The organism is Paenibacillus dendritiformis (genome assembly GCF_945605565.1).
In the GTDB taxonomy this organism is placed as follows: domain Bacteria; phylum Bacillota; class Bacilli; order Paenibacillales; family Paenibacillaceae; genus Paenibacillus_B; species Paenibacillus_B dendritiformis_A.
Window position 1 is genome coordinate 4,653,338 of record NZ_OX216966.1, and the last position, 56,503, is coordinate 4,709,840.

65 protein-coding genes and 1 pseudogene (1 of these 66 only partly in view) are annotated in these 56,503 nt (G+C 55.4%); 4 read left to right on the forward strand and 62 right to left on the reverse strand.

The window, feature by feature from the left end:
* The 8 genes from panB to NNL35_RS20800 all read right to left on the reverse strand — a co-directional run.
* Positions 1 to 335, reverse strand: partial view of a 3-methyl-2-oxobutanoate hydroxymethyltransferase gene (gene panB, locus NNL35_RS20765; protein ID WP_040734480.1) — the beginning only. 547 nt of this gene lie to the left of the window's left edge; only the first 335 of its 882 coding nucleotides appear in the window; the start codon lies at positions 333 to 335; its stop codon lies beyond the left edge, outside the window.
* 358 nt (positions 336 to 693) lie between these two features.
* Entirely contained in the window at positions 694 to 1,665 is a 972-nt protein-coding gene (locus tag NNL35_RS20770) for a biotin--[acetyl-CoA-carboxylase] ligase (protein ID WP_006679921.1), read from the reverse strand.
* On the reverse strand, positions 1,662 to 2,951 hold the full coding sequence (locus tag NNL35_RS20775) for a CCA tRNA nucleotidyltransferase (RefSeq protein ID WP_254553686.1): 1,290 nt from the start codon (positions 2,949 to 2,951) through the stop codon (positions 1,662 to 1,664). Before NNL35_RS20775 ends, NNL35_RS20770 begins: the two co-directional genes overlap by 4 nt.
* A 70-nt stretch (positions 2,952 to 3,021) precedes the next feature.
* On the reverse strand, positions 3,022 to 4,182 hold the full coding sequence (bshA, locus tag NNL35_RS20780; protein WP_006678852.1) for an N-acetyl-alpha-D-glucosaminyl L-malate synthase BshA: 1,161 nt from the start codon (positions 4,180 to 4,182) through the stop codon (positions 3,022 to 3,024).
* Positions 4,183 to 4,249: 67 nt separating this feature from the next.
* Positions 4,250 to 4,948, reverse strand: a complete 699-nt coding sequence (gene bshB1 / locus NNL35_RS20785) for a bacillithiol biosynthesis deacetylase BshB1 (RefSeq protein WP_006678853.1) — start codon at positions 4,946 to 4,948, stop codon at positions 4,250 to 4,252.
* Positions 4,948 to 5,370 carry a methylglyoxal synthase gene (gene mgsA / locus NNL35_RS20790; RefSeq protein ID WP_006678854.1) on the reverse strand — a complete coding sequence of 141 codons (423 nt, stop codon included), beginning with the start codon at positions 5,368 to 5,370 and terminating at the stop codon, positions 4,948 to 4,950. The genes bshB1 and mgsA overlap by 1 nt, the downstream gene beginning before the upstream one ends.
* Positions 5,371 to 5,411: 41 nt before the next feature.
* Entirely contained in the window at positions 5,412 to 6,215 is an 804-nt protein-coding gene (dapB, locus tag NNL35_RS20795; protein ID WP_040733545.1) for a 4-hydroxy-tetrahydrodipicolinate reductase, read from the reverse strand.
* A gap of 30 nt (positions 6,216 to 6,245) precedes the next feature.
* Positions 6,246 to 6,626 carry a nucleotide pyrophosphohydrolase gene (locus tag NNL35_RS20800; RefSeq protein WP_006678856.1) on the reverse strand — a complete coding sequence of 127 codons (381 nt, stop codon included), beginning with the start codon at positions 6,624 to 6,626 and terminating at the stop codon, positions 6,246 to 6,248.
* Between the two features lie 155 nt (positions 6,627 to 6,781).
* On the opposite strand from NNL35_RS20800, the gene NNL35_RS20805 reads away from it, so the two are divergent.
* The 4 genes and pseudogenes from NNL35_RS20805 (at position 6,782) to NNL35_RS20820 (ending at position 10,111) form a co-directional block, all read left to right on the forward strand.
* Positions 6,782 to 7,651 (forward strand): YitT family protein, encoded by an 870-nt coding sequence (locus tag NNL35_RS20805; RefSeq protein ID WP_040733552.1) that lies wholly within the window; start codon positions 6,782 to 6,784, stop codon positions 7,649 to 7,651.
* A 128-nt stretch (positions 7,652 to 7,779) separates the two neighbouring features.
* Positions 7,780 to 8,202: pseudogene (locus NNL35_RS20810) on the forward strand (serine hydrolase domain-containing protein).
* 728 nt (positions 8,203 to 8,930) lie between these two features.
* Positions 8,931 to 9,107, forward strand: a complete 177-nt coding sequence (locus tag NNL35_RS20815; protein ID WP_158000473.1) for a hypothetical protein — start codon at positions 8,931 to 8,933, stop codon at positions 9,105 to 9,107.
* Between the two features lie 89 nt (positions 9,108 to 9,196).
* The gene (locus NNL35_RS20820; RefSeq protein WP_006678859.1) at positions 9,197 to 10,111 is read left to right on the forward strand and encodes a transposase; all 915 of its coding nucleotides are present in this window, start codon (positions 9,197 to 9,199) and stop codon (positions 10,109 to 10,111) included.
* Between the two features lie 373 nt (positions 10,112 to 10,484).
* Here the strand turns inward: NNL35_RS20820 and NNL35_RS20825 are convergent, their stop codons facing one another.
* The 54 genes from NNL35_RS20825 to ypeB form a co-directional block, all read right to left on the reverse strand.
* Positions 10,485 to 11,327 (reverse strand): sporulation protein YpjB, encoded by an 843-nt coding sequence (locus NNL35_RS20825; RefSeq protein ID WP_006678860.1) that lies wholly within the window; start codon positions 11,325 to 11,327, stop codon positions 10,485 to 10,487.
* Between the two features lie 52 nt (positions 11,328 to 11,379).
* Positions 11,380 to 12,015 (reverse strand): DUF1405 domain-containing protein, encoded by a 636-nt coding sequence (locus NNL35_RS20830; protein WP_006678861.1) that lies wholly within the window; start codon positions 12,013 to 12,015, stop codon positions 11,380 to 11,382.
* A 140-nt stretch (positions 12,016 to 12,155) separates the two neighbouring features.
* On the reverse strand, positions 12,156 to 13,019 hold the full coding sequence (locus NNL35_RS20835) for a menaquinol-cytochrome c reductase cytochrome b/c subunit (protein ID WP_006678862.1): 864 nt from the start codon (positions 13,017 to 13,019) through the stop codon (positions 12,156 to 12,158).
* Positions 13,020 to 13,037: 18 nt separating this feature from the next.
* A complete protein-coding gene (gene qcrB / locus NNL35_RS20840; protein ID WP_006678863.1) occupies positions 13,038 to 13,709 on the reverse strand; it encodes a menaquinol-cytochrome c reductase cytochrome b subunit in 672 nt (223 codons plus the stop codon).
* 19 nt (positions 13,710 to 13,728) lie between these two features.
* Positions 13,729 to 14,265 (reverse strand): QcrA and Rieske domain-containing protein, encoded by a 537-nt coding sequence (locus NNL35_RS20845; protein ID WP_006678864.1) that lies wholly within the window; start codon positions 14,263 to 14,265, stop codon positions 13,729 to 13,731.
* Positions 14,266 to 14,437: 172 nt separating this feature from the next.
* Positions 14,438 to 14,887, reverse strand: a complete 450-nt coding sequence (locus tag NNL35_RS20850; RefSeq protein ID WP_006678865.1) for a DUF2487 family protein — start codon at positions 14,885 to 14,887, stop codon at positions 14,438 to 14,440.
* Between the two features lie 94 nt (positions 14,888 to 14,981).
* Positions 14,982 to 15,161, reverse strand: a complete 180-nt coding sequence (locus NNL35_RS20855) for an IDEAL domain-containing protein (protein WP_006678866.1) — start codon at positions 15,159 to 15,161, stop codon at positions 14,982 to 14,984.
* A 23-nt stretch (positions 15,162 to 15,184) separates the two neighbouring features.
* Positions 15,185 to 15,691: a gamma carbonic anhydrase family protein gene (locus tag NNL35_RS20860; RefSeq protein WP_006678867.1), complete on the reverse strand. Its 507-nt coding sequence runs from the start codon at positions 15,689 to 15,691 to the stop codon at positions 15,185 to 15,187.
* Positions 15,692 to 15,759: 68 nt separating this feature from the next.
* The gene (locus NNL35_RS20865) at positions 15,760 to 16,914 is read right to left on the reverse strand and encodes a hypothetical protein (protein ID WP_006678868.1); all 1,155 of its coding nucleotides are present in this window, start codon (positions 16,912 to 16,914) and stop codon (positions 15,760 to 15,762) included.
* A 139-nt stretch (positions 16,915 to 17,053) separates the two neighbouring features.
* Complete coding sequence (locus NNL35_RS20870; protein ID WP_006678869.1) at positions 17,054 to 17,668, reverse strand: histidine phosphatase family protein; 615 nt, start codon at positions 17,666 to 17,668, stop codon at positions 17,054 to 17,056.
* A 49-nt stretch (positions 17,669 to 17,717) separates the two neighbouring features.
* Positions 17,718 to 18,314, reverse strand: coding sequence for an anti-sigma factor (locus tag NNL35_RS20875; RefSeq protein ID WP_006678870.1), 597 nt, complete (start codon positions 18,312 to 18,314; stop codon positions 17,718 to 17,720).
* A complete protein-coding gene (locus NNL35_RS20880) occupies positions 18,314 to 18,895 on the reverse strand; it encodes an RNA polymerase sigma factor (protein WP_006678871.1) in 582 nt (193 codons plus the stop codon). The genes NNL35_RS20875 and NNL35_RS20880 overlap by 1 nt, the downstream gene beginning before the upstream one ends.
* 586 nt (positions 18,896 to 19,481) lie before the next feature.
* A complete protein-coding gene (locus NNL35_RS20885) occupies positions 19,482 to 20,558 on the reverse strand; it encodes a phosphotransferase (protein ID WP_006678872.1) in 1,077 nt (358 codons plus the stop codon).
* A 267-nt stretch (positions 20,559 to 20,825) separates the two neighbouring features.
* On the reverse strand, positions 20,826 to 21,920 hold the full coding sequence (locus NNL35_RS20890) for a prephenate dehydrogenase (protein WP_006678873.1): 1,095 nt from the start codon (positions 21,918 to 21,920) through the stop codon (positions 20,826 to 20,828).
* A complete protein-coding gene (gene hisC, locus NNL35_RS20895; RefSeq protein WP_006678874.1) occupies positions 21,917 to 23,014 on the reverse strand; it encodes a histidinol-phosphate transaminase in 1,098 nt (365 codons plus the stop codon). The genes NNL35_RS20890 and hisC overlap by 4 nt, the downstream gene beginning before the upstream one ends.
* Positions 23,015 to 23,056: 42 nt before the next feature.
* Positions 23,057 to 23,887, reverse strand: coding sequence for a tryptophan synthase subunit alpha (gene trpA, locus NNL35_RS20900; RefSeq protein ID WP_006678875.1), 831 nt, complete (start codon positions 23,885 to 23,887; stop codon positions 23,057 to 23,059).
* Positions 23,884 to 25,107, reverse strand: coding sequence for a tryptophan synthase subunit beta (gene trpB, locus NNL35_RS20905; RefSeq protein ID WP_006678876.1), 1,224 nt, complete (start codon positions 25,105 to 25,107; stop codon positions 23,884 to 23,886). The genes trpA and trpB overlap by 4 nt, the downstream gene beginning before the upstream one ends.
* The gene (locus NNL35_RS20910; protein ID WP_006678877.1) at positions 25,064 to 25,834 is read right to left on the reverse strand and encodes a phosphoribosylanthranilate isomerase; all 771 of its coding nucleotides are present in this window, start codon (positions 25,832 to 25,834) and stop codon (positions 25,064 to 25,066) included. The genes trpB and NNL35_RS20910 overlap by 44 nt, the downstream gene beginning before the upstream one ends.
* Positions 25,835 to 25,853: 19 nt before the next feature.
* Positions 25,854 to 26,657: an indole-3-glycerol phosphate synthase TrpC gene (trpC, locus tag NNL35_RS20915; RefSeq protein ID WP_006678878.1), complete on the reverse strand. Its 804-nt coding sequence runs from the start codon at positions 26,655 to 26,657 to the stop codon at positions 25,854 to 25,856.
* Positions 26,647 to 27,702 carry an anthranilate phosphoribosyltransferase gene (trpD, locus tag NNL35_RS20920; RefSeq protein ID WP_006678879.1) on the reverse strand — a complete coding sequence of 352 codons (1,056 nt, stop codon included), beginning with the start codon at positions 27,700 to 27,702 and terminating at the stop codon, positions 26,647 to 26,649. Before trpD ends, trpC begins: the two co-directional genes overlap by 11 nt.
* Positions 27,699 to 29,348, reverse strand: a complete 1,650-nt coding sequence (gene trpE, locus NNL35_RS20925) for an anthranilate synthase component I (protein ID WP_006678880.1) — start codon at positions 29,346 to 29,348, stop codon at positions 27,699 to 27,701. The genes trpD and trpE overlap by 4 nt, the downstream gene beginning before the upstream one ends.
* Positions 29,349 to 29,759: 411 nt before the next feature.
* On the reverse strand, positions 29,760 to 30,128 hold the full coding sequence (gene aroH / locus NNL35_RS20930; RefSeq protein WP_006678881.1) for a chorismate mutase: 369 nt from the start codon (positions 30,126 to 30,128) through the stop codon (positions 29,760 to 29,762).
* A gap of 2 nt (positions 30,129 to 30,130) precedes the next feature.
* Positions 30,131 to 31,252, reverse strand: coding sequence for a 3-dehydroquinate synthase (gene aroB / locus NNL35_RS20935; RefSeq protein ID WP_006678882.1), 1,122 nt, complete (start codon positions 31,250 to 31,252; stop codon positions 30,131 to 30,133).
* An 11-nt stretch (positions 31,253 to 31,263) separates the two neighbouring features.
* On the reverse strand, positions 31,264 to 32,433 hold the full coding sequence (gene aroC, locus NNL35_RS20940) for a chorismate synthase (RefSeq protein WP_040733578.1): 1,170 nt from the start codon (positions 32,431 to 32,433) through the stop codon (positions 31,264 to 31,266).
* 219 nt (positions 32,434 to 32,652) lie between these two features.
* On the reverse strand, positions 32,653 to 32,838 hold the full coding sequence (locus NNL35_RS20945; RefSeq protein ID WP_006678884.1) for a hypothetical protein: 186 nt from the start codon (positions 32,836 to 32,838) through the stop codon (positions 32,653 to 32,655).
* Positions 32,839 to 32,927: 89 nt separating this feature from the next.
* The gene (locus tag NNL35_RS20950; protein WP_006678885.1) at positions 32,928 to 33,809 is read right to left on the reverse strand and encodes a CheR family methyltransferase; all 882 of its coding nucleotides are present in this window, start codon (positions 33,807 to 33,809) and stop codon (positions 32,928 to 32,930) included.
* Between the two features lie 167 nt (positions 33,810 to 33,976).
* Complete coding sequence (gene ndk / locus NNL35_RS20955) at positions 33,977 to 34,420, reverse strand: nucleoside-diphosphate kinase (protein ID WP_006678886.1); 444 nt, start codon at positions 34,418 to 34,420, stop codon at positions 33,977 to 33,979.
* 91 nt (positions 34,421 to 34,511) lie between these two features.
* Complete coding sequence (gene hepT / locus NNL35_RS20960; RefSeq protein WP_006678887.1) at positions 34,512 to 35,486, reverse strand: heptaprenyl diphosphate synthase component II; 975 nt, start codon at positions 35,484 to 35,486, stop codon at positions 34,512 to 34,514.
* Positions 35,487 to 35,494: 8 nt separating this feature from the next.
* Positions 35,495 to 36,364 carry a menaquinone biosynthesis protein gene (locus NNL35_RS20965; RefSeq protein WP_254553687.1) on the reverse strand — a complete coding sequence of 290 codons (870 nt, stop codon included), beginning with the start codon at positions 36,362 to 36,364 and terminating at the stop codon, positions 35,495 to 35,497.
* Positions 36,336 to 36,965, reverse strand: coding sequence for a UbiX family flavin prenyltransferase (locus tag NNL35_RS20970; protein WP_006678888.1), 630 nt, complete (start codon positions 36,963 to 36,965; stop codon positions 36,336 to 36,338). The genes NNL35_RS20965 and NNL35_RS20970 overlap by 29 nt, the downstream gene beginning before the upstream one ends.
* On the reverse strand, positions 36,962 to 37,834 hold the full coding sequence (locus tag NNL35_RS20975) for a UbiA-like polyprenyltransferase (RefSeq protein ID WP_006678889.1): 873 nt from the start codon (positions 37,832 to 37,834) through the stop codon (positions 36,962 to 36,964). Before NNL35_RS20975 ends, NNL35_RS20970 begins: the two co-directional genes overlap by 4 nt.
* Positions 37,827 to 38,564, reverse strand: coding sequence for a demethylmenaquinone methyltransferase (locus tag NNL35_RS20980; RefSeq protein WP_006678890.1), 738 nt, complete (start codon positions 38,562 to 38,564; stop codon positions 37,827 to 37,829). The genes NNL35_RS20975 and NNL35_RS20980 overlap by 8 nt, the downstream gene beginning before the upstream one ends.
* A 38-nt stretch (positions 38,565 to 38,602) precedes the next feature.
* On the reverse strand, positions 38,603 to 39,472 hold the full coding sequence (locus NNL35_RS20985) for a heptaprenyl diphosphate synthase component 1 (RefSeq protein ID WP_040733580.1): 870 nt from the start codon (positions 39,470 to 39,472) through the stop codon (positions 38,603 to 38,605).
* 124 nt (positions 39,473 to 39,596) lie between these two features.
* Positions 39,597 to 40,145 (reverse strand): hypothetical protein, encoded by a 549-nt coding sequence (locus NNL35_RS20990; protein WP_006678892.1) that lies wholly within the window; start codon positions 40,143 to 40,145, stop codon positions 39,597 to 39,599.
* Positions 40,146 to 40,346: 201 nt separating this feature from the next.
* Entirely contained in the window at positions 40,347 to 40,568 is a 222-nt protein-coding gene (gene mtrB, locus NNL35_RS20995) for a trp RNA-binding attenuation protein MtrB (RefSeq protein WP_006678893.1), read from the reverse strand.
* 169 nt (positions 40,569 to 40,737) lie between these two features.
* A complete protein-coding gene (locus tag NNL35_RS21000) occupies positions 40,738 to 41,010 on the reverse strand; it encodes an HU family DNA-binding protein (RefSeq protein ID WP_006678894.1) in 273 nt (90 codons plus the stop codon).
* A gap of 280 nt (positions 41,011 to 41,290) precedes the next feature.
* On the reverse strand, positions 41,291 to 42,769 hold the full coding sequence (gene spoIVA / locus NNL35_RS21005) for a stage IV sporulation protein A (RefSeq protein ID WP_006678895.1): 1,479 nt from the start codon (positions 42,767 to 42,769) through the stop codon (positions 41,291 to 41,293).
* A gap of 364 nt (positions 42,770 to 43,133) precedes the next feature.
* Positions 43,134 to 43,874, reverse strand: a complete 741-nt coding sequence (locus tag NNL35_RS21010) for a hypothetical protein (protein WP_040733582.1) — start codon at positions 43,872 to 43,874, stop codon at positions 43,134 to 43,136.
* A 73-nt stretch (positions 43,875 to 43,947) separates the two neighbouring features.
* Complete coding sequence (locus tag NNL35_RS21015) at positions 43,948 to 44,304, reverse strand: 2Fe-2S iron-sulfur cluster-binding protein (protein ID WP_006678897.1); 357 nt, start codon at positions 44,302 to 44,304, stop codon at positions 43,948 to 43,950.
* 91 nt (positions 44,305 to 44,395) lie between these two features.
* Complete coding sequence (locus NNL35_RS21020) at positions 44,396 to 45,007, reverse strand: nucleotidyltransferase family protein (protein ID WP_006678898.1); 612 nt, start codon at positions 45,005 to 45,007, stop codon at positions 44,396 to 44,398.
* A 120-nt stretch (positions 45,008 to 45,127) separates the two neighbouring features.
* On the reverse strand, positions 45,128 to 45,430 hold the full coding sequence (locus NNL35_RS21025) for a 2Fe-2S iron-sulfur cluster-binding protein (protein WP_006678899.1): 303 nt from the start codon (positions 45,428 to 45,430) through the stop codon (positions 45,128 to 45,130).
* A 34-nt stretch (positions 45,431 to 45,464) separates the two neighbouring features.
* Complete coding sequence (locus tag NNL35_RS21030) at positions 45,465 to 45,644, reverse strand: DUF2768 family protein (protein WP_006678900.1); 180 nt, start codon at positions 45,642 to 45,644, stop codon at positions 45,465 to 45,467.
* 210 nt (positions 45,645 to 45,854) lie between these two features.
* On the reverse strand, positions 45,855 to 46,133 hold the full coding sequence (locus NNL35_RS21035; protein WP_006678901.1) for a stage VI sporulation protein F: 279 nt from the start codon (positions 46,131 to 46,133) through the stop codon (positions 45,855 to 45,857).
* Between the two features lie 95 nt (positions 46,134 to 46,228).
* Positions 46,229 to 47,254 carry an NAD(P)H-dependent glycerol-3-phosphate dehydrogenase gene (locus NNL35_RS21040; RefSeq protein ID WP_006678902.1) on the reverse strand — a complete coding sequence of 342 codons (1,026 nt, stop codon included), beginning with the start codon at positions 47,252 to 47,254 and terminating at the stop codon, positions 46,229 to 46,231.
* Positions 47,244 to 47,858 (reverse strand): glycerol-3-phosphate 1-O-acyltransferase PlsY, encoded by a 615-nt coding sequence (plsY, locus tag NNL35_RS21045; RefSeq protein WP_006678903.1) that lies wholly within the window; start codon positions 47,856 to 47,858, stop codon positions 47,244 to 47,246. The genes NNL35_RS21040 and plsY overlap by 11 nt, the downstream gene beginning before the upstream one ends.
* A gap of 12 nt (positions 47,859 to 47,870) precedes the next feature.
* On the reverse strand, positions 47,871 to 49,193 hold the full coding sequence (gene der / locus NNL35_RS21050; protein WP_006678904.1) for a ribosome biogenesis GTPase Der: 1,323 nt from the start codon (positions 49,191 to 49,193) through the stop codon (positions 47,871 to 47,873).
* 140 nt (positions 49,194 to 49,333) lie between these two features.
* Entirely contained in the window at positions 49,334 to 49,927 is a 594-nt protein-coding gene (locus tag NNL35_RS21055; RefSeq protein WP_238535427.1) for a permease, read from the reverse strand.
* Between the two features lie 111 nt (positions 49,928 to 50,038).
* On the reverse strand, positions 50,039 to 51,259 hold the full coding sequence (rpsA, locus tag NNL35_RS21060) for a 30S ribosomal protein S1 (protein ID WP_006678906.1): 1,221 nt from the start codon (positions 51,257 to 51,259) through the stop codon (positions 50,039 to 50,041).
* A 254-nt stretch (positions 51,260 to 51,513) separates the two neighbouring features.
* Entirely contained in the window at positions 51,514 to 52,092 is a 579-nt protein-coding gene (locus NNL35_RS21065) for a lysophospholipid acyltransferase family protein (protein WP_006678907.1), read from the reverse strand.
* 6 nt (positions 52,093 to 52,098) lie between these two features.
* Positions 52,099 to 52,803 (reverse strand): (d)CMP kinase, encoded by a 705-nt coding sequence (gene cmk / locus NNL35_RS21070; RefSeq protein ID WP_006678908.1) that lies wholly within the window; start codon positions 52,801 to 52,803, stop codon positions 52,099 to 52,101.
* 150 nt (positions 52,804 to 52,953) lie between these two features.
* The gene (locus NNL35_RS21075) at positions 52,954 to 53,154 is read right to left on the reverse strand and encodes a hypothetical protein (RefSeq protein WP_006678909.1); all 201 of its coding nucleotides are present in this window, start codon (positions 53,152 to 53,154) and stop codon (positions 52,954 to 52,956) included.
* A gap of 342 nt (positions 53,155 to 53,496) precedes the next feature.
* Positions 53,497 to 53,820 carry a hypothetical protein gene (locus NNL35_RS21080; RefSeq protein WP_254553688.1) on the reverse strand — a complete coding sequence of 108 codons (324 nt, stop codon included), beginning with the start codon at positions 53,818 to 53,820 and terminating at the stop codon, positions 53,497 to 53,499.
* Positions 53,821 to 54,363: 543 nt separating this feature from the next.
* Entirely contained in the window at positions 54,364 to 55,005 is a 642-nt protein-coding gene (locus NNL35_RS21085; RefSeq protein ID WP_254553689.1) for a flagellar brake protein, read from the reverse strand.
* Positions 55,006 to 55,124: 119 nt separating this feature from the next.
* Positions 55,125 to 56,468, reverse strand: a complete 1,344-nt coding sequence (gene ypeB, locus NNL35_RS21090) for a germination protein YpeB (protein ID WP_111157013.1) — start codon at positions 56,466 to 56,468, stop codon at positions 55,125 to 55,127.
* Positions 56,469 to 56,503: the final 35 nt, after the last annotated feature.

A 56,503-nucleotide genomic window follows, 5' to 3' on the forward strand; every position in this document is an offset into this window, starting at 1 on the left:
TCCTGCATAATGCGGCGGACACCGGCCAGCGTGTCCGACATGCTGCCGTGGTACGTCATGAACGGCATATCTGTCACGATGAAGGTGCGGGACGCGCCCCGCCGTACGGCGCGCGAATGATACACCATATCGTCGAGCGTGACCGGCAGCGTCGAGTCATAGCCGAGCACGACGTTGCCGAGGGAATCGCCGACGAGTATCAAATCGACGCCAGCCGCTTCCGCCAATTGAGCCGACGGGTAATCATACGCCGTCACCATAGCCAGCTTCTCCCCGCGCCCCTTCATCGCCTTCATTTTCACAATGCTTAACGGTTGTGTTGCCATCTCGTACATCCATCTCCTTTTGTAGAGGCTGTTCAACAAGTCCGCTTTTTCCCGGAAAACCTGCTTGAACACGGACCTTTCGAGGTCTGCCTCCCTTTTGTTATTCGGCCTCGTTCCTTCGCTTTAGTGTGTACAAAACAAAAAAACCTTTCAGCATTTCCTGCTAAAAAGGTCACCAAAGAGAAAAAGAGGTCGCATGCGGACGTCCTTCTGTCTCGGTCCCTTCGGCTCAGAGCAGATACGTGCACCACGTTCGTCAAGGAATATGTACTTGTCGGCACGATGTTCCTTGCTTACTCGGGTGAGTGCGATTCTCTTCGGAGATACCGCCTCACCGACTACAGTATAGCAGATCCATTGACCTCTTTCACCCGGAAAAATGCACATCTCCGGAAAAAACTTTTTGCACCGTTCCCGTCTTGTCCTTCAGCAGCAGGGCGCCGGATTGATCCAGTCCTACCGCGACGCCCTGCAGCGGCCCTTGCGGGGTATCGATGGTCATCTGACGGCCCAGCGTGATGCTCTGCGCCTCCCATAGCGTGCGGATGGGCGCGAACCCTTCCTCCTCATACAGCCGGTACAGCTGCTCCAGCTCCTGCAGGCATGCTGCCACCAGCGACGCCCGGTCCACTTCCTGGCCCGTTACGATCTTCAAGGACGTCGCCCGCTCTTGCAGCTCCTCCGGGAAGTCGGCGCTGTCCAGGTTGACGCTGATGCCGATGCCGGCAATCACATAGAGCAGCCGCTCGTCCTCGGCGGCCGACTCGAGCAGAATGCCGGCCACTTTTTTGCCGTCGGCCAAGATGTCGTTCGGCCATTTGATGCCGAGCGGGGCTGACGTCAGCTTCTTCATCGCCCGGAACATAGCCACCGCCCCGAGCAGCGTCAGATGCGGCGTATACGGCAGCGGAATGCGGGGGCGCAGGATGATGCTCATCCAGACGCCCTTGCCTGCCGGCGAATGCCAGACATGCCCCTGGCGGCCCCGGCCGCCCGTCTGCTCCTCCGCCAGCACGACCGCGCCCTCGGGCACGCCTTCCTTCGCCCAGGCGGCCGCTTCGTTCTGCGTCGACTCCGTCTTCTCCAGGATGCGCAGCCGGTTGCCGAAGGTGCCCGGCGCCAGCTTGCTGAGCAGGGCCGCTTCATCGAGCCGGGTCGGCTGGGTCACGAGCCGGTACCCGAGCTTCGGCACGGCGTCGAAGGCGTAGCCCTTGGCGCGGAGGACGTTGATCTGCTTCCATACGGCCGTCCGCGTAATCTGGAGCCGGCGGCTTAATTCCTCGCCGGAAATATATTGATCCGGATGTTCCCGGAACCAGTCCAGTAATTTTTGATTCATTCTCGCTTCCACTCTTTCTCCACGTATTTCCTAAGCTTGTCGCGCTCGTTCGGCACGTCGCCGAGCGCGACGGCGAGCCAGGCGGCTTCGAGCGCCTCGCGAAGCCACGGCCCGGCCGGCCGGTCCGCCGCTTGCAGCAGATCCCCGCCCGTCAGGGCGATATCCGGCAAGCGGCGGACGGCGATGCGCTGGAGCCAGGCTTCGCCGTCCCGCAGGAACGGCGCAAGCCGCTCCTCCGGCACGCCGGCCAGCGCCCGGCGGCAGGCATGCCATCCGCGGAGCGCGTCCTCGCCGCAGGCGTAGAGCGCCTCCGCGTAGGCCCGGCGCCAGGCGCGCTCGCCGCCGGGCCCGGACAGGGCGGCCTCGCCTCCGGCCGCCAGCCGCGCCTCCGCGCGCAGGACGCCGAGCACCGCGTCCTGCTGCGCGCCCGAGAAGCGAAGCGCCTGCACGATGCGCTTCGCTTCCGCCTCGCCGGCCGCCAGGCCGAGCAGCAGCGCGGCGAAGCGCAGCTCGGGTCCAGCCACGGACCCGAGCGCGCACAAGAGCCGCGGCCAGCCGTCCGGCGCAGGCCCCGCCAGCGCGCCGAGCGGCTCCTTCGCATAGCGCAAGAGCCCGCTGCGCGCCAGCATAGCCCACCCGCGGGCCGGATCGGCTCCCGCGGTCAGCTTCCACAGCTCGTCGCGCACGCGTTCCATCGCGACGTAGCCCAGCGTCTCCCGCTGGCGGAGAAGCGCCCGCCACGTCGACTTGGCGATGCGTCCGCCCAGCAGCGACGCGAACCGGACGCCCCGCAGCATCCGCAAGGCGTCCTCGCGGAAGCGCGTCTCCGGATCGCCGACGCAGCGGATGAGGCGCCGCTCCAGATCGTCACGGCCGCCGAACGGATCGCGCAGACGGCCCTCAATATCAAGCGCCATCGCGTTGATCGTGAAGTCGCGGCGCCGGAGATCCTCCTCCAGATCGTCGATGAACTCGACTTCTTCGGGCCGCCGATGATCCTCGTAGGCCGACTCCTTGCGGAATGTCGTCACTTCATAAGTATAATGATCCATAACGACCGTCACTGTCCCGTGTGCGAGCCCTGTAGGCACGACGCGGCGGAATAACGCCGTTACCTGCTCCGGAAGGGCCGAGGTGGCGATATCAATGTCGCCAATCGGCCGGCCAAGCAGCCTGTCCCGCACGGAGCCTCCGACAATATAAGCTTCATGCCCCGCGTCCAGCAGGTGGCGCATCACTTGCTCCGCCTCCGCATACAGCAACTCTTCTTCAGGATGGCATTTCATCCATGGGTCCCCCCTTACATGCAAGCGCGCGCAATGGCAGCCATTGCGCGCAGTAGATTCCGGCTGTATGTTAACAGACGGGCTTCGGTATGCCGACCTCTTGCCCGAGCACCCGGTAATATATTTTTTCGTATTCCCATGTGATCAGATCATTACAGAAATCGTGACGAGCCCGATGCAGACACGCCTCGCGCATCGTCCGGGCGAGCTGCGGCTGGCTCAGCAGCTGAATGGCGTAATCCGCCATCGCTTCCGTATCCCCGATCGGAGCGAGGAATCCGGTCTCTCCATGCTTCACCAGCTCCGGAATGCCTCCGGCCTCCGAGCCGATCGTCGGCACGCCGCAAGCCATTGCTTCGAGCGCGACCAGGCCGAAGCTCTCTTTCTCCGAAGGAAGCAGCAAGCAATCGGCCATCGAGATGACTTGGGCGATTTCATCCTGCTTACCGAGAAAGTGAACTCTGTCCTCCAGTCCCATCTCCCGGATCTTGCACTGCACCTTCGGCATATCCGGTCCTTCGCCGACGAAGACGAGACGGGCGGCAACCTCCTGTTGCACGCGATAAAAAATATCCACGACATCCGCCACCCGCTTCACCGGACGGAAATTCGAAATATGCATCAAGATTTTTTCGAACGGATAAGCGAATTCAGCGCGAAGCTGCGTGATATCCCGCGGATAGTAGATGCGCTTGTCAACGAAGTTGTAGGTCAAATCGATCGGGCGGGTAATCTCCAGCAGCTCCCGCGTTTCTTTGATCAAATCCTGGGAGACGGCAGTAACCGCATCACTTTCATTGATGGCGAACCGGATCATATCCTTGAGCGATTCATCCTGGGCGAGAACCGTAATATCCGTCCCGTGCAGCGTCGTGACGACCTTCAGATCCGGATGGGACATCTGTTTGGCCAAGTAGGCGCACACCGCGTGCGGCACGGCGTAATGAACATGCAGCACGTCGAGCTGCTGCATATTGGCCACCTGCGCCATTTTATTCGCCAGCGACAAATCATAGGGCGGATAGCGAAAGACATAATAATCGTTGACATCCACTTCATGATAGTAGATGTTCTTCAAGAACCCGGATCCGAGGCGGAATGGAATATTATGGGTGATAAAGTGCACTTGATGTCCGCGCTCCGCCAGAAGCTTGCCTAGCTCGGTCGCAACGACGCCGGAGCCCCCGAGAGACGGATAGCAGGTAATTCCGATTTTCAGTCCTTCCTTCAAGCCGATTCCCTCCTATCTGTTCCAAAATGCTTCGTTCAACAGCATCCAGCATGCCCTGAACGGATACTTATAAAAAGGCGGAAACGGCGTACGGCCCCTTCATAGCAAAGCCTTCGGCCATGGCAAAGCCTCTGGCCTGCCCAAGCAGAGCGTCTCTCGCCTCGACCCGTTCCACGTACCCTTGATTGAGCGGTGTTAAGACAACATCGTCCGTGCCGCTTGGCCGGACGAATTGAGAAGAATAGGCGCGCAGCGCCATGCGCTTCTCTTCATACACATCCGTCACATCGACCAGAATCTGGGCGGGAGCGATATCATTAATGAAGTAATAAAAAACCTGCCCCACCGTATGGGCGGGCATATCAGGCATATACCGGCGGAGCTTCGCATTGAAAATCGCTTCCTGCACAATGCGGCTGCATTGAATATGATCCGGGTGGCGATCCTCCCAGTAAGGCATGAACACGATGCGTGGACGATAGCGGCGGATCGCGCCGACGACCGCATCGATATGCTCGCGCCGGAGCTCCAGTCCCCTGTCAGGCAGCTTCAGATTATCGCGGACCGCCAGGCCAAGAATGGCGCCTGCCTGCTGCGCCTCCCCGCGCCGCCGCTCGACCGTTCCGTTCGAGGACATCTCCGCCTCTGTCAGATCGCAGATGCCGACACGGAATCCGAGCTTCGTATGCTTGGCGATCGTGCCCGCCATCCCGATCTCCACATCGTCCGCATGCGCGCCGAAGGCAAGGATATCCAGCTCGTTCATTACTCTTCCACTCCCGGCTTGTATTTATGAGACAATTCCCGCCATGCAAAATCGCCGCGCTGCAGCGCCTTGACCAAAATTTCCGCTGAAGCCACATTGGTTGCCACCGGAATGCCCTGCACGTCGCAGAGACGAAGCAGCGCGATAATATCCGGCTCATGCGGCTGGGCCATTAACGGATCTCGCAGGAAAATAATGAGATCCATCTCGTTCTCGGCGACCAGTGCGCCAATCTGCTGATCACCGCCGAGCGGTCCCGATTGGAAGCGGTGGATGTCCAAATCGGTATTCTCCATAATGCGAAGCCCCGTCGTGCCAGTCGAGTACAATTGGTGCCCGTGGAATACACTTTCATACGCCATCACGAAATTGACCATTTCGTCTTTTTTCCGGTCATGTGCGATAAATGCGATTTTGTACATGCTGTAACCTCCGTTGCGATATCCCCTGTAATATAACGGGCTTAGTCGTCTAGCAGATGTTCAAATCCGTAAACCAGCTCTTGCAGCTCCATCACTTTCTTCACCGCGACGTTGACGCCCGGCATATAGCCGGCCCGCTCATAAGAATCATGGCGAATTTTCAGGGTTTGTCCATAACCGCCGAAAATAACCTCCTGCTGCGCAAACACACCCGGAAGCCGTACGCTATGGATCCGGAATCCATTATAATACCCTCCGCGCGCGCCTTCCAGCTTCTCTTCTTCGTTCGGATTGCCCTGGCGCTTCTCTTCTCTCGTCTGGGAAATCAGCTCGGCCGTCTTGATCGCCGTCCCCGAAGGAGCGTCCAACTTCTGCTCCCCATGGTATTCAATAATCTCAACATCCGGCAAATATTTGGCCGCCTGCTGCGCGAAGCGCATCATCAGGATCGCCCCAATCGAGAAATTCGGCGCGATCAAGCCGCCGATTCCCTGCTCCTTGCACATGTCGCCCAAGCGTTCGATATCTTCCGGAGCGAACCCCGTCGTTCCGATTACCGGGCGAACCCCATGCTGAATCGCCAGCTCGGTATGCTGCAGCACCGCTTGCGGTGTCGTGAAATCAACCATGACATCCGGCGCGCTTACTTGCAGCGCCTTCTCGAGATCGGACTCGACGATGACGCCGCAGGCCGGCAATCCGACCAGCGAACCGGCATCGACAGGTCCGGCGGAACGGTCGACAGCGGCAACGAGGCGAAGCGCATCATCTCCCAGCACCATTTTTACGACTTCACGGCCCATTCGGCCTCCTGCTCCGACAACGGCTACTTTGATTTGTTCCATCCTCGCCCATTCCTTTCTTTATCGTACCCGCTAACCGTTCGGAAGTTCCTCGATCCGGGTCCACCGATCAGCGTCTCTTGTGGTGAATTTGTGCATGACATCATCATGCGCCTTCGTCAAATCAATGCCAAGCGAATTGGCAAAGCATAATAAAATGAACAGGATATCTCCCAGTTCCAATTCAATGGAATTGTCGGCCTCCGAAGCCTTTTTCGGCTTCTCGCCATACGTATGATTCACTTCCCTGGCCAATTCGCCGACCTCTTCGGACAAGCGCGCCAGCAAGGCGAGCGGGCTGAAATAGCCTTCCTTGAATTGCGATATGTAACGGTCCACTTCGCGCTGCATTTCTGCCAACGGCTTCTCGCGCAGCGTCGACAAGAGCACCTTCAAATCCGAATTTGTCGCCATGCCATCCCCTTCTTTAGCTGTTTCATTCTGCTACTATGTTAACGTATACCCGGCTGGAAAACAAATGCTTTTTATATGTAACTTATTTCGATATACTAAGAATGCGCCGATCAGGCGCGATGGTTATCTTCATTGAAAAAGGAGCCTTGCCACACGTGAATTCCACCTGGCTGCAGCGCATATGGCAGACCTACCTGCCGATAACGATCGGAACGGCCGTGTACGCGTTCGGTCTGATTTACTTCATTCTTCCCAACCAGCTGATGGAAGGCGGCGTCACCGGGATTACGGTGCTGCTGAACTATGCCGCCGGCATTCAACCGTCCCTTTCCACACTCGTGCTGAACATCCCGCTTTTTGCGATCGGTTGGAGAGCGTTGGGAACCCGGCAATTAATATACAGCATCTATGGCGTCCTGTCCCTCACCGTGTTTTTGTGGCTGTTCGAACGGGCGGTGGCCAACCAATGGATAGTCCCGTTCCAGACGGAGCATGATTTCATCCTCGCTCCCCTGTATGCGGGCGTGACCTTAGGGGCCGGCCTTGGCATCGTGTTCCGTTTCGGGGGCACCACCGGAGGCGTAGACATTCTCGCGCGGATCGCGAACCGAAGATTCGGGATCAGCATGGGGCAATTCATTTTGCTGCTCGATATCTTCATCATCGGCTCCGCCTTGTTCTACATCCCGAAGGAAAAGATACTGTACACTCTCGTAACCGTTTTCATCTCTTCCCGAATTATCGATTTTATTCAGGAAGGGGCATATGCGGCCAAAGCCTTCACCGTCATCACCGACCATGCCGAAGCGATCTCGCAGGCGATAACGAGCGAGATGGAACGCGGCGTGACGCTCATTCCCGTCATCGGAGCCTTCTCCCGTGAACAAAAGCAGATCGTGTACTGCGTCGTCAGCCGCACCGAAATGCGCCGCTTCAAAACACTTGTCAAACAAAACGACCCGCGCGCCTTCATCGTCGTCAGCGATGTCCATGACGTGCTCGGAGAGGGCTTCCGCGAAGAGTAGCGGCCCTGCAGTATGCCGGCGATGAAGATTCGCGCACCGATAAAGCTTCGTACACTAAGGAAAATGCCGGAGGCACAAGCTTCCGGTTTTTTCTCTGCAGGGATTTTTAAAGGGAGGGGCTCTCTTCCATCAGCAAGCTGTTTGCCGGAACGGCCGTCATGCAATTAGTAGACCAAGGCAAGCTGGATTTACATACAGATATTTACGAGTACTTAACGGACTTTAAAGTCCGGGCTGCATTCGAACAACCTATAACGCTTCATCATCTGCTCACGCATACAGGCGGCTTCGACGAGGATTATAACGGCTTTTCGGTTCGGGATTTTAAAGATTTCGAGGGACTGGAGATGTATTTGAGAGAGCAAATGCCCCAACGGATACGGGAACCGGGAATCGATATTCAATAGAGCAACTATGGCGTTAGCCTGGCTGGCTATATTGTGAAGCAAGTCTCGGGAATGCCTTATGAAGAATATGTTGCGAAAAATATATTCGCTCCGCTCCAAATGAATCAGAGCCGCGCGCTATTGACCGAGGACTCAATTATGTAAGTACAGCTGCGTCGATCGATCCGGCTGGCCATTTTTTTGATACCTTCTACCAGGACACACAGTGGGATTTGTCATTCGATGTGCCGGTTTTGCTTCAAGCGGCCTTCACGCTTCCGATCCTGGGGCTGGTGTTGACGGTCTGGCTGGCCATTAACGTCGTTTTGCATTACTACCCACTTATCGGCTTTTATTATTGAAGCTGCTGAGTAATTAGGACGGATTATGCTATTTTGCCATAGCCTCAGAATGGAATACCCGTTCCGACAACAGGATCTCCTTGGTAACGCAAGTGTTCCCTCTGTACTGTGGCATGTGATCCCAAGCGCATCTGATTCAGAGCAATACATGCTCTCAGAGCTCTTTTCACTATTCTCCCATTGCGTCAGGAGCCGTCAGGCGGCCTCAGGCAGCCCCTAGCATCAGGCTTTATCCACAATTCTGACCCTCATCAGCGCTAACTCCTCTCCCCAGCCTCTTCACTGTACTCTCCCGAACATTCAGGACAAGCGTTTCGTCACGGTTTACCGTACGATCACTGCCTGTCCGATATAGCTTATGAATCCCACTATCACGGAAATATCGCTATTCGAAATGCCTCCCTCTTCATTATTCTTAGCTACGATTTTTAATAAACGATTTACAAGTCCGAATGTTAGGAGCTAGGAAATGAACATAGGCTTCACTTTTTCTGATGCAAAGGGAGATTGAAGATAAGAAGGGGGATAGAGATGGCGCTAGAGATGGAGGTGAATATAGAGAGATTGATGGAGATGAAGATCGAGAAGATAAAGCATCCCGGCCGTTACGACGGCCAACGTCAGTCCCCAATCAAGGTAAAACGCCGTGTAAAACCTTATCATACTGTGTTGAAAAATCAATCGTTCGGTCCCATTTTTGGAAAATAGGAGTTGTAAACAGAATATATGTTCGCTATAATCGAATCAGGAACATTTGTTCGTTTTGCAGACACAATGATAGTCTGGAGGGAGTGCAGTTGGAGACATTGGATAGCATTGCGACATTGGAGGAGTTGTGGAAGACGTTCGCTGCAGAAGCGGATTGCGCTGCTTATGTGGAGAAAGTCAAGTGGCCGGAAGGCTTCATTTGTCCACGCTGTCAGCATCGCCAGGCTTATGTCATCAGAACACGCCGGCTTCCTCTATATGAATGCCGCTCCTGCCGGCACCAGACTTCGCTTATTGCCGGAACGATTATGGAAGGCAGCAGAACCTCTCTCAGGAAATGGCTTGCGGCGATTTGGCTCGTCTCGCTAAGGGAGCCCGGCATCAATGCCGTTCAATTGCAAGCTGTGCTTCAAGTTACCTATAAGACGTCCTGGCTCATTTTACATAAAATTCGAAGAGCGATTCACTATCATGATACCCATGATCTTATGAAGGGAGACGTGCGGGGCATTATCGTGTTCTATGGACGCCCATTCAGTTCGCCCATTGTAATGCATGACAAGGAGACGGCAATTATCGTTGCGGAAGCTTCATCCTTCTCCACGGGCGGACCGGCAAGACAATACAAGATGAAGCTTATCGGCAGGGAGCATCTGTCGGGGAAGCTGCTGCTTCCTTCGGGCTGCCAGCACTTCACAGATCATCATGTTGACAAGAATGATGACTATGAGACAGAGATTAACCGCTACATTTTCCGGATTCGCCGGGATAGCCGGCTGTATACGAGGTATCGGCAGGCTCGCCAATGGTTAAACCGAACGTTCCACGGAATCGGCGCCAAATACCTGCAGCGTTATTTGGATGAATTCAACTTCCGGCTCAATACGCCACCCGCTGCGGTCGCATCTCAATTGCTCCGAGTATGTCTTACGCACTCACCGGGTAGTCCAGCACATACAAGACGATACGATTCTCCATGCCGAACGGCGTCTTGCGCAGCATAAGGCGTGGTTTATTTCGTTCTGTCGATGTTGTCTCTTATCTTAAGCGCTCCCGCCTTATTGCGGTATGCTCCTGTACCAGCCGGGTGCAAGGGAAGCGGCTAAAGCTACTTTTAACTGGGAGTGAAACTGGAAGTGGATATGGACGCGGCGGAATGGATTCATGTTCATCGTCCTGAGCCAAGGGGAGAATATGCATAAGGACGTAAAAACATCTGCCTGCTTTCCATTCGGAATTCTCCCCTTCCGTCTCGCACAGCCACTTTCCAACCATCAGCAACCCGGGATGAACCGAGCAATAACGAGACGATTATCCGCTCAGGGCGGTGCCCACTCTTGTTCAAGCTGCTTGATTTACAAGCGATGGAGATATGCATTACTTGCGAAAGCGTCCTGGACGAATCGAGTCTTGCTCGTAGCGGTATTTCTGCAACGCGACATAGAACAAGACGGAGCAGATGATGAACGTAAACAATAATGTCCATTGCAGCGGCAGCGTCCCGGTATCTTCTTGGCCAAAGGTCGGCGCGTCCTTGGTCTTGCCGAACAATTGGCGAAGCCATTCATCTCCGTGCTGGTTCAATGCCTGATTGACTTCAGCGAGGGGCGTCTGCTTGGCTACGGCCCGTTCGACAAGCCGCACGAGAGAATCGATGACCTCCATCGTCTCTGGACTGCGCTGGATAGTCGCTGCCGGCCGGATGCGGTCCACATGCAGCAGCCACTGCTTGGCGCTGGACAACCACTCTTTTTCTTGCTTTACCTGCTTCATCCGGTTCATTTCATCACGCAGCATTTGTTCGTATTGCAGCCACATCGCTTGTTTTTTATGGATTAATGCATCTGACGCCAGCCGCAAGCGCGCGGTCACATGCATTAGACGTTCCTCATTCAGTTCTATCGCGGGCAGCGCGCGCTTCACTTGAACGATCGCGTCACTGAACGCTCGTACCCCTTCGACACCCGTCGCGCCATAAAATGAAGTGTCGGTCATCGATTCTCCGATCTTTTGCACAAGCTGCCGAGCCTGTTCAAGCTCTCCCTTCTTCACGGCCTGATATATGGCTTCCGCTTGCTGGTCCAGCTTTTGCCATCGCTCTTCCGGCTTGCCAGCCATACTGTTGGAATCTGATGCGGCAGCGGCAGGCGCCAGGCCGAGTGTACATATGCCGATGATTCCGATTATGATAACAAGCCAACGTGAACGCCTAATGAGCATGTACATCCCTCCCCCATCATCGTATGGGGAGATGTCCAAATTTATGCCTTCGCTAACCGTTCCGTCTTGCCTGCTTCATCGCTGCCCAGCTTAACGCCACGCTGGCGCCCGTCAATGCGAACGTAAACACGCATACCTCCAATAAATAGGGATGGAGGGTCCGCGGCAGCCAAGGAAATACTCCGGCGCTGTAGTCGACGGTGTCATTCAGCCATGTCCAGCAGGCCGCTATCGTTAAGCTGGCGCTTCCAAATCGGAATAAGCGCACATACAGCAGCGCTTCTACCGCCATTGCCAGATGGGAACTGATCAGCATCCAATCCTGCCACACCATCGGCGCTCCTAAGGCGGCGCCCGCAAAGATCATGGCGCATGCCCATACCCCATACTTGATGGAGGTAACTACCGCAAGCGCCTCAATGATCTTAACTACGGCGCTCTCCCATACAGAACGGGGCTGCGGACGTATTAAGAGGAAGAGAATGCTTATCGTAAAAAACAAACTTGCGGTCGGGCTATCCGGGACAAACGGAATTTGCCATAGCGGATGATTATTCCACGTATAAATCAATTGATTTTTATACCAATAATATCCGTACACCGTACCAACAAGATTGCACCAAAATAAAGTCCACAGCACCCACCGCCGGCTTAAAAAAGAACGGCTGAACAAAGATGTCAGCTTCATATGTACTCTACCTTCTTCCGCTCCGATCCGGCCAAATTGCGCATACGCCCGCTTCGTACTGGCCCGGATCGAAATAACTAATATTCATCTACAGAACGAGCCTGACCGTATCAACGGTCAGGCTCGAGTCTCTACTTATTTTACTTCTCGGCTTTCTGTTTCGCAAGCCATTCTGCGATATGATTCAATTCCTCTTCACTTGCTGCATCCTTCATTGGCGGCATGTTGCCCTTACCATTATGAAGGATGTCGAGGATTTCATCTTTGGTTAATGTATCGCCGATGCCGCGGAGCGGAGGACCGGATTGACCTTTCAGGTCGGTAGCGTGACAGCTCAAGCATCCTGCTTTTTTCATATAATCCATGGCAGGATCATCCTTGTCAACCAAGGCGATCTCCTTGTTCGGCTTCGGCTGCCCCGTAGGCTTGCCAGCCATCGCAGCTTCGCGGGCCTTTTCCAGCCGAACCTCATGCTCCGGCCTAATATTCAGCTCTGCCAGCTCGGCTTCATACCCCAGCCAAGCTACGCGCGTCAAGTAGAAGCAAGCAATCAAGCTAACGATCATGAGCGAGGAAGCTATCGGGCGCTTGTAGAAGCGGCGTTCCTTCCCTTTATCCAGGAATGGCGCCAACATCAATCCGCCGAACATGATACCCGGTATGAGCACCGTACCGATTACGACATAGCTTCCAGACGCATATGGGTATTTCAAGAACTGATACAGGAACAAAAAGTACCAGTCAGGAATTGGAACGAATGCCGTATTGTTCGGGTCAGCCGGATAACCTAGCGGAGCAGGCTCCGAAATCGTTAGCACGAGAATTCCCACCAAAGCAACGACACCAACCATCCATTCCTTCAATAAAAAGTACGGAATGAAGGCTTCAGACTTCCCTGGAAATGCGGTATAATCCGGCGGAATCGTGTTGTGGTTTTTTTTCTTTATCCGCGAATCACCGACATATACGATTTTCTCAGTATTCGACGACTTATCGTGTGCCAATTACTCTCTCCTCCTCTCTTATAGCGGTCCTGAAATACCTTGACGACGAATCATCAGGAAGTGAGCGCCTATCAAGGCCAGTAGAGCCGCCGGCAAGAAGAAGACGTGAATCGCGAAGAACCGTGTAAGCGTCTGCGCACCGACGATCGTACCGCCCTGCAGCAATTCCTTGACGTACGGTCCGATATATGGAACGGTATCGGCGATCTCCATTCCGACCTTGGTCGCGAAGTACGCCTTGTTATCCCATGGAAGCAGGTATCCCGTGAACCCGAGACCGATCATGATTAGGAGAATCAATACGCCCACGACCCAGTTCATTTCGCGTGGTGATTTGTAAGAGCCGGTGAAGAACACCCGCAACGTATGTAAGAGCATCATGACGATGACGAGACTCGCGCCCCAATGGTGCATCCCGCGAACAATTTGTCCGAAGGCAACCTTGGTCTGCAAGTACTCAACACTGTAGTAAGCGTTGACAATGTCCGGAACGTAATACATCGTCAAGAACATACCGGACAAAATCTGAATCACGGTGATAAAGAACGTCAACCCACCGAAGCAGTACACGAACGCGGAAAAATGGTGAGCCGGATTCACGTGTTCCGGCACTTCGTGATCCGCCAAGTCGCGCCATATCGGCGTGATATCCAGACGTTCGTCAATCCAGTTGTAAACCCCTTTAAACATCTGACACTACGCCTCCTTGTTACTGCACGTGTTGGTTCGGAATCTTGTCACCAAGATATACAAAACCGTTTTCAATTTTCACTTTGTACTCGTCCAGCGGTGCGCGAGCTACAGCCAGCTGCTTGCCTTCCTTCGTGTAATGCGCACCATGGCACATACAGAAATACTGATCTTTGTACTTCGGGTTGGAATTCCAGTTAACCGTGCATCCCAAGTGCTTGCATACCGGTGACAACGCGAAAATATCTCCGTTCTCGTCTTTGCTGATCCAAGCAACCAATTGAGGCTTGCTCTCATACCAGCCGTCGATTTGCGTCACATCGAATGTAAATTCCTGAGGTTCATTGGTAATCTTGCTAACTTCCGCAACCTTTATGTAGTTCCCCTCTGTCTTTTTCTGCAGAAGCGGATCCACGGCGAACCGTACCATGGGAATAGCTGGACCGACGAACATGAAAGCGCTCGCTCCACCCAATGTGTATGAAAGAAATTGTCTACGAGACATTTCTTTGCGAGGTTGGTGAGGTTTCTGCTCGTTATTTTGCGGTTTGCTCATTACTGTCTTACCCCCTTTACACAACCGTTCTCGCAGCCTGCAATGATGAGAATCACATTCTAACTAGGACATCATTATAATATCCCAGTGCCATGAAAGCGTCAAGAATTTACCAGCCGAAATGCAAATGGGAACACGATTCGCGCCAAAAATTGTTGAGATTTTGTCACATTTATCCTTCAAACTGTGATGCGTACCACATTTTTTGAATTTTGTCCTTCATCAATTCCTTGACAGCGTTCGTATCTTCTGTTCCAAGCTCTGCCGGCGTAAAGACCGCGTCTGCCTGGGGCACCTCCCCCTGCCGAAGCCGGATCGCTTGCGAGACGATGACAATATAGGCAAACCCTTGCTCCCTGAGCCGTCCGCACACCTTGTCCAATAGATCGATATCCGCCGGCTGCGGCTCGCGCCCTCCCGTGAAATGGTAAGCCGGGTAAGTCACAGTGCGTCCATGGAACGGGATCTCTACCCCGTCCAGCCAGTCCCGCAGCCGTTCAAGCCGTTCCGCCGCTTCGACCGGCGATTCCAGCCCTGTCAATCCGGTCACGGGCAGGATGCAAGTGTCCAAATAGGGCCCCCATTCCTGCCATTGTTCCGCAGTCAACTCGCTGAATTTCATGCTGCTCCCCCTTTTTTCCAGTTACTCCTCCCCATATTATAACCCGTTGTACAAAAAAATGAAGAATCGCTCAGAGCGCTTCTTCATTATGGGGTTACTGCAACGTCTTCAGTTCTTCCGTTAAGGATCGGAACGTGGTCTCATCCCCTGCTGCCAATGCCTTGTCAATTTCTTCATAAATACGTTCCGTCCGATATTTCCGTATCGCGTCGTCCCAGATCATTTCCGCAGTCAAACTCAACATCGCTTCATACGTCACTTTCATTTTATCCATAGGATGCACCTCCAACCTAACGATTAAGAGATCCTATATTCCTTTCCTTTCACCACATAGCTATCCGTTGTTCTCTTCATGCGCTGCAAATCTTCGTCTGTCAACTCCCGTATGACTCTTGCGGGTGAACCGAGAGAAAGAGTATAGGCCGGTAATTTTTTATTTTCAGTGACGACGGAACCAGCTCCTACTAAAGCATATTCACCAATTTCCGCTCCGTTCAGTACAATGGCCCCCATGCCAATCAATGTACCTGTGCCTATCTGGCAGCCATGCACGATCGCACCATGTCCAATCGAGACGCGATCCGCGATGATTAATGGCTGATCCGTGTTGACATGGCCGATAACACCGTCTTGCAGATTCACTTCCCGGCCGATCTGTATCGGAGCCAGATCGCCGCGCAGCACGGCGTTGAACCATACGCTGGACAGGGGACCGACGGTTACGTCACCGATGAGCTTCGCGCCTTCCGCTACATACACGGAGGGATCGATGCTCGGTTGAACGCCTTTGTAAGGGATAATCATATGTTCGCACACCTCCGAGACACCTATTCATCATGCTATCCTATGGGATAAAAGGTGGTCTCATCGTATCAATGGGCATGCGGCTTGTCAACGTTCAGTTGAATCCTGTCTTCATGGGCGACATAGACGCCCTGAATGATTTGCTGCCCTTTCTTCGTCATCTGCAGCACCTGGGCTTCATTCGCGGTCTCCCCCAGCCGAAGCAGACCCAGATGAACCATCATCATGATGATACGCTGCCGAAATACGGATTCGGATGTGTCGAAATAGAACGGCCGGATGTATGGAAGCAGCGTCCGTTCCAGTGATTCCAGCGTCGTCCACCTTGATGTGCACAGTTGGATCCAGTGAACGACAGACAGCAGATTCGGAATGGCGTTCTTGTACAGCTTCAACCAGAAACGGTAGAGCGAGGCCGTCGGCTCGGTTACTCTCCTGCTCCGCCTCTCCTCGCCCGGCGGGGAGCAGCGCAGCCGCCCGTCTCCTTCCTCCAGCCAGCCTTGGTAGAAGGCATAGTCATAAATGAAAGATAACCGGTTCGGATAATCATGGAACCGCCTGCCGTAACCGAATCGCCATTCTCCCTTGCCTATCGGCGTCTCCCGAATCGCGAACGTATCGAGAAGCTGCTGCTGGGCCCGCTTGTACATCACCCCTTCCGAATTCAAGGGCGGAGATTCCGTTGTGACGAAATCAAGGAGCTGCAAAATGTCATCGCCGATTCTCCCGTCCTCGTCACGATATGCATGCGGTTCAGCGCTAAGCTGCAATTGGCTGGAGAAGGATTGATACAGCACATCTTTGAAGCGCTGCTTCAGATCGGCCGGAATCTGGAACAAATACTTGGTCTGCGGGTTGCAGCCGTTGAACAGCCAGCCGCTATGCTTGAACTTCGCAATCGTATCCCGCGGTTGAGGCCCGTTCGGAGCAGGATCCGACTTGCCCGGCACCATTGTGTCGAACTTCGTCTGCTGCACTCGGGCCACCAGTTCCTCCAGACTGAAGGAGGAGCGCTTATCGAACAGAATGGAATTGAGAAAGCGCCGTTCCTCCAGCGACATCTCATTCACATGGCGTTCGAACACATCCCTGCTGCCAAGTGCCAGCAAAATCGATTGGATCAATTCATGCTTGGAGCGTTCATTGCATACACAGCCGTACCGCTTCGCAATCCGGGCCAGCTGCCCGATATCCGCGTAACTGAGCATATCTGCCAGATTCATGCCGAACCTCCGTTCTCTATAGCGTCATTCCTTGGCCGAGTCCTTGTTACATTAACCATTATTGGAAAAAGTCCGGCATTTATTCAGCAAAATAAAAATAAACAGGCCCCGGTTCATCAATCGGAACCAAGGCCTGCTTCTATCTGCCGCGGTGGATCGTCACCGCATCAGATGGTTGGATATGTTTTGTGCAATTATACAGCACAGGATGCCATTCCGCACCTCGCCGCTCAAGAATCGAGTACGACAAGTTGCCGATATGTCCCTGCGACATTTGTCCGAACAAAGCAATGAACAGTTGGGCCAGCCAGCTTCCGTGCGTCACCGCCAGTAGGTTCGCGCCTTCCCTGCGGAGTGCCAGGGACTCCAGCGTCTTCACTGCCCGGTCGCGCAGGTCGTCATCCCGCTCTTGTCCCAGATCAAGCTGGCGCCAGTCAGCTCCCCAGCGCTTCTCCCGCTCCTCCGGCGTCGTTCCTTCCACCTGGCCATAAGCACGCTCGACCAATCCCGGCTCCGGCTCGAGCAGCGGAATATTCAGCGCGTTCGCCAGGATGGCTCCTGTCTCGTCAGCCCGACGAAGGCCGCTGGAGATGACGGCTTCAAAAGCGATGTCTTCCTTCTTCAGACGCTCGGCCAGCAGCGCCGCTTGCTTCCGGCCGGTATCGTTAAGCGGAATGTCCGTCCGTCCTTGAATCTTCCCTTGGGCGTTCCAATCGGTAATCCCGTGTCTAACCAATCCGATATATTGGGCCATTGCTTCTCCTTCTGTACCGTGGAAATGTGTGAACAACCTCTATGAAAAGTTATCGACGCACCCGCGTCAGCCAATTCAACAGCAACAATGCAAAAGTAACCCCGAACAGGGACAACGCAATCCAATAATGAGGAATGGTAGGCACCACTTGCAAAATGACCGGATCGCTGATGCTCGCTACCGGGACGCCTATCGTCATATTTCCCCAGCCCGTGTGATCCCCGCCGGCAACGACCGTCGGAATCACTCCGCTAATATCTTCGATGTTCGATTGCTCTCTGCGGACAAGCAGCACAATCAGCGCGCACAAAAATATCCCCATACAAAAAGCAACAATCCCTGCAAGCGTATTGCGAGATCGCAGGGACCATGTCTGTGAACGTTGATGAACCGGAACGAGCCAGTCTTGTTCTTCGTAAATCATGTTCATAACCCGTGCCGGTGAAAATCCGGAATCGGATGCCTCCCGAACGTCTATGTCCGAATCGTCTTCCATCCATTCCTCGCTTGCAGCCCATACGCTGTATTGCTCAGCGCATGATTCACATTCGCTTAAATGCTTCTCAATCGCTAGCCGCTGCGGATCGTCTTCAGGCAATTCGGAATAGACCGGCATCCACTCGAGCGCTTCCGCGCATTTCATCATTAATTCATCCCCTCAACTCCCGGCTCGGTAATGTATGCCTCCAACTGAGACTTCACACTCGCACGAGCGCGGAACAGCAGCGATTTCACGGAGCTTACCGTCTGCCCCAAGGCATTGGCAATCTCTTGGTAATCCAGTTGGTCATACTCGCGCAGGATGAGGGCCGAACGCTGCTTCTCCGGCAGGCGGTTAATGGCGTCGCGCACCAAAGACACCTTCTCGTTCCGCAGCAATGCATATTCCGGTGCCGCCTCGCGCGGCGCCTCCGGAACGATACTGTAATCATCGTCCAACGATACTTGCACGCTGCGCTGCTTCCGCAGCTCGCTCAGTACCGTATTACGGGCAATCGTATATAGCCAGGTCGAAAAAGAGGCCTCTGCCTCGCGGAACGTATTCAGGCTCCGATATGCCTTGAAGAACGTCTCGGCACATAAATCCTCGGCAAGCAATTCCAACTGGGAGCTCTTTAACATATGAAATATAAATGATAGCAGTTTTCGTTGATAACGATTCATCAATTCCGCGAACAACTCGACGTTGCCGTCTTTAATCTCACGGATGATCTGGGAATCGGTCATGGACTCAAGTTCCTCCTTGCTTTCCATATCCTTCCCGATGCGCTACCTGTTAAGGTATACTCTCGAAGTATAGAAAAGTTGCGGATCGGAGTTCAAATTACGTCGTTCTCTCATTCACCTATAAAGCGTATGTAAGAGTATTCTTCAAAATGTTAAACAAATTTCTCACATATAGTCGTATTTTAGCATACAAAAGTCGAATAATGATTAAAAATTTTTAAGGTATTCGATGACCAAGCTTACGATTCCGTAAGGTTACATCCATACGGTATGCTGCTTTATTCCAAAAAGTGCTCTATCTGGTTGACATTTTCAAGAAAATCGGCTTCTACCCGGGAAGTGTAGTTCATACATCCCTTCCGCTGCATAAGATTCCGGGCATCGAAAAATAGGCAAAAAAAAACGCCACCGAAGTGGCGCCGTGCTTACATATGAGCACTTAGATATTGGATAGGAGTGGAGAGAAACCATACTGTGCTTTTATTATAATGTATCCGTTTTCATTCCGTCAATAGGTTTTATAAAATTATTTACTTCATTTCACAGATTTTTCCGTAACACCGCAAATCAGGGCTTTTCCCCATAATTATTTGTTCCGGTTCCCCTCAAATGCAAATTGCTCCAACCGCCGAATATATTCAGGAATCCGCTCCTTCACGGCGGCACGGTCACCGACCCGCAGCCGGATTCCTTCATTCCATTCCTCGTTCAGCAGGCCCGCATGATGACATACGAGATCAAGCAGCATCAGAAATTCCTCAATCTTGATGGAATAACGAACAGCCTCGTTTCCCTCCGCATAGCCATCAAGATAGCCTTCGGCAAATCCGTTAAGCTGGGCCCTGTAGCTGCCGAACTTGTGCTTCGCATAGCGGGGAGAGCGATCATACGATGGAAACAGGGTGTTAAAATTATTGAGCAGATTTCCGGCAAACACATGATCATCGTACTGCAACGGCAGCGGATCGATTAACCGCAGACGATGGTTGTCCACGATAATGTTCTCCGGAGATATATCCCGGTTCGTCAATGAGAGTCGAAGCGTCCGCCCTAGACGATAACGGATGGCCTCTTCCAGCTTGCCCCGAATTCTGTCTTCATCAAGCGGAATTCCAGTTAGAACGAGCTGCTCGAACTGCTCCCGGTACTCGTTCGCTTCTTCTTGCCAATAGGCCTGCAGGTCCCCTTGGATTTCTCCAACAAGACCTTCCTCCTGCCAACCAAGGAATCCAAAACCGCGCAGCGGCACCTCCGCTCTGCTCATGGCTGACATAAATTGTCCGCACTGCCGTCCGAGCTCGACCGCATCCGAGCGGGTCGTCTCTTGCAGTGACAGTGTCTTCCCGCAATAGGATTCAAGCGTAAACGTGAGCTCCGGCTCCACATGATAGGCGAAAAATTCGGGACAGATTCCCGGCATCACCAGATTGGCATGTTGATAATAAAGCCCCCGGGATGCGTACTCCCCCAACATCTCTTGCTCGTTATACACAAAAGGGGCGCCGTAAGCTGCGGGCTTGGGAACGCGGAGGACAAGAGCTTCATGCTCGTCGGTATGCAGTAAATATGCGGCATGCCACGCTCCTTCGCCAAGATAAGACGACGAGAGGCCCGCCGTGCTCAAGCCGATCCGGTCGAGCGCCTCCTCGATCGTGAATTTCATTGATGCTGAGCCTCCTTCTGTGGCACGTTTGATTTTCTTTACCTGTTCGTCACGATTTCCCTAACTCACTCTACCGCTTTACTTCTTCTACATCCATTGGTCAATTTCCTGTATGAAGCACCAGGGATTGCCATACGGCGCAGTGAATCTGCAGGTCGCAAAAGCAAACGGGCCAGTCAAGGAGATTCCTCGACTAGCCCGTTTGAGTCTGTTATGGTTCAAGCTGCTCTACCGTGCAAGATAAGAATGTGCCGTTGGGACGGTCGCTTACACATAGATTTGGTACCCGCTCCCGGTGAGCAGCTCATTGGCCCGATCCGCATCCTCCTGCTGGCGGAAGGACAGGCGGAGGACGCCGGGGACGTCTTCGCGGCTCTCGATAATTTGAAGATTGCTCAAATTAATATGATGCTTGCCCAGCTCGGTAGCGATTTTCCCGATAATGCCCGGCGTGTCCGGGACATCCATATACAGATCGTGGAGCCCGAGCAGCACGCCTTTGCGCCGCTCCGGCATCCGGCTGCGGAATTCACCCGCCTTCGCGAATTGTCGCATAATCCCTTCGCCGTCCCGCTGCTGCAATAGATTGATGAATTGCTCCGTGTTCGCTTTCCAGTCCTGAAGCATTTGGAGAAGGATATCCCGATTATTTAACAAAATATCCCGCCATATCACCGGATCGCTCGAAGCAATGCGCGTAATATCGCGGAATCCGCCGGCGGCCAGCACCTCGTGGAGACTATTGTCCTCATTATATTGTTGAACTTGATTGACCAATGCGACAGCGACAATATGCGGAAGATGGCTGATAGCGCCTACGACCGCATCATGCTCCTCCGGATTCATGCGGATAATATGGGCTTTCGTGCAGCGAAGCAAAGAGACAAGCCTGCTGTACGCATCCTCATCGACATTCTCATCCGGGGTCAACACATAATAAGCGTTCTCGAACAGCAGCGTCGAAGCCGCCTCCACGCCGGAGCGCTCCGATCCGGCCATCGGATGGCCGCCGATAAAGTGCACCCCGCTCCACGCCAGCTCGCGGGCGCAACGGGCAACCGACGCCTTCGTGCTCCCGACATCGGTTACGATGCAGCCTGGCTTCACATCCAGCTGATGAAGGCTTCTAAGCATCGATTCCAGCATACCGACCGGGGAGCAGACAAAAATATAGTCCGCATCCCGTACCGCGTCCTGCAGCGAGGTCGTGGCTTCATGGACGACCCCGCGCTTGACATACTTTTCCGTTGAAGAAGGATTCGGCGAGTATCCGACCACATGAATCCCGGGGTTATTCTTGAAGCACAGGGCGAGCGAACCGCCAATCAGTCCTACGCCCAGAATCGCGATTCTCGTGCTCATATGCCCACCTTGAATTCTGCCAACGACGCTTCCAACGCTTCGATCATCGCTTCATTCTGTTCACGGGAGCCAATCGTGATGCGGATATTTGTCGGATACTTTTTATGGCCTGCCCGCGTAATAATTCCTTTGCGCATGAGCGCCTCGAATACCTGCTGCGCCGGATGGCCGACGTCCACCATAATGAAATTGCCATGGGCCGGGAAGCTGGATAATTGCAGTCTTGCGAATTGTTCCTGCACATAGCGGATCCCTTCCGCGTTCAGACGGCGGCACTCCTCAATGAATGCCTGATCGTGAACCGCAGCCAGTGCGGCCGCTTGGGCGAAGCGCGATGTATTAAATGGTTCGCGCACCTGATTGATCAGGCGGATGACGTCCGGATGCCCGATGCCGTATCCGATCCGGAGGGAGGCCAATCCATAAATTTTGGAGAAGGTCCGCAGCGTGATCAGGTTTTTATATTGAGGCAAATATTCGAGCCCGTCAGGGAATGACTCGTCTGTCACATACTCGCAGTAGGCTTCGTCCAGCACGACGAGCACGCGCTCCGGGACGCGCTCCATGAACCGCTCCAATTCGGCGCGGCCAATAATCGTTCCCGTCGGATTGTTCGGGTTGCAAATCCAGATCAGCTTCGTCCGCTCCGTGACGGCGGCGAGCATCGCGTCCAGATCATGCGTCCCATCCTTCAGCGGAACCTCGACGGTGACCGCGCCTTCGATATCCCCGTTATGCTTATATTGCGGGAAGGTCTGGTCGGCGGTAATCTGCTCGTCACCCGCCACTAAGAACGCCCGGCACAGCATCAGAATCACTTCATCCGAGCCGGCGCCGAACACGATTTGATTCGTGTCGACGTTGAACTTTTCGGCTATCGCGGCCGTCAGCGCCACGGCAGCCCCATCCGGATAAATGCTGGCATTATCAATTTCCTGTCTCATCGCTTCCTTGGCGTGAGGGGAGCATCCGAACGGATTCTCGTTGGACGCCAGTTTAATGATGCGGTCCAATCCCAGTTCCCGCTTCACCTCATCGACCGATTTCCCCGGCTGATAGACAGGGAGATGTACTATACTGCTCTTCGGTTGCATCCGGTTACCACCTTTCCTTACATGGGAAGTCGCTGCAAAGCGTTAATCTCTTAATTGTCGCACAAAATCGCAAATTTGCAAGATCCCATCTTCAAAAGTGGCCTCATCGGACAACAATGGTTGAGCTTCTTCAATTTTCCGCACGATGGCGCTGCCGACAATAACGCCGTCGCAGTAGGCTGAAAATTGCTTCACGTGCTCTGGCGTCGAGATGCCGAATCCGACGCATACGGGGAGCGGCGTCGTTGCCTTCACCTGCCGGATGAAGCGCTCGACCTCTTGATCGAAGCTCTCTCTTACCCCGGTCACGCCCAGCGAGGATACGCAGTAAATGAAGCCCCGGCCTTCCGCCGTGATGCGGCTGATCCGCTCTTCCGAGGTCGGCGCGACGAGCGGTACGAGGTGAATGCCGCAAGCATCCGCCGCTTCCCGCACCGGCCCGCTCTCTTCGTACGGCAGGTCGGGGATGATCGCCCCGCTGAAGCCGGCCTCCGCCGCCGTCCGGAAAAAGCGTTCGATTCCGTACTGCATGACGGGATTGTAATACGTGAACAGGACATAAGGAATGCGCGCTCCTTGCTCCCGCGCCTGTCTCGCTACCCGGAAGCTGTCCTCCAGCGTCACGCCGCCCCGCAGCGCCCGCTCCGCCGCCCGCTGAATGACCGGCCCGTCCGCCAGCGGATCGGAATACGGCACGCCCAGCTCAATGACGTCCGCGCCCGCTTCCTCCAAGCGGAGCAGCAGCTTCAAGGTCGTTCCGCAATCTGGATCGCCCAATGTAATAAACGGCATCAACGCCGCCTTGCCTTCCGCACGGTAGCGCGCGAACATATCATCCAGCCGGTTCGTTGCCTGTGCAGCCATGTCGCTCATTCTTCCTCTCCCCCCAGCGTCTCCATAATCTGATTGACGTCTTTGTCGCCGCGCCCGGACAGGCAGATGACCAGTATCGAATCCGGGGACATCGACGGCGCTTCCTTGATCGCCTGGGCTACGGCATGAGCCGATTCCAGCGCCGGAATAATTCCTTCGGTCCGGCTGAGCAATTGAAGCGCGTCCAGCGCCTCTGCGTCCGTGATCGGCACGTACTTCGCCCGCATGCTGTCCTTCAGGTACGCGTGCTCCGGGCCGACGCCCGGGTAATCCAATCCGGCCGATATCGAGTGCGCCGGCTGCACCTGGCCGAATTCGTCCTGCAGCACGTAGCTGAGCGAACCCTGGAATACCCCGCGGGACCCCTTCGTCATCGTAGCGGCATGGAACGGCGTGCCGATCCCTTTGCCGGCGGCTTCGACGCCGAGCAGCGCCACTGACTCATCCTGAAGGAACGGGTAGAACATGCCCATCGAATTGCTGCCCCCGCCCACGGCGGCGATGACGAGATCGGGAAGGCGCCCTTCCTTCTCCAATATCTGCTTGCGGGTCTCGTCCCCGATAATGCGCTGGAAGTCCCGCACCATCATCGGATAAGGATGCGGACCGGTCACCGACCCGAGAATGTAGAAGGTGTCATCGACTTGGCTGACCCAGTAGCGCAGCGTCTCGTTGCAGGCATCCTTCAGCGTGCGGCTTCCCGACAGGACGGGAACGACCTCCGCCCCGAGCAGCTGCATGCGGAATACGTTCAGCCGCTGACGCTTCATATCTTCTTCTCCCATGAACACCTTGCACTCCATGCCGAGCAGAGCCGCTACGGTCGCCGTCGCCACGCCATGCTGGCCCGCTCCCGTCTCGGCGATGACCTTCTTCTTGCCCATCCGCTTGGCCAGCAGCGCCTGGCCGATCGTGTTATTGATTTTGTGGGCGCCCGTATGGTTGAGGTCTTCCCGTTTCAAATAAATTTTGGCTCCGCCCAGCGTCTCGCTCAACCGCTCCGCATAATAGAGCGAGGTCGGTCTGCCGGAATACTCCTGCAGAAGCTTGATGAGCTCCGCCTGGAATTCCGGCTCCTTCGTATATTGTTGATAAGCTGCTTCCAGCTCGAGAAGCGCATTCATCAACGTCTCCGGCACGTATCTGCCGCCGAAGTCGCCGAAGCGGCCATGAGCGTCAGGCAGTACCGCCGCCGTTCCCTTCGTCTGTGTCTGTTCCATATGCTCTCACCCTTTCGATAAATGCGGATACTTTACGAATATCTTTTATCCCGTTGGTCTCGACCCCGCTCGATACGTCCACGCCATCGATACGGCTGCCGGCAAGCAGCCTCCCCACATTGTCCGGATTCAAGCCCCCCGCCGCATAAAGGGGAAGACCGAGTTCTCCGGCAAGCGAACGATAGTCCGGAATCACGGTCCAATCGAATGCGCGCCCGGAGCCGCCTCCCTGCGACGGATCATGCGTATCCAGCAGGATGGCGTCGATGGAATGCCGCATGCGGCGCAGCATCGGTTCCGCCGCAGCCGCCCGGTTCCCGCCCTGCTCCGGGCCGGCAATCGGCACCGTCAGCCAGACCTGCACCTCATGCCGGCTCTTCAGCCAGGCCGGAAGGTCCGGATCATGATCGGCGATCAACTGCACCGCATCCAGTCGCGCCTCCGCCAGCACCGCGTCCACATCTTCCCGCCGAGGACGGGCGAATACTCCAACCGTGAGAGGAAGCTTCACGCGCTCTTCCTCCAGGCGGGCCAACCAGCCGCGCACATCGGCAGGCGATACTTGCCTCCGGCTTGGCGCGAACACGAACCCGATGCAGTCCGGTCCGGCCCCTACGATGTCCCGGGCCGTCTCCAGCCCGGTCACCCCGCATATTTTCACGCTCGGCGGCCGTCCGTGGCCGCCGCCGTTCCGCTTCTTCCTTGCTTCCTCCGTCAGCTCCGGCATTGCACTCGCGCTCCTTCCGTCATACCGCGACCCGTGGCAGACCGCTCATCAATTGCTCTACGGCCTCTTCCACGTTTGGCTGCCGCATCAGATGCTCGCCGACGAGCGCGGCGTCGATTCCCAAGTCCGCCAGGCGGTTCATATGCTCCGGCTTATGGATTCCGCTCTCGCTGACCAGTGTCCGATCGGCCGGTACGAGGGCGCGCAGCTGTTCGGTCTGCTCCAGATCCGTGACAAATGTATGCAAATTCCGGTTGTTAATCCCGATGAGCGGCGCATCGTCGAGCGCCAGCACCCGCTGAAGCTCCAGCTCATCATGAACTTCAATCAGCGTCTCCATGCCGAGATCAAGCGCACAGCGGTTCAGCCGCGCCAGCTCGCTGTCATTCAATATCGCCGCGATGAGCAGCACGGCATCGGCGCCGATAAGGCGGGCTTCCAGCAGTTGCAGCTCATCGATGATGAATTCTTTGCGCAGCACCGGAAGCTCCGTCCGGCTGCGCACCTCGCGCAAAATATCGTTGCCGCCTTGAAAATAAATGCGATCCGTCAGCACCGACAACGCGTCGGCCCCGGCGGCTTCATAGCCGCGGGCGATGGCCGCCGGATCGAAATCTTGGCGGATCAGCCCTTTGGAAGGCGATGCTTTCTTCACTTCCGCAATCAAGCCGACGGAGCGCCGTTTCCCGGCCGTCAGCGCGTATATGAGCGAGCGGCATGGCGGCAGCTGCGCGATGGCCCGCTCCGCCTCCCGGCGGTTCAGCTCCGCAGCCAGCTCCGCTACCTCCTGGCGCTTCGTCTCTACAATTCGATCAAGAAACATGACTCCATCCCCCTGTCGCTTCTCTCCATTGCTCCAGCTTGCGGAGCGTCTGTCCGCCGTCAATCGCATCGGCCGCGATGCGGACACCTTCGGCGATGCTCTCCGCCTGGCCGGCCACGTAGATGCAGGCGCCGGCGTTCGCAAGCACGATGTCGCGGTGCGGCCCCTGCTCCCCGTGCAGAATGCGGCGGATAATGCCCGCGTTCGTCGCGGCATCGCCGCCCAGCACGCTGGACAGCGGCTGCGTCTGCAGCCCGAGCTGCTCCGGCGTAATATCATACGTTCTCAGCTCGCCATCCTTCAGCTCGCTAATCCGGGTCGGAGCGGACAGGCTGATCTCGTCGAGGCCGTCTTCGCTTGCGACGACGAGCGCCCGCTTCAGGCCCAGCTCGCGGAGCACTGCCGCGATCGTCCCGGTGCGGCTGCGGTCATAGATGCCCAGCACCTGGCGATCCGCTCCCGCCGGATTGGTCAGCGGGCCGAGCATATTGAACACCGTGCGCACGCCCAGTTCCCGGCGCGGCGCCGCGGCATGCTTCATAGCGGGATGGAACACCTGCGCGAACATGAAGCAGATGCCGACGCGGTCCAGGCATTCCGCGGCCTGGTCGCTCGTCAGATGAATATTGATGCCGAGCGCCTCTAGCACGTCGGCGCTGCCCGAGCGGCTGGAGGCGGAGCGGTTGCCATGCTTCGCGACCCGAACAGAGGCGGAAGCCGCGATAATCGCCGATACCGTAGAAATGTTCAGCTTGTGGATGCCGGAGCCGCCGGTCCCGCATGTATCAAGCAGGCGATCCTGCCCGGTGATGACGTGGCGGGCACGGCTGCGCATCGCCTCGGCGAAGCCGACAATTTCGTCCACCGTCTCGCCCTTCAGACGCAAGCAGGCCAGCAAAGCGCCGATCTGGGCGGCAGAGGCATGGCCGTCCATCACGTCGGACATGACCTCCCGCGCTTCTTCGCGGCTCAGATGACCGCCGGCCAGCACATGGGCCAGCGCTTGCTTCGTCAAGACGCTGTCTGGAACCGTGTGAGTACTCATTGCGATACGCTCCTTTCTGCCATAAGCTTCTTGCCCGGTTGGACAGCCGCGTAGTAGTCCCAATTGACCGGGAGCGCGGCCCGCTCCGCAGCCTGGACGGAAGGACGGCCGCTCCTCGGCGCTTCGATGGATGCAGCGGATTCCCTGCATTCGAACATCTCCTCCGCCGTCTGAATGGCGAGCAGCAGCGCCTTCGCCTTGTTGACCGTCTCCTCGTATTCCTTCTCGGGGACCGAATCCCATACAATGCCGGCGCCGGCTTGAACATAGGCGGTGCCGCCCTTGAAAATAATCGTTCGAATCGTAATGCAGGTGTCCATGTTGCCGTTGAAGCCCAAGTAACCGATAGCGCCGGCGTACGCCCCGCGCGCTTCCTGCTCGAGCTCCGCGATAATCTCCATCGCGCGCAGCTTCGGTGCGCCGGAGACCGTGCCGGCCGGCAGACAGGACAGGAAGGCGTCGAAGAAATCTTTGTCCCGGCGCAGCGTGCCGGATACGTTCGATACAATGTGCATCACATGCGAGTAGCGCTCAATGCCCATATACGTATCGCAGCGAACGGTGCCGAATTCGCATACCCGGCCGAGATCGTTGCGCCCGAGGTCGACCAGCATCACATGCTCGGCCCGCTCCTTCTCATCCTTCAGCAGCTCTTCCTCCAGCGCCAGATCCTCTTCTTCCGTCCGTCCGCGCGGCCGGGTGCCGGCGATCGGCCGCGTCTCCACCCGCTCGCCGTTCACCCGGACGAGCGCCTCGGGCGAGGTGCCGACGAGCGTTTCGTCGTCCATTTTCAGAATGTACATGTACGGGGAAGGATTCGTCATCCGCAGCACCCGGTACACATCAAGCGGATCGACCGTCGTCTGCCGCTCGAACCGCTGCGAGAGGACGACTTGGAAGATGTCCCCGCCGCGAATGTATTCCTTCGCCCGCTCCACCTTATCCATAAAAGACGCCCGCGTCTCATTCGAACGGTACGGCTTCAGCTCGGAGGCGGCTCCTCCCGGGAGGAAGCGGCCGCTCTGCAGTTCGGTGGCCGGAGCGGCCAGCAGCTTCTCCTGCAGCCGTCTCAGCTTCTCCTTCGCCTGCTCGTACAGCGTCCGGATATGCTCCTCCGTATCGTCCCGCTCCAGATGGAGATTGACGATGAATTGTAGCTGCTGCCTGACATGGTCGAATACGATCAGCTGATCGCAGAACATGAATTGAATATCATTCATCATCAGGTCGTCCTGCCGATGGCGCGGAAGACGCTCATACTGCTGCACCAGATCATAGCCGAAAAATCCGATCGCTCCGCCCGTCAGCGGAGGCATGCCCGCCAGGGCCGGGCTTTCATACTTGCGCAGCAGCTTCTTCACAGCGGCTAGCGGATGCTCGTGGATCTCGGTGACGGCATCCCGTTCGGTAATGCGCAGCGTGCCGTTCTTGCCCTGCAATATCAGAAAGGGATCGGTGCCGATAAAGGAGTAGCGCGCCCATTGGACTCCGCCCTCCACGCTTTCCAGCAAAAAAGCATAAGGCTCCTGCTTCAGCCTTTGGAACAATCGTATCGGGGTCTCTGTATCTGCCGTGATGGTCTCGGAGACCGGTATAACCGGATAAGTGCGGGATAATCGCAATACTTCATCCACATGAGGATGCATGACATCCACTCCTTTCGAATTCGGGTGAGTCGGATGGAACCAAGAAACAAAAAAACCTCTACCGCAAGGTAGAGGTCCGTTGATTCGATCATGACATTGTGGATGAGCAAGCTCAGGGTATATCAAAGGTTGGATCGCCAAAGAAAGGTCAGATTCGCCAAATAACCCCCGGTTGTTCCTCTAAAAAGGAAGGGAAGGCTCTACACCTCTGGCGATGGCATCCGCTTATGACGTATCCATGCTCTCAGCTCGACTCAACTCAATCTCATCTCAACTCTACTTACTCTACTCAACTATGCTTCTTCACATCATACCCGCAAATAATCAATGCGTCAACACCGAACGGAGGCAAACGGCATCTCCGCCACTACCTTCCGCACGGGAACGCTTATTCCCGGGGACGCTTCTCCGCTATGAAGTGGCCAAGTCCGGGCGCAGCTGGGAAGCCTCGTTCAAGTACACGTGGCGCACTTCCCTCTGCGATTTGTCTGTATTGACGGTTACCATCAAGCGGATGCACAGCGGCAGGCTGCCCGCGACGGGCACCTCCACGGCGCACATTAACGGCACCCACTCCCAGCCCGGCATCGCGCGAATGGCCTGCGCCGGGAAGGAAGCGTTCAGATCCTGGGTCATCGTAATCCATATGCTGACGATGTCCTCCGGAACGATCTGATTCTCTGCCACGATATGTTCAAGCAACACGGTCGTCTCGCGCCGTATTTCATCCGCATCATTGCGCTGGACGGTGGTCGCTCCCCGTATTCCCCTTGCATACATGCTTATGTCGTCTCCCCTTTCAACTCTTCGATGATGTTCCGCACCAGTTCGACCGGCACATCGCGCCGGATCTCCACCTTGCCGATTGCTGTCGGGAGCACGAATACCGTCCGGCCCTCCTTGAACTTCTTGTCATGCATCATCGCATCCAGAATCGCCTCTGTCGAATAGCCGGCCGGAATCGATACCGGCAGCCCGAATTGGCGCATCAACGCTTCCGTCCGCGCTGCAACATCGGCTGCCGCCCCCATCCGCTCCGCCAGACGGGCCGAGCCGACCATTCCGATCGCGATCGCTTCGCCATGCAGCAGCTCGCCATAGCCGGCAACCGCCTCCAGGGCATGGCCGATCGTATGGCCCAGATTCAGAATCGCCCGCAATCCGTTCTCGCGCTCGTCCTGGGATACGACGGCGGTCTTGACGGCGCAGCCTTGCGCCAAGCCATAGGCCAATGCTTCCTCATCCTTGGCCAGCAGCTTCCCGGCATTCGCCTCGCACCAATCGACGAAGCCGGCGTCCCAGATCAAGCCGTGCTTCACCATCTCCGCGAGACCGGAACGAACATCCCGATCAGGCAGCGATTGCAGGGTGGCCGTATCATAGAGCACGAACTCCGGTTGATGGAAGGCGCCGATGATGTTTTTGGCCAGCGGATGATTCACCGCAACCTTGCCGCCCACACTGCTATCATGCGCCAGAATCGTGGTCGGCACCTGAATGAACCGGACGCCGCGCATATATGAGGCCGCTACGAAGCCGGCCAGATCGCCGACGACGCCGCCGCCCAGCGCGACGACCGTCGACATGCGGTCACAGCCTGCCTCCAGCCCGGCACGGACGCAGTCCTCGAATACGGCCAGCGACTTCGAATGCTCTCCTGGCGGCACGGTAAGCGAAGCGGTACGGTAACCGGCCGCGTGCAGCGCTTGCTCGGCGCGCTTTAGATAACGGCGGCCGACATGCTCATCGGTAATGATGAGCACCGGGCTTCCCGCAGGGATGGCCGCTTGCCGGCTCGCGTCGCCAAGCCGGTCCAGCAGTCCGCTCCCGATCCAGATAGGATAAGAGCGTTCGCCAAGATCGACTCTCAGCTCTACGGCTTGCATCGCTTCCTTGTTCTCCATGACGCTCCCTCCTAGTACCGGGCCACTTGCTGCAAGTATTGCTCGTAGTTGGCGCGAATCTCCTCCATCGAATCGCCGCCGAATTTCTCCAGGAACGCCTTGGCGACCTCCCAAGCGACGACATGCTCCAATACGACGCTGGCCGCAGGCACGGCACAGGCATCGGAACGCTCCACTTGGGCCGTGAAGGCTTCCTTCGTATCGATATCTACGCTGCGCAGCGGCTTATACAAGGTCGGAATCGGCTTCATCACGCCGCGAACGACGATCGGCATCCCGTTCGTCATGCCGCCCTCGAAGCCGCCGAGCCGGTTGGAAGCGCGCGTATAGCCTTTCTCTTCGTCATAGAGGATCTCGTCATGCACCTGCGATCCGCGCAGTCGCCCGGCTTCGAAGCCGATGCCGATCTCGACGCCTTTGAACGCGTTGATGGACATGACCGCCTGCGCGATGCGCCCATCCAGCTTCCGATCATATTGCACATGGCTTCCTAATCCGACAGGAACGCCTTCGACGATGCACTCCACGACGCCGCCGATCGAGTCGCCCTCTGCCTTAATCTGATCGATATAGGCCTCCATCGCCTGCTCCGTCGCGGAATCGACGACCCGAACCGAAGACTGCTCGGTCCGTTCAATCATTTCATCCAGCGGCAGAGAATGCGGCGGCGCCTCGATCTCCCCGATGCGAATAACTTGTCCGCCGATCTTGATGCCGAACGCTGCCAGCAGCTGGCGGGCCACGGCGCCTACCGCGACGCGGGCCGCGGTCTCGCGCGCGCTGGAGCGCTCCAGCACGTTGCGCAGATCGGTCAACTGATATTTCAGGCCGCCGTTCAGATCGGCATGTCCCGGACGGGGACGATGGACCCGGCGCTTTTCTTCGTCCGAGCCTTCGATCGGCTCCACATTCATAATATTCCGCCAATGCTTCCAGTCATTATTCTCGACTACCAACGCGATAGGAGCTCCGGTCGTATAACCATGACGCACCCCGCCGACGATTGCGGCCGTATCCGTCTCGATTTGCATCCGCCGTCCGCGGCCATACCCTTTCTGCCGGCGTTGAAGCTGAAAGTTCAACTGTTCAAAGTCAATCGCCAGGTTGCTGGGCATCCCTTCAACGATGGCGGTCAATTGCGGTCCGTGGGTCTCTCCTGCTGTCAAATAACGTAGACTCACCGTTGCTCCCCCTTTAAGCTGTATTGCTGTAAATGGCTAAAATCCTTAACTCTTTTGCTCATTATAGTATAGGAGGCAACGTTTGACAAGAAAACAAAAACACGCTCTGAAGGCGTTATGCCGCCAGGAGCGTGTCATGAGCTGTTCGCATATGTATCGCGCGCCGCCATCCGGCAGCGGACGCCAAGGCAAGGGAACCGGAACGGATCTTCAGCTCCGCTATCTCCATACGGATGCGCGCTTCGAGGCCGCCCGCAAATGCGCGGGAGCCGTTCCCGCCCGTTCCTCCTCCGCCATCAGAGGGAGCCAGTTTTTCAATGTCACTTCCACCCCAATAATTTGGGCGCATTCGTGGATCGTTAATTCTCCTCGCTGGTAAGCCGCGATGACCGTCCTCTTGTCCATAATCGTTGGTCGTCCCTCCGTCCTCGTAGTCATCCTAGAGGATGTTCATACCGTCTATGTAAGTCTAGTATCGGAAGAAGGGATGCGGATTATACGCTAGATGTCATTTTACGGTAAAAGAACGTCTCTATCGTCTCCAGCCCGTATTGGCCCGGATTGAAAATCTGTTCCGTGCTTCCCACAAACAGAACCCCGCCCGGTTTGAGCGCATCGGCGAATTTGCGGTACAGCTGGAGTTTGGCTTCCTCCGTGAAATAAATCATGACATTGCGGCAAATGATCAGGTCAAGCGAGGTATCGAACGCGTCCTCCAGCAGATTCTGCTTGCGGAACCGAATCGCGCTTTTCAATGACTCGACAATCCGGTATCCTTCCGGCCCCTGTTGAAAATATTTCTGCCGGTACAGCTCCGGGACATCCTTCAGCGATCGCTCTGCATAGCATGCTTCCTTCGCCTTCATCAAGACGTTCTCGTCTATATCGGTAGCGGTAATCTGGGAGCGCTGGAGCAGACCTGACTCATTCAAGATCATGGCCAGCGTATACGGCTCCTCTCCGGTAGAGCAGGCCGCGCTCCAGCAGCGCAGCTGCTTCGCATTGGCCGCCAACGCCGGCAGGACGCTGTCTCTCAGCGTGACCCAACGGTTCGGATTGCGCCAGAATTCGGAGACATTAATCGTCATCCGGTCCAAAAATTCATCCAGCAAGCCCGGGTTCTGCCGGATCGCTTCGAAAAAACTGCGGAAGGTCGTATACCCGTTCTTCATGCGCAGCGTCGTTAACCGCCGCTTCATTTGCGCTTCCTTGTACTGCAGCAGATCAATGCCGGTCAGGCGCTTGATCTCCATCACGAAATGCCGGTAATCCTCATCCTCATGTCCCGCTGCTGCGGAAGAGGCTCCGCCTTCGGCTGTCGCTTGACCGAAAGGATAGGACGATAGGGCAGGCTGCCGCTTCGATTCATGCATCATCATTCACTCTCCACCACTTCATCATGGGAGCCGTTCTTCACAACAACAAAGAACACGGCTGAACAGTTTCCTATTCGCCGTGTTCCGATGCTTTTCCTGCTTTATGTAAGCTCTTTCATAAATATTAGTCCGGAAATGCAGGAGAACTTTCTTATTGCGGGCTATGATCAGATCCAGCTCTCTATCGCGCGATCATAGCTGATAATGTCGCTGTCGGCGAACAGATTCGCGATCTCTCTGGCAGCGCTTTCTTGCGAATCGGAACCGTGCACCAGATTGAGCGGGGTGTGGGACGCATAATCGCCGCGAATTGTTCCTGGCTGCGCCTCTCCTACCTTCGTCTTGCCAATCATCAAGCGCGACAAGCTGATAATCTCATCACCTTCCCAGATCATGGCGAACACGGGACCAGAAGTAATGAAATCAACCAATTCGCCAAAAAACGGCTTTTCTGCATGCTCGGCATAATGGCGTTCGGCTTGTTCGCGCGTAATCATCATTAATTTCCCGGATACAAGCTTCCATCCTTTGCGTTCAAAGCGGCTTACGATGTCCCCGATGAGACCTCTTTGCACGCCGTCAGGTTTGACCATGATGAATGTGCGTTCCATAGGTTCACTCCTCAATTATTGTGAAAGTAGTCCAGCGAACCAAGTATACCAAATATTTCATCATTGCGCACCTTGACTTTTTGAATCCGGATTAATGGGATCGATTGGCAATAAAATAGGCAATATCCCGCAGGTTTTTGCGCGCGCGGATATCAGGCAGCTGCTCCAGGGCATGAATCGCTTTGTTGATATAGCGTTCAGCGAGCTGCTCCGCGCGCCGGATGCCTGCGCTCTCCCGAATATTATGTAAAATCGAAGACACATCCGTATGTCCGTTCATGCGCCGGATACGCTCAATCTCGCGCAGCAGCGCCTGCCGCCGTCCTGTCTCTTCCAGCGCATAAATGACAGGCAGCGTCAAATTGCCCTGCCGGATATCATTGCCCGGAGGCTTCCCCAACTGCGCTTCGGTGCCGATCAAATCCAGCACGTCATCACGAATCTGGAATGCCATCCCGACATTGTAGCCGAACCGGTACAGCTGGCGGCCGATGGCGGCCGAAGCCCCGGAAGCGATCGCTCCCAGCTGGCAGCTGATCGCGATCAGAAGCGCGGTCTTGCGGCGGATTCGCAGCAGGTACTGCCGCTCGGATTGGGACGTATTGAAGAAATCCCGAATCTGCTCCATTTCCCCGATGCACATTTGAACCATCGCTTTCGACAGAATGCGGTGAATTTGCGGGTCCTGCAGCTCGGTGGCAAGCACCAGCGCCTGCCCATAGATGTAGTCTCCGGTATACATGGCAACCCGGTTGTCCCATTTGGCTTTGACGGTCAGTTGTCCCCGCCGCGTATCGGCATCGTCGATCACGTCGTCGTGAACGAGCGAGGCCATATGAATCAGTTCCAGAGGGACGGCTACATATTTGAGTCTCTCCAGATCATAGGTTCCGAATTTGCCGGCCAAGAGAACGAAGACCGGGCGGATACGCTTGCCTCCAGCCTTGAGCAGCTGCAGCGAAGCGTCATTCAGCGTCCGGAGATCGCTTGCGATCGATCGTTCCAGCTGCTCCTCGATATATGATACATCCTGCTTCATTGTCGCGTATATGTCCCACAATTTCATGCCTTCACCTAACCAACCGTATTTTCCGACCAGAGTTCAAGCCGAACTTCATGATCAATAAGCCCTAACTCGTACGCGTATTGGAAATAGCATTGAAGCCCTTCCTGCTGCGGACGATCGAAATCGTAATTCAAATTGGTAAAATAATTCATCCAATAGCCGACCGTGCCGCCGATCGTGCAAACGGCCTCCTGCGCCAGCGGGCGCGGATCGAGAAGGCTCTTCCGCTTGCTGGCTTCGAACGCCTCCATAATGATCTTGATATCGTCGCCATGCTCGCGGATGACATCCCGGTTGACAGCCCATACCGCGAAGGTCATCCAATGTCCTGTCCATTGGCGCCATAGCTCGCCGAGATCGATCACTTCATATCCGGGATTATTCCAGGAAGCCCGGATGGCATGATCGCCGATAAGAACGGCGCCGTCCGCTTCAGCCATCATCGCGTCCAGATCCGGATCCATCGGAATGTAGTCCGGGCGGGCATGATAGAACTTCGCGGCGATAATCTTGAACAGATTGGTCGACGTGGCCGACGTTGTCGTCAATGCGATCTTGCCCCGGAGCGCTTCCTCCAGCGGCTTCTTCAAAAAGAGAAAGATGGAATTGACGCGGCCGTGCGCGCTCACCGACAAATTCGGGAACAGCGTATATTGCTCGGAGGAAATGCCGTAAGCAAACGCCGAAATCGGCCCCATATCAATCCTGCCTTCACGCATCGCTTGATTCAACCCGGCAGGAACGGCCGGGATCATGTCCAATACAGCCCGGGTGTTCTTCGGCTCAAAATGATAAAATATCGGCCATACGTTCGTATAATCGATGCGGCCGATGCGAATATGGGACGGGTTATTGTTCGTGTCTTGCTGCAGTACCATCAGGTTCCCCCCACCTTCTAAACAATTGATGCTCGATATCGAGTATGTCCAGCACCTTCCCGACCAGGAAGTTCACGATGTCGTCCAACGTCTTCGGATGATAATAGAACGCCGGCATCGCTGGCACGATGCGCACGCCCATATGAGCGAGCTTGAGCATATTTTCCAGATGGATCGCATGCATCGGCGTCTCGCGCGGCACGATGATGAGCGGGCGCCCTTCCTTCATCATGACATCGGCAGCCCGTCCCATCAGGTTGTCCGAGGAGCCATGGGCCAACGATGACAGCGTCCCCATGGAGCAAGGCATGATGATCATCCCTTGGACGCGGTAAGAGCCGCTGGCGATGCTGGCCCCGATATCCTGGATCGGATGGTATACGATGCGGCCGGCTCGTTCTCCGAACGCCCGCTCGATGGCCTCCTGGCGCCGGGTGACTTCCCACCCCAACTCTTCCTTCAGCACCCGCCATCCGGCATCCGTGACGAGCAAATGCACAATGCATCCGGCTTGCAACAGGCATTCCGCGAGCCGGATGCCGTAAATCGCTCCGCTCGCACCGGTAATGCCTACGACATAACGCTTGTCCGCCGCTGTCATGGGCTCAACACCACCAAATCCAGCAAAGTGAAGGCGAATACGACAATGCTCAAAATGCCGTTCAGCGTGAAGAATGCGGTGTTCGTCCGGCTCAGATCATGCGGCTTGACCAGCATATGCTCATAAATGAGCAAGGCGGAAGCGATGATCGTCCCGATAATATACCACCAGCTCAATTGCGTGACGAACAGCAGGAGCAGGAAGCCGATCGCGGTCACAATGTGAAACCCGCGCGCTATCCACAATGCCTTCGCAATGCCGAACCGGGCGGGAATCGATTTCAAGCCTTCCTTGCGATCGAATTCGTAATCCTGGCATGCATAGATGACATCAAAGCCCGTCGTCCAGCAAGCCACCGTCAAATAAAAAATAATAGAAGTCCAGTTAATCTCATTCGTGACCGCAACCCAGCCCCCAAGCGGAGCCAGCGCGATCGTCAAGCCGAGAATAAAGTGGCACAGCCACGTAAATCGCTTCGTGAATGAATAAAAGACAAGCATAAAGACGGCAATCGGCAATAAATAAACAGCCAGCGGCTGCAAATTGGCGGCTGCCCAGAACAGCAGTCCGAACGATACGGCCGTGAATAATATCACTTCTCCTGCCTTGAGCAGGCCGGCCGGAATGGCGCGGTTGGCCGTGCGCGGGTTTTTGGCGTCGATGGCGGCATCGATGAGCCGGTTCAAGGCCATCGCCGCGCTGCGCGCTCCGACCATGGCCATCAGAATCCATCCCCATTCGGCTAGTGTAGGGAAGCGGTTATCCATGACCATGGCGCCAAGGATGGCGCCCATGAACGCAAACGGAAGCGCGAATAACGTATGTTCGATTTTAATCATTTCCAGGAAAATACGCACTTTTTTAAACATGTCCATTCCCCTTCGTGCCGATGTGCAGCGCGGCAATTCCTCCCGTCAGCGGCTTCGCCTCCACCTGCTCCAGGCCGGCGGCGCGGAACATGTCGGCCAGTTCCTGGCGGCCCGGGAACGAAGCCAATGATTCCGGCAGCCATTTGTACTGCTCGTAACGCTTGGCAATCCATTTCCCCAGCATCGGAAGCAGCCGTTCGAAATAAAAATAGTACAGCCCCTTGAAAGGCTGCCAGGTCGGCTTGCTCAGCTCCAGGCAGACGACCCTTCCTCCGGGCTTGACCACTCTCCGCATCTCCCGAATCACCTGATCATAGTCGGGAACATTACGGAGCCCGAAGCCGATCGTCACATAATCGAAGCTGTCATCCGGGAACGGGAGATCCATCGCATTGCCTTCGATAAGCCGGATCTGATCCTGCAAGCCCAATTTTTCGATCTTGCGCTGCCCGACGGACAGCATCTTCGGACTGAAGTCCAGACCGATCATCTCTCCCGTGCGGCTCGCCTGCGCCAGCTGGATGGTCCAGTCGCAAGTCCCGCAGCACAAGTCGAGCGCGGTCTCTCCGGGCTGAACATTCATCCGGCGCATCGTATAATTCCGCCACGCTTTATGACGCCGGAAGCTCATAATATCGTTCATGATATCGTATTTATGAGCAATGTTCTCGAACACATCATGCACATATTTTTCTTTGGACTCCCCCGTCTTTGGCGAGTGTGTCTCCATGTTATGCGTCACCTTGCCCTTCACCTCAATCCGGTATGTTAGCTGCGTTGAGCCGCAGCATTGGTCGGAGAAGACGTCAGCACGAGCGGGCTAAGCAATTGGACGATTCGTCCGGTCGTTCCGGCGTCCAGCGACATCGCGGACGTAATGGTCTGAAGCTTGTCCTGAATGAGCCGAATCTGGTGCGCCAGCTGCTGCCTCACTTCATACTTCGCCATCATCGCGCTCCAGAACGCGGTGTCGTAGGCGCGCTGCTTCATCTTCCTTCTCTCTTCTTCCGTGCCTTGCTGCCACACATGCCAATAAGACCAGCTGCCTTCGAAGCGCTGGAACTGCTCGGAGCGTTCCTGCTCCTGCTTCATCACTTCCAGCTCGGCGACCTGGTCGAGCAGCTGCTCCCATAAGCTTACGTCCTGGGCAGCCATACGATGGTTGAACGACTGGAACAGCGTCTTGCGCAGAGATACGCACGCACGCAAATATTCCTCCGCCGTCATCGCCCACAGCTTCATCTTCTCGATCGTGGCCACCTTGAGCTGATTGACGGCGCAGACCGCCTGGCTTAGCGCCCGGATGGCATCGATCTGTCCCGCATGCGCGAGCAGATGATAGAAGCGGCTGCTGAAATAATCTCCCGCCAGCACCTTAAGCTGCCGGGAACGCAGATTGCGATCGCTCTCATCCTTGGTCGCCATCTCAATCATGTCGTGGGTGTCCAGGCCCACTTGCACGAGCGAAGTCACCAGCGCAATCAGCTCGCTGTGCTCCGCACCCTTCTTGCTGCGGTTTAAAAAGGCGAACATCAGCTCCACCCGCGTGTGTGGGAACGCAGGCAGGTCAGTGTACGCCTGTATCATGTCATGTTCTACGTACCGTTTTGCCAATTGCGAAATGTGGTTTACTTCCATTATGAGTCCTCCGACAATAAGCGGTTAGTCATCCTGGCGGGATGTCGCAATCTAAATCATTATATCATAGGTTCCATATGAACGGGCATATTTTCTTGTTGTGCCGCCGAGCCAGGCATGTCTTCTATCGGTCTCCGGGAAATGTCCGATCCCATAGCAGCGTATAAATAAAGCGGAGCGCCTGTTCCGTATCGGGTAAGACGATGCCGGCGCGGATGGCCTTCAACCGTTCCGGAGTCGCTTCCTGCTTGCGCGCGTCCAGCGACAGGAGAACGTAATTTTTCTTCAAGCGCTCGTCCTGTATGACGATCCGCAGCAGCAGCCGGTTCACATTGTCCGTTCGCGTGAAGCTATGCTGCAGCAGCTCATAGATGTCATGATAGATCGCATCCGGCCTCGCGATGGTGGAGGCGACCTTCATGTCAATCGTCAGCCCGTCTCCGTTCCATGCCGCCCGGCTCAGTCTGAGCTGCAGCGGAATATCCGATAAATAGTCGACCAGCCGCGCCTCGGTGACGGAGACCGTCTGCGGCGATGCCGTTACGGCAGCCGCCTCCTGCAGCTTGTTCCCGTTCGTGCGGTGCGCGGCGGACAGCCCGCCAAGCCCCGCCATCAGCAGGATGGTCGCTATTGCCGTAAGCATGGCCGGCCGCCATCGTTGAACCCGGTTCATTATACCCGCTCCCCTACTGTACATGTTGAAGACATCCGCTGTGAATCCTTATTTCCAGTCTCGACCCGTAAGTGGATGTCCATACCTCATCATACAGTGAAATTGAGCGGGGTATGACTGCAATTCCGCCGCTGACCAGCCGCGGCCGCATTACCGGGCGCCGCAAAAAAACCGCCCCGCAGCATGGCGGAGCAGCTCGCCTTAATCCGTATCGGTATGCAGCTCGCCATGCTTCGTCAGGATGACGGCCTTGCCGCGCACCTTGACCGCAGACGTATGATCAGTGAACTGCGCAATCAGCACTTCGTTCTTGTCCAGCTTCTCGATATGATGGAAGCGGGTATCCTGGCCCCGTGTCAATCCGAATACCTGCACGCCATGATCCTTCGCCTTGATAACGATATAGTCGGTCTGGTTCTCCAACAGAACTCCCTCCTCTTCTCTCGCTATTATAACACGGTTGCGCCGCTTGCCCATAGCCCGTCTCGAACCCAATGGCACGTCTCCCCGGACAAGAGAAAGCCGCGACGGAATCCCGTCGCGGCTTCACTGAGCTCGCGTTCCCCATGGTCACTAGAGTATGTAAGTTCACTTATTTGATGCCATCTTTAAGTGCTTTACCCGGTTTGAACGCAGGGATCTTGCTCGCAGGAATTTCGATTTCTTCACCCGTTTGCGGGTTCCGTCCTTTGCGGGCGGAGCGTTCGCGCACTTCGAAGTTGCCGAAGCCTACCAATTGGACCTTGTCACCGTTCTGCAGCGCGTTGGAAATTGCTTCGAAGACGGCGTCTACAACTTTCGTCACGTCTTTCTTGGACAATTCCGTAGACTCTGCAACCTCGGTAATCAATTCGGATTTGTTCATTTTCAATTCACCTCCCGACGAAATATGTCTTGTTATCCCATTTTTTCACTGTTTCCTATGAAAATATACATCATCAACCCTAAAAACGTCAGATACAGCTTGGCTCTGCCGTCTTTCATGGTCGAGGAACAAATTTATAGTAATATACCGCTATCACAAATGCAAGGGGGTAAAATCGGCGCGGCGACGCGAAATAAACAAAAATAGCTCAATCCGCCCCCTGTTCCCGAGAGAACAAGGAGCGCCTGAGCTATGCTCCGTATCTGGTATGAATGTTCCGTCAGAGGATGATGGCAATCAGGCCGCCCGATCCTTCGTTGATAATGCGGCCCAGCGTCTCCTGCAGCTTGTAGCGGGCATTGTCCGGCATCATTGCGATCTTGCCCTGGATGCCTTCCCTGACGATGGAATGGAGGGATCGGCCGAAGATATCGGATTCCCAGATCTTCGTCGGGTCGTTCTCGAAGTCCTGCATCAGGTAGCGCATCAATTCCTCGCTCTGCCTTTCCGTGCCGATAATCGGCGCGAATTCGGATTCGACGTCGACCCGAATCATATGGATGGACGGGGCCGTCGCCTTCAGCCGCACCCCGAAGCGCGTTCCTTGGCGGATCAGCTCCGGCTCGTCGAGAGCCATCTCGCTTAACGTCGGAGCCGCGATGCCGTAGCCCGTCGTCTTCACCATCTCCAGCGCATCGGCGAACCGGTCATATTCCCGCTTCGCATGGGAGAATTCCTGCATCAGTTGGAGCAAATGATCCTTGCCCCGTATTTCAACGCCGACGACCTCCATCAATATCTGGTCATACAGCTCATCCGGCGCGTACAAGTCGATTTCGGCCACGCCTTGCCCCATATCCATCCCGCTAAGTCCGGCGCGGGCGATGAACTCATAGTCCATGAACTGCTGCACGACGCGATCGACATCTCGCAGCCGGCGGATATCCTTGACGGTATCGCGAACCGAGCTCTCATAGCTGGTGCGCAGCCAGTGGTTGTCATGAAGCACCATGACCCAGCTCGGCAGATTGACATTGACTTCATGAACCGGGAATTCGTACAGCACTTCCCGCAGCACGCCCATCACGTCATCTTCACTCATCGTCGCGACGCTGAGAGCCATCACCGGAATATCGTACTTCTCCTGCAGCTCGTTGCGCAGCGCAACGGTTTCTTCGCTCTTCGGACGCGTCGAGTTGATGACGAGCACGAACGGCTTGCCGACTTCCTTCAGCTCGTTGATGACCCGCTCTTCGGAGTCGACATACGAATGGCGCGGAATCTCGGCGATCGTACCGTCGGTCGTGACGACAACACCCAGGGTAGAGTGCTCCTGAATGACCTTCCGCGTGCCGATCTCCGCCGCCTCCTGGAACGGAATCGGATCTTCGAACCACGGCGTATTGATCATCCGCGGTCCGTTCTCGTCTTCATAGCCTTTTGCGCCTTCCACGGCGTAACCGACGCAATCCACCAGGCGGACGTTCACTTCCAGTCCTTCCGCCACCTTAATCTGAACCGCATTGTTCGGCACGAACTTCGGTTCCGTCGTCATAATTGTTTTGCCCGCAGCGCTCTGCGGCAGTTCGTCGACAGCGCGAATGCGGTCGGATTCATTTGTAATATTCGGGAGAACGACCGTCTCCATGAAGCGTTTGATAAAAGTCGATTTCCCCGTGCGGACCGCACCGACGACCCCGAGGTAAATATCCCCGCCGGTACGCTCGGCAATGTCCTTAAAGATGTCCACTTTTTCCAATGATATCCCCTCCTCAAAATGTTCCGACGGACAAGAGGCTTTCGTCCGCCTCTCGTCCTTCTGAAACGATTGGCACCGTTGCTAGGATTGAGCTGTTGCCGTTGTCGCCAGTGTTCTCCGCCGAGACTTCACGTTGTACAAGGGCATTGCGACGCAACTCGTACATGTTTTTGGACTAGTACCATCTTATTTCGCGCCTCTCGCAAATATGACCCCTAATAGCAACATTTTTCTTCGCCGGGCGCACTCACTCCTTCCAAATCAGTTATATGAAAGTCATAGAAAAGTATGACAACGCAAACAAGACCGTACGGAAAAATTCCATACGGTCTTTGTATTGGTCATGCGCTTGCCGGCGCATCGATTACGATTCGGGTTCCGCTTGCGGCCACGGGGCCCCGTCCTTCCATATGTACGGGACGGATTTGACCGGGACATAGAATGATTTCCCGGTCAGCAGCGGGCGAAGATCGGTTCCGTCCTCGGCAGGCGGCTTATCCCCCGCCTCGATCACCTGCATCAGCTCGATCGCGTAATCGGCATAGACGCGTCCCTGCTCATCCATCATAAGCGTCAACGGTTCTCCGCTGAACGGATTTCTCACGTTCGACGGCTTGAGATCGGCGGCGGCTTCATCGATGCGATAGAATCCGGGGTAGGCCTCCTCCTTCGAAGGCAGGCGTCCCTCCTTGCGCTTGTAGGAATCGACGGCACGGGCGGCATCGTTCACATATTGCGCCACCGCCAAATCCATGATGCGAACCTTCGGCTCCGTTTCTTCGTCGATAATGAGATAGGAACCGGTACCGCCCGCCTCGAACGCGCTGGCCGGTGTGGCGCTCAGCTTGCCGCTGCGCTTCAGCACCTCGAAGTCAACGCGGAATTTCTCATAGCGGGGAACTTCCTCTTCGCTGTTCTGTATCGGGAGCAGCCCGGTATCCTTCAAATATTCATCCACGGCGCTCTGCACGAGCAGCACGCCCTCGCGGGCGGACTGCTGATTCTCCTTCCGCAACTCCTTTGGATACATGCATCCTTGCAGCAGCGCCAGCAATAGAGCGGTTACAGCCACGATGCCAGTCCTTCGTTGTCGGTTCACTCTCATTCCCTCCAGCCTGTTTCTATTAGAGGTTGCTTCAGTTGAAAACTTGCCTATTTATATATGTATTATTGGCCACCTACCACAGCGCGTCCTCGCCGCGCTGTTCCTCCAGCTTGCGGCGGACGAGCGCTTTCAACGGATCTTCCGGCACCTCGACCGTTACGCTTCCCGTTCGGCCGCTCAGCCGGACCTGGCACGCAAGGCGAGCGCCAAGCGTCTCCTCCATCCCCATCTTCCGCACCTCAGGCGGCGTCGGCGCCGTGACGGCATGCGCATCGCCGGACACGTTCACCTTGCACAGGAGGCAGCCCGCTTTGCCTCCGCAGCGCGTTCGTACGGCGACTCCGGCCTGACGGGCGGCCGCCAGTATCGTCGTCGGCCGGGTGACATCAATGACTTTGCCGGCCGGCATGAATGTTACGCGCGTTCCCACAGCGCCATCTCCTTTTCACTGCAACCTGCTCGGGCTGAAAGCCGGCCTTTTTGAACATACATTTCTATTCTTCCACTGATTCCCGAACGGTTCAGTTCGGGATGATGCCGGCCAACACCTGCGGACAGAGCACATACAGCCGCTCCGCGAAGCTCGAGCTGGCCTGGCAGCGGTTCCACACGGCCCGCATCGCCTCGACATGCTTATCCGGATCACGATTGATGACGCGCACGATGGCCTCCGTTCGATCCTCCCGCTCGCGCAAGAGGTTGAAGACCAGCTCATGCGCCAGCGGCATCAGCCGGATGATGTGGCGGCCGAGTGCATACTCCGGCCCGACGGGCCACAGCCCTTCGATAATCACCGTCTCATAGCGGCATTGCGGCGTCGTGACCGTGAAGCTCCCGACCAGCTCGGCCGTAACCCGCTCATGGCGGTAATGGCTTAACAGCGAGCGATAGCGGTCGGTGACGCTCCATTCCGGCTCATCCGTCGACCAGGCGGCCCAGGCGCGGTGCAGGGAACCCGCCTCCTCTTCATCGGCATACACATCGATGTCCCGCGGCTCGCGGTCGATATCCACGCCTTGCAGGACCAAGCCGCAGCTCCCGCCCAGCATCCAAGGCAGCGTCTCCGGCGGGCAGGCCTCCGTCAAAAGGCGGATACTATTCTCAAGCGAATGAGACAATGAATGTTCGTTCATGCGGCGTGCTCCATTTCTTCTGTGAATCTTGACGCGGCGTGAGGGGCATGAAGCCCGTCCACAACACGTGCAAATGATGAAGTCCCCGTAATGATGGACAGGTAAATAGACGCAGCTGCGTCATCCAAAATACGGCTTATGTATCGCTTCTACCTGACCGTCCTTGACCACCGTCGTCTGACAGGCCAGCCGGTAGCCTTGATGGAATTCGTCCTCCTCCATCCGGTTCCATTCCGCATCGGTGACATCGCCCAGGTTGTCGTAGCCGGAGACAATCTGACAGCGGCAGCGGGCGCAGGTCCCCCGCGTGCAGGAATAGGCCCAGTCCACCTTGGCCTGGATCGCGGCTTCAAGCAGCGTTGTTCCGACCGGCACTGTCACGGTAGCCTCTCGTTCACGTCCCCGTACCTTAATGTCTGCCATAACCGGTTATTCCTCCTGAATATGCGTATTGTGATTACATAATGGAAATCAGGCCGTACAGCATCCCGGCCAATAACATAATGAATGCGACAAACGATAGAATGCCTTTGACCCAGCCCTTGGTTTTCGTTCGGGCGAACATGATTAAAAAGGCGGAAAAAGCCATGAGGCCGATTCCGATAAACGATACCCACATCTTCGTCATACCATCCATAGTCTCTGATTCTCCCATTCCTCACAAACTGCTCCCATTATACCATTCGTATCCGCAGAAGAAAACGAGAGTGGATGATTCAACTGGCGGCATTCTGAAGTTTGATCAGGATAACTTGTTTGCGCTTCATGCAACCCAGCGTTTCCTAACCAAAAAAATAAGCAGCGCAAGCATCCGCTCACGCTGCCGGCCGGTTCGGGACGGTAACCGCTACTTCTTCATCATCATTTTCATCAACGCTTCCATGTTGTTCGGATTCATGCCGCTCTTCTTCACGGCGCTGACAATATCATTTATCGTAGATTCCGTCACGGGAAGCTTCGCCACCGAAGCAACCTGCTTGATGAGCTGGCGCAGTTGGGCCTCGCTTTGAAGCGTGGAAGGCTTAACCGAGCCGGCAAGCCTTTTGATTTGGTTTTCGGTTATGTTCTTGCCGGCTTTTCTGTTAATCTTGTTCAAAGCATCCTTCGGGAATTTGTTGTTCGACATATACTCCCTCCTCAAGTCTGTTTACCTATAATGTATGAACAGACTTCAAGGGAGGTGAGAGATACCGCCGGATTTCCGCATTCTTCCTTGAACGATCAGGACCAGGTAGCCACTTCTTCGATCTCATGCTTGCGTACGCGGCCCATCAAATATTCGACCGCCGTCTTCGCTTCCCTGCCTTCGAACAGGACGCGATACAGCTGCTCGGTAATCGGCATCTGCACCCCGTATTGCTCGGACAGACGGTAAGCCGCCTTCGTCGTGCGGATGCCTTCGACGACCATCCCCATCCGGGACAAGACGTCGTCCACAGCCATGCCTTGCCCTATCATCGAGCCGGCGCGCCAATTGCGGCTATGCTGGCTCGTACAGGTGACGACAAGGTCGCCGACGCCGGCCAGGCCCGCAAACGTAAGCGCATTGGCGCCCATTTTCGTTCCGAGACGCGCGATCTCGGCCAATCCGCGAGTCAGCAGGGCCGCTTTGGCGTTATCGCCGAAGCCGAGCCCATCAGACAGCCCTGCGCCCAGCGCAATAATATTTTTGAGCGAGCCGGCCAACTCGACACCCAGCACATCGGGATTCGTGTACACCCGGAAGAAGGTGTCATTCATGAACAGATCCTGCGCCTGTTCCGCCGTCTCCAAGCCGGCGGAAGCGACGACTACCGTCGTCGGGCACTGCAGAACCACTTCCTCCGCATGACTCGGCCCCGACAGGACCGCGATGCGCTCCAAGCTGCATTCGAGCTCCGCAGCCAACACTTCCGACATGCGGGCCAGCGACTCGGTCTCGAAGCCTTTGGTCGCATGGACGATAATCATCTCATCCGTAACATACGGCTTCATCTGGCCAGCCACTTGGCGCATGGCAGAAGAAGGCGCCACGACAACGCATGCCGCGGCCCCCTCCATCGCTTCCTGCATGCTGCAGGTCGACTTCAAGCCCGGGTGAAGCACGACGTCCGGCAAATATTTTCCGTTGCGATGCTTCTCATTAATTTCTTCCGCTTGGTCGCAATGGCGTGTCCATAAATACACGTCATGCCCATTTTGCGCAAGCACCTCACTGAGTGCCGTCCCCCAGCTTCCGGCGACGAGCACGGCAACTTTAGCGGACACGTGGCACCTCTCCTTTCTTCGAGCCGAGGCGGTTCTCCGTGCCTCTCCACAGCTTCATAATATTGCTTCGGTGACGATAGAAGGCGAACGCGCAAATAAGCAGGCTTCCCCAAAATATCGGCCACTCATAACGAAAAATCAAAATAAAGACCGGTGTCAGCAGCGTGAAAATAAGCGAGCCGAGGGACACATACCGCTTCCAGACAATCGAGGCGATGGCCAGCACGCCTGCCGTGAAGGCAGGCCAAAAAGCTAGCATCGCCAGGACGCCGATCGTCGTCGCGATCCCTTTGCCGCCGCGAAAACGGAAGTACACCGGCCAGTTATGGCCGGCAATCGCCGCGATGCCGCACCCGACCATCACCCAGGCATTATCGGCCAGCCACCATCCAAGCAGCACGGCAATAATTCCTTTGACCGCATCCAGCAGCAGCACGCAGATGGCCGGTCCCTTGCCCAGCACGCGCAGCGTGTTGGTCGCGCCGGCATTGCCGCTCCCATGCTGCCGGATATCGATCCCGCGCAGCCATTTGGCGAACAGCAGGCTGAAGCTGATTGAACCGATTAAATAACTTGCCATTATGGCAATGATTGAATATACCAATTCCGTTCTCCCCTAACCTTCATCGGATTTGCGGCGGGTGAACAGCCTTATCGGCGTGCCCTCGAAGTCGAACGACGTCCGAATCCGGTTCTCCAAATAGCGCTCGTAGGAGAAATGCATCAGTTCCGGGTCGTTGACGAAGATGACAATCGTCGGCGGCTTCACCGCAACCTGCGTCGCATAATTAATGCGCAGTCGTCTGCCTTTATCCGTTGGCGGAGGGTTGTAAGCGACCGCATCACTGACAACATCGTTGAGGAGATGGGTCGGTATGCGCTTCGCGTGCTGCTCGGCAACATGCTCGATGACCGGAAGCAGCTTGTGAAGCCGCTGCTTCGTCTTAGCGGACAAGAAGACGATGGGCGCATAAGGCATGAACAGGAAATGATCGCGAATCTTCGTCTCGAATTCATGCATCGTGCGATCGTTCTTCTCGACGACATCCCATTTATTGACGACAAAGAGCGCCGCCTTGCCTGCCTCATGGGCATAGCCTGCAATATGCTTGTCTTGCTCAATGATGCCTTCTTCGCCGTTGATGACGACAAGGACGACATCGGCCCGCTCGATCGCTTTCATGGAGCGCATGACGCTGTACTTCTCGGTCGTCTCGTACACCTTGCCGCGCTTGCGCATTCCGGCCGTATCGATCAGCACGAACCGCTGTCCGTCTTTCTCGAACGGAGTATCGATCGCGTCGCGCGTCGTGCCGGCAATATCGCTCACAATGACGCGGTCCTCGCCTAATATGGCATTGACAAGCGAGGATTTGCCTACGTTCGGTCTTCCGATCAGGGCGACCCGGATAACATCCTCATCGTACTCTTCCTCGGTCGTCTCAGGGAACCGGTGGACCACTTCATCCAACAAATCGCCAAGTCCTGTGCCGTGCGAACCGGAGATAGGCACCGGATCCCCGAATCCAAGACTGTAAAATTCATAAACATCGTCCATGCGTTGCAAGTTGTCTACTTTGTTAATCGCAAGAACTACCGGCTTGCCGGAACGGAACAGAATCTCAGCCACTTCCTCGTCCGCCTGGGTTACGCCGCTCTTCGCTTCGCACATGAAAACAATGACATCCGCTTCTTCAATGGCCAACTCGGCCTGCACACGGATGGAGCGGAGCATCTCGTCTTCGCCGTACACTTCAATTCCGCCCGTGTCAATAACGTTGAACGGCTTGCCATTCCATTCGCCCGTTCCGTAAATACGGTCGCGTGTCACGCCAGGCTTGTCCTCCACTATGGCCAAACGGTCGCCGATGACTCGGTTAAAAATGGTGGACTTGCCGACGTTCGGCCGCCCGACAATGGCAACAACGGGTTTTGCCATGCAGTTCACTCCTCATCTCTAATGCAACATCTACACGTAGTTCATCATATCAAAAAATCAGCACCTTGGCTAACCAATTTGCAGGAGACCTGACTAATTTGTAGCTTTGATTTGTCCGGCACTTACAATGCGCCGCCGGCTCATTGCAAGCGCGTCTGAATCCATTTGTGCCGGGACCATTCGATGACGGCAGACAGCAGCCGGACGGTCACAAACATGAGCCACCACGCATCCTGCACGGCGGCGCTGCCGAATTCGGCGGCAGAGGACATTTTCAATTGAATGAGTCCTTCGCCTGCCGTAAGCCCCAGCGTCAGCATGATCCACTGATGCGTCCAGTCCCGGGAGCACAGCAGCACGATCGCGATAATCATCAGGTAGGCGACGCTGTGGACCGGGAGAAGCGGAAGCGGCCAGACCGCCGACTGGGACAGCAGCGCCGTCCACAGCCAGACCGCGCCGATCAATACGATCCGCCCGGCCAGAACGAACATGATCCAGCCGGAGGCTTCCGCCTGCATGCCGGCCAGACTTCCCGCGATCATGCACCATAGCAGCCACACCGGCTGAATCCCGTGTCCTTCCGGGAGCAGCCCGAAGCCGGCATCATGATAGAACAGCCAGAACAGTCCGACCAGGAGCAGAACCGATCGGGCGGTTCCGGGCAGCAGCACATCCCTCCATCCCGTCGCCATCAATATGGCACAGCAGAGCCACAAAATGAATGACAGCATCCCCGGCAACACATCGCTTCAACTCCGATTCCTTTTTTGCTTATTATTTGAAGGAGTCTGCAAAAATAAACGGCGGGCTCCTGAGGAGCCCGCCGAAGGACACGGATTCGATTATTTTTTGAATTTGTTGAGCATATCGCCGAAGCGCTCACCTAAAGTGACGCTCATTCCTTGATTGTTCAAGGAAACGTTCGGGTTATTGTTCAACTCTTCCTTCATTACTTTCTTCTCGGCTTTTGGCGCTGGAGCCGGCGCTTCTTCCGTCTCCTTGATGCTCAGGCTGACACGCTTCTCAGCCGGATTGAAGTCAAGCACCTTCACTTGAACCGTCTGTCCTTGCTTCAGCACCTCGGATGGCGTCGCGATGTGGCGATGCGCGATTTGGGAAATGTGAACCAAGCCTTCCACGCCAGGAGCCACTTCCACGAAGGCTCCAAAGTCGACGAGGCGCTTCACTTCACCAGTCAAGATATCGCCTGTCTTGATCTTGTCGGCAGCTTGCTCCCAAGGTCCTGGCTGCGTTGCTTTCATGCTCAGGCTGATTTTGCCGTTCGCCGGATCGACTTTCAATACTTTTACGTTTACTTTCTGTCCTTCTTGAACGAGATCCGACGGCTTATCGACATGATGCCAAGCCATCTCGGATACGTGAACGAGACCGTCCACGCCGCCCACGTCAACGAAAGCGCCGAATTGAGTCAGGCGCTGTACAGTGCCTTCCAGCTCTTGGCCTTCGCTCAGGCTCTCCATGACACGCTTCTTGTTCGCTTCGAACTCTTCGTCAAGCACTTCTTTTTGGGACAGAATGAGCTTGTTGTTCTCGCGATCGATTTCCTTGACCTTTACGCGCAGCGTGCGGCCTTTGTAATCGCTGAAGTCTTCTACGAAGTGACGCTCTACCATGGATGCAGGAATAAATGCGCGGACACCGACATCGGCTACGACGCCGCCTTTGACGACATCAACAACCGTAACTTCAAATACTTCGTTGTTGTCGAAATGCTGCTGCATGACATCCCATGCATTCTCGCTGTCTACTTGCCGCTTGGACAGAACCATGCGCTCCTTGTCATCGTCGATGCTGACAACCTTGCATTCGACTTCTTGCCCTACTTGGACAACATCCGCAATATTGTCGACGGATACGGAAGACAATTCGCGGACAGGAATGACACCGTCATATTTATATCCAATGCTAACGACCGCTTGGTTGTCATCGATTTTGACAATCGTGCCTTTGACGGTATCCCCTTTTTTGACGGACACGATGTTTTCCATCACTTCCTGGTTTGCCGTTTCGGCTGTTTCGTTGACTTTTGTTTCTTCAGACATGTGAACTACCTCCTCAATTGAAACCCCATTTATTGAACCCCGCCTTAGAGGCGGGCTTCGCAAGGACTCTTCCGTGCCCTTCTGCAGATGGCACCGCTGACGCGAATGCCATAATATGCGAATCCGTCCGCGTCCGCGGCCGTTCGAACAGCCGCCCGCATCGGGATGTCGTAACATTGTCGAATATAACCTGTAAATAATACCTGTAGTATCTTACGTTAGCGGAAATTCATGCACGATGGCCTCCGCAATCGTCAACCTTCCCGCTTAAGGCGATTGATATGGTCCATGATGCGGTCGGTTGCCTGCTCCAGGACGTCGCTTCCCTTCTGCTCCAGCAGATCCGACATATCGATAGGCGGGCCATAGACGACCCGGGTCTTGCGGAACAGCTTGTAGCTTCCAATAATCGCTACCGGAACGACAGCCGCGCCGCTGCGGAGCGCAATCATCGCCGCTCCCTTCTTCGCTGCGGTCGACTGGTCCGTATTGCGCGTGCCTTCAGGGAATATACCCATAATATCCCCGTCCTGAAGCAATTGAAACGCCGTGCGGATCGTTTCTTTGCCGACGCCGCCCCGCTTGACGGGAAATGCGCCCAACGCCTTGATGGCCGCACCGAATACCGGTATGTTGAACAGCTCGGCCTTCGCCATAAAGCGGATGCGCCGCTTCAGCAATATTCCTATCGCCGGAGGGTCCAGCAGGCTGATATGGTTGGAGCAGAGGACAACGCCGCCTTCCTTCGGCACATGCTCTTTCCCGGAAGCCTCCAACCGGAAAAGAACGCGGTAAATCAGGCGAAGCAGCGCCCTTATCATCGTATAAAACATAATTGATTACCGTTCCCCATCTCTGCATAATAATTTGGCCTGATCCACGATGACACGAACGACCTCATCTATCGACATGCGTGTCGTATCGAGCAGAACGGCGTCTTCCGCCTGCCGCAGCGGAGATACATCCCTCGTCTCGTCCTGCTTGTCGCGAGCCGCAATCTCCCGCATGAACTGCTCTACGGTCGCGCCGTCAACGCCGCTCGATTCGGCGTAGCGACGGCGCGCGCGCTCTTCTACGGACGCGGTAACGAACCACTTCTGTTCGGCATCGGGAAGAACATGCGTGCCAATATCGCGGCCATCCATGACGACCCCCTTGCGGGCAGCCATGTCGCGCTGGAGGTGGACAAGCCTCTCCCTAACGGCGGATGACCGGGCATACGAGGAAGCGAGCCGGCTAATCTCCGGCGTCCGGATCTCGTCCGTAACGTCGGTGCCGTTCAACAGAACGGCTTGCCTGGAATCAAGCGGGATCAGTTCAATCGCGACGTCCTTCATCGCTTCATGAATCGCATCCGCATCCTCCGGATCAATTCCCAAGCGTAACATATGTAACGCTACCGCCCGGTACATGGCACCGGTATCGATATACGTATAACCCAAATCGCGGGCGACGAGGCGGGCTACTGTGCTCTTCCCTGCTCCTGCAGGCCCGTCGATAGCGATATTCAAACGAAGCACAGGAGCGTTGGACTGTACTGTCAACGAGTCTGACTCCTTCCTGGAACAATCACCGTATATAGAGAGATATCACTAAAAAAGCAGGCGTTGCCTGCGACGTCAAAATTATACCACACTTCATGTAGGGATGCAAAACAGGCAATGAGAGGATCCGCCCGTTCCCCCGAATCGGCTTCATGGCTTCTTCGTGGCGCCGGCCGCCGGATACGGCACGCCTTCCAGCCTCTCCACCTTGCAGATCAAGCTTCTTATCCCGCCGTGCGTAAGCAGCAGCTGCACCGCAAGCAGCGCCGCGGCGAAGACCAGCCCGATGCGGACCATCCACCTGAAAATCCGTTCCCACCAATCCATAATCGCCGCTTCCCGATCGTGCACCAGTTCCCACTTCCTCCTTGTGTTTGAGGAATATTATGGCTGGCCTTCCATCAGATTATGCACTGTCGATTTAGCGCTGGAGTGTCTCATAAGCATTGCAAAATGATTGAGGTGACGACTCAACAGAGAATGTGGAAGCGGGAAAAACGGCGGCACGCAAACCGTTTGAAGATGGATGAAGGAGTGAAATCCTGCGTGGATGCAGCAATTTCTGCTCTTTCAGCCGCTATTTGATGAAATTCCTGCAGATAGTCAGGCTGTTGAGAAAGTCCAAGGGTTTTTTTGCACTTCATTTTTTATGTGGTGGTCTCGTCTCTCAGCAGAAAAAATCGATTTAAAACGCTATGCGTGCCAAGTTTTGAATAGGAAAACGGACAATCTCCACCCCTTCGTAAAAAACAGGGGTTTTCCAACGACCTCAAAACTGTGCACCATTTCCCTAGACACGTCTATCCGGTAGGCGAAATCCGCAAAACTACACGATTTCTCCAGACACTCTATTCGGTAAGCGAAATCCTGCGCAAATACAGCAATTTCGATATGGACGACTTTACCAGAAAGGGAATCCTGCAAAACTGCAGGAATTTCACGCGTGTCGCTTCGACTTGAAGCAAAAGGGCAATAAATGATGTAGATTTGCAGCAATTCCTCGGGATGTGGACTCATTGAGCCGAAATTCCTGTAAAATAGCAGCAATTCCCTCCACGCGTTCAAGCCCCGAGAGGAACGATGCCTGCTGAAGGCATCGAGGCGATGATACCTCCTGGAGGCGATGATGCCCCCAGGATCCGACGCAGTCTTTTTGGATCCCGTAAAAATCAGGCCGTTGAGAAGTCTGTAGGAATTTTCTCCACTTCATTTTTTATATGGTGGATCTCGTCTCTCACTAGAAAAAATCGACTTAAACGCTCTGAGAGCCAAGTTTTGATTAGGAAAATGGACAATCTCCACCCCTTCGCAAAAAACAGGGGTTTTCCAACAGCCTGAAAAGTACATGATGTTCATCGATTTTTGTCTTTTATCGATTGGATAGTCAGAAATTGATGCAGTTTTGCAGGATTCCCTGTAACGAAGTTCACTTCATAATGGAAAAGTGCATTTTTGCAGTTTTCGGCGATTCGAACTTTGAGAATCAAGGGGGGGCTGTCTCACTGTAGTGAAACTACTTTTTTGGCCCCCCGTATGTATGATGCGCTTCGGAGACAAGACTCATTTTCTGGCGTCAATTTGGCGTTCGAAGCAGAACCGGATCAACTTCTGCTGGTCTAATTCGGCGATCTGCCCGAATTTCATCATGATCAGATTCCGCTCCTCATGAAGCGGGCGAACCCGCACGATTTCCCCGGTGAACGGAATGTGCTCGATCGTTCCGTTCCGGAACGGAACCGCAAGCCAGCATTGCAGCAGCTGTCCTTCGCGAAGGCCCCATTTCGGCGCGGCCGTAAGCGAGACCCCGCCGCCGCTGACATCCTCCGTGCACGCCAAAAATGGCACGCCGTCCACCGTCGATACCGCCGTCTCCAGTTGAGCCTGCACCCGCAAATAATTGCGCCGCTGCATTTTCGTCATATCGTCGGGGTTCGGCTTGCGGATAGACAGCATTCGAATCGCCTCGTTGCGCTTGCCCTCGACCCGGGAACGGAAATGCCATTTGATCCCGTCGTTCCGGGAGAAGAAGACATCCAACTCTTCCCCGATGGGGAACAATCCGAATTTGCCGGTCTCTTCGCAGAGCGGAACCTCCATCCAGATGCGCTCGTCATCCAATTCGGTCACCCTTGCTTTGTAGGTAGCCTCCTCCGGAGAACGCTCCAGCTTCATATATAGCATATCATTGATTTTAGGTAACATAAGCTCCCCCCTGTGGGCAATTATACCACGGGATGCTTTGGTCCAACAGCACAAAGCGCCGGCAAGCATCCTCCTGTTTCCAGAATAGACGCTCCTCCGGCGCTTTTGCGGCGCAAATGTTATTCTTGCACGGCAGTCATTTCTTCGATATGCTCTTCTTGTCCATTTTCGGCATTAATATAGATGCGGTACGTTGTACCGTTGATCTTGCCCCCGAATTCATAGCACAGCACTTCTTCCCCTTCATCATTCTTAATCAGGGACAGCCGATCGAACTGAACCTCCATTTCCGGATGCAGCATCTTCTGCGCTTCCTGCTTCGTGAGCTTCGCCTTGCCGATGTTCCGGTCCTTGTGCTCATATACATAATCCGTCGCCTGGAGCCCAGTCACTTCCCCGTTGTCAAGCGCGACGCGCACGCTGACTTGCTGGGGATAGACGTAGACGCCGTTCACGACCGGCACGAAGGTGAAGCTGCCGACGCGGTTGCGTTCATTGTATTTGACGGCCTCCATGTCCGGATAGTCGTGTTTCTTCAAAAACTGCTTGGCGGATTGGTTGGCCTGCTTCATCGAAATCCGCTTCTCCTTAATCTCGCGGGCGTCCATATACGCCATCAGCATGCCTTGCTTCGTGAAGTCAATCGTTACGGTTCCCTTTCCGTCATTGCCGTAATCGGCGAAGGCCGTATAGGATTCATGCTCCGTCCCTTTACCGTTCTCTCTGACTTCAATTTTCTTGTAATTTTTTTTGCCCAAAAATTGTTCCGCCTTCTGCCGGATTTGCTCTACGCTTAGCGGCTGGCCCTTCAGCATCTTGACGGAACGCTTCGTATAGATGTTGGCGATGGTAGGTCCCCAATTCAGTTCCGGATAATCGCCGACCTTTTTGTCCACGGTTTTGAAGCCGTCGATAATTGTATTGTCCAGCGTCTGCTGCTCTGACACCATCGCGGTCTCTACATCCATCCAACGCAAATTGTTGGCGATGACTTTATGCTGAACCTTCTGCAAATCTTTTGAAATATCGCCCGCATTCTTATACAGCGTCTTCAGCGTCTTCACTTCGTCATCCGACAGCGGCTTTTTGGTCAGATCGCGAATCGAGGTGCGGTAAGCGAAATTGGAGATGCGGGACAGAAAATCCTCCGTCTTGTTGAACGGCAGCAGTGTCAGCGGAAGCTGGTTAATCTCATTCTGCGCTTGGCTCGTAATGCGCCATACATTAGCGAGCCCCTTGCGGTGCATGGCCTGCGATTGTGAGTTGACCGCAAGGGTGCGTCCGAGCTCGCTGTGCAGCCTGTCAACATGGTACGTCAAATCATGGAATGCCCGTTGATATTGGTTTTCCGCCTTGATCAAAATCGAGTTTTTCTCTTGATGCTCTTGATAGCCCCACACGATCGCTCCAATGAAAAAGAGCGTAACGATCGGAAACATAACGGCACTTAATCGTTTATACATGGTACAAACGTCTCCCTTCACAGCAACTTGTACAT

Coding starts and splice junctions, on each gene's coding strand:
- trpD (WP_006678879.1), bottom strand. CDS start 27,702: ATGAGTACTCACACGGTTCCAGACAGCGTCTTGACGAAGCAAGCGCTG.
- NNL35_RS20855 (WP_006678866.1), bottom strand. CDS start 15,161: ATGGATAAAATGAAAGTGACGTATGAAGCGATGTTGAGTTTGACTGCG.
- trpA (WP_006678875.1), bottom strand. CDS start 23,887: ATGAGCGACATGGCTGCACAGGCAACGAACCGGCTGGATGATATGTTC.
- NNL35_RS20965 (WP_254553687.1), bottom strand. CDS start 36,364: ATGGTACTGCAGCAAGACACGAACAATAACCCGTCCCATATTCGCATC.
- NNL35_RS20945 (WP_006678884.1), bottom strand. CDS start 32,838: ATGGACAAGAGGACGGTCATCGCGGCTTACCAGCGAGGAGAATTAACG.
- NNL35_RS21080 (WP_254553688.1), bottom strand. CDS start 53,820: ATGAGTCCACATCCCGAGGAATTGCTGCAAATCTACATCATTTATTGC.
- NNL35_RS21020 (WP_006678898.1), bottom strand. CDS start 45,007: ATGAACGAACATTCATTGTCTCATTCGCTTGAGAATAGTATCCGCCTT.
- NNL35_RS21010 (WP_040733582.1), bottom strand. CDS start 43,874: ATGAGAGTGAACCGACAACGAAGGACTGGCATCGTGGCTGTAACCGCT.
- hisC (WP_006678874.1), bottom strand. CDS start 23,014: ATGCAACCGAAGAGCAGTATAGTACATCTCCCTGTCTATCAGCCGGGG.
- NNL35_RS20875 (WP_006678870.1), bottom strand. CDS start 18,314: ATGATGAAATGCGCGGAAGCGCTCGAGTGGATGCCGGTCTATTCCGAA.
- qcrB (WP_006678863.1), bottom strand. CDS start 13,709: ATGTTTAAAGGGGTTTACAACTGGATTGACGAACGTCTGGATATCACG.
- rpsA (WP_006678906.1), bottom strand. CDS start 51,259: ATGTCTGAAGAAACAAAAGTCAACGAAACAGCCGAAACGGCAAACCAG.
- NNL35_RS20910 (WP_006678877.1), bottom strand. CDS start 25,834: ATGCCGGAGCTGACGGAGGAAGCAAGGAAGAAGCGGAACGGCGGCGGC.
- NNL35_RS20880 (WP_006678871.1), bottom strand. CDS start 18,895: ATGACCGATTCCCAGATCATCCGTGAGATTAAAGACGGCAACGTCGAG.
- trpE (WP_006678880.1), bottom strand. CDS start 29,348: ATGCATCCTCATGTGGATGAAGTATTGCGATTATCCCGCACTTATCCG.
- NNL35_RS20825 (WP_006678860.1), bottom strand. CDS start 11,327: ATGCTCATTAGGCGTTCACGTTGGCTTGTTATCATAATCGGAATCATC.
- NNL35_RS20975 (WP_006678889.1), bottom strand. CDS start 37,834: ATGTTTAAAAAAGTGCGTATTTTCCTGGAAATGATTAAAATCGAACAT.
- bshB1 (WP_006678853.1), bottom strand. CDS start 4,948: ATGAACGAGCTGGATATCCTTGCCTTCGGCGCGCATGCGGACGATGTG.
- NNL35_RS21055 (WP_238535427.1), bottom strand. CDS start 49,927: ATGCTGTCATTCATTTTGTGGCTCTGCTGTGCCATATTGATGGCGACG.
- NNL35_RS20770 (WP_006679921.1), bottom strand. CDS start 1,665: ATGAATCAAAAATTACTGGACTGGTTCCGGGAACATCCGGATCAATAT.
- NNL35_RS20980 (WP_006678890.1), bottom strand. CDS start 38,564: ATGGAGACACACTCGCCAAAGACGGGGGAGTCCAAAGAAAAATATGTG.
- NNL35_RS20865 (WP_006678868.1), bottom strand. CDS start 16,914: ATGAATCTGGCAGATATGCTCAGTTACGCGGATATCGGGCAGCTGGCC.
- aroH (WP_006678881.1), bottom strand. CDS start 30,128: ATGTATGCAAGGGGAATACGGGGAGCGACCACCGTCCAGCGCAATGAT.
- mgsA (WP_006678854.1), bottom strand. CDS start 5,370: ATGTACAAAATCGCATTTATCGCACATGACCGGAAAAAAGACGAAATG.
- NNL35_RS21025 (WP_006678899.1), bottom strand. CDS start 45,430: ATGGCAGACATTAAGGTACGGGGACGTGAACGAGAGGCTACCGTGACA.
- NNL35_RS20850 (WP_006678865.1), bottom strand. CDS start 14,887: ATGAAATTCAGCGAGTTGACTGCGGAACAATGGCAGGAATGGGGGCCC.
- NNL35_RS21085 (WP_254553689.1), bottom strand. CDS start 55,005: ATGTTACCTAAAATCAATGATATGCTATATATGAAGCTGGAGCGTTCT.
- NNL35_RS20885 (WP_006678872.1), bottom strand. CDS start 20,558: ATGAAATTCACGATCGAGGAGGCGCTCGACCGGATCGGCTTGAGCACG.
- NNL35_RS20950 (WP_006678885.1), bottom strand. CDS start 33,809: ATGATGCATGAATCGAAGCGGCAGCCTGCCCTATCGTCCTATCCTTTC.
- trpB (WP_006678876.1), bottom strand. CDS start 25,107: ATGGAACAGACACAGACGAAGGGAACGGCGGCGGTACTGCCTGACGCT.
- NNL35_RS20845 (WP_006678864.1), bottom strand. CDS start 14,265: ATGAGCAAACCGCAAAATAACGAGCAGAAACCTCACCAACCTCGCAAA.
- trpC (WP_006678878.1), bottom strand. CDS start 26,657: ATGTTTCTTGATCGAATTGTAGAGACGAAGCGCCAGGAGGTAGCGGAG.
- NNL35_RS20985 (WP_040733580.1), bottom strand. CDS start 39,472: ATGGAAGTAAACCACATTTCGCAATTGGCAAAACGGTACGTAGAACAT.
- NNL35_RS21065 (WP_006678907.1), bottom strand. CDS start 52,092: ATGTTTTATACGATGATAAGGGCGCTGCTTCGCCTGATTTACCGCGTT.
- NNL35_RS20800 (WP_006678856.1), bottom strand. CDS start 6,626: ATGGCGACAAATTCGGATTTGAAGGTGCTCTTGTCGACGCTGCGCGAG.
- aroB (WP_006678882.1), bottom strand. CDS start 31,252: ATGGAGAACAAGGAAGCGATGCAAGCCGTAGAGCTGAGAGTCGATCTT.
- NNL35_RS20970 (WP_006678888.1), bottom strand. CDS start 36,965: ATGACAGCGGCGGACAAGCGTTATGTCGTAGGCATTACCGGTGCGAGC.
- NNL35_RS20860 (WP_006678867.1), bottom strand. CDS start 15,691: ATGATTATCCCTTACAAAGGCGTTCAACCGAGCATCGATCCCTCCGTG.
- der (WP_006678904.1), bottom strand. CDS start 49,193: ATGGCAAAACCCGTTGTTGCCATTGTCGGGCGGCCGAACGTCGGCAAG.
- ndk (WP_006678886.1), bottom strand. CDS start 34,420: ATGGAACGCACATTCATCATGGTCAAACCTGACGGCGTGCAAAGAGGT.
- NNL35_RS21035 (WP_006678901.1), bottom strand. CDS start 46,133: ATGTCGAACAACAAATTCCCGAAGGATGCTTTGAACAAGATTAACAGA.
- NNL35_RS20815 (WP_158000473.1), top strand. CDS start 8,931: ATGGCGCTAGAGATGGAGGTGAATATAGAGAGATTGATGGAGATGAAG.
- dapB (WP_040733545.1), bottom strand. CDS start 6,215: ATGGAACAAATCAAAGTAGCCGTTGTCGGAGCAGGAGGCCGAATGGGC.
- NNL35_RS20775 (WP_254553686.1), bottom strand. CDS start 2,951: ATGAAATGCCATCCTGAAGAAGAGTTGCTGTATGCGGAGGCGGAGCAA.
- NNL35_RS21030 (WP_006678900.1), bottom strand. CDS start 45,644: ATGGATGGTATGACGAAGATGTGGGTATCGTTTATCGGAATCGGCCTC.
- hepT (WP_006678887.1), bottom strand. CDS start 35,486: ATGAAATTGTGGGACATATACGCGACAATGAAGCAGGATGTATCATAT.
- NNL35_RS21000 (WP_006678894.1), bottom strand. CDS start 41,010: ATGAACAAATCCGAATTGATTACCGAGGTTGCAGAGTCTACGGAATTG.
- NNL35_RS20990 (WP_006678892.1), bottom strand. CDS start 40,145: ATGAACCGGGTTCAACGATGGCGGCCGGCCATGCTTACGGCAATAGCG.
- ypeB (WP_111157013.1), bottom strand. CDS start 56,468: ATGTATAAACGATTAAGTGCCGTTATGTTTCCGATCGTTACGCTCTTT.
- NNL35_RS20830 (WP_006678861.1), bottom strand. CDS start 12,015: ATGAAGCTGACATCTTTGTTCAGCCGTTCTTTTTTAAGCCGGCGGTGG.
- NNL35_RS20890 (WP_006678873.1), bottom strand. CDS start 21,920: ATGAGCACGAGAATCGCGATTCTGGGCGTAGGACTGATTGGCGGTTCG.
- NNL35_RS20870 (WP_006678869.1), bottom strand. CDS start 17,668: ATGGCCCAATATATCGGATTGGTTAGACACGGGATTACCGATTGGAAC.